This window comes from Salinarimonas rosea DSM 21201, assembly GCF_000429045.1.
Classification (GTDB): Bacteria; Pseudomonadota; Alphaproteobacteria; order Rhizobiales; family Beijerinckiaceae; genus Salinarimonas; species Salinarimonas rosea.
Map to the genome: position 1 here is coordinate 113,530 of NZ_AUBC01000013.1, position 56,563 is coordinate 170,092.

Annotated in this window: 54 protein-coding genes and 1 other RNA gene (2 of these 55 running past the window's edge); 33 read left to right on the plus strand and 22 right to left on the minus strand. The window is 71.2% G+C overall.

Translation table 11 applies throughout. The features are described 5' to 3' along the window. The 3 genes from G407_RS0111525 to G407_RS0111535 all read left to right on the plus strand — a co-directional run. Positions 1–198 carry the final stretch of a sialic acid TRAP transporter substrate-binding protein SiaP gene (locus G407_RS0111525; protein ID WP_029030919.1) on the plus strand. Its footprint begins 789 nt before the window's first position, so only the last 198 of its 987 coding nucleotides appear in the window; its start codon lies beyond the left edge, outside the window; it ends in the stop codon at positions 196–198. Between the two features lie 114 nt (positions 199–312). After that, positions 313–885 carry a TRAP transporter small permease gene (locus G407_RS27230; protein WP_052341260.1) on the plus strand — a complete coding sequence of 191 codons (573 nt, stop codon included), beginning with the start codon at positions 313–315 and terminating at the stop codon, positions 883–885. A gap of 34 nt (positions 886–919) precedes the next feature. Further along, positions 920–2,260 (plus strand): TRAP transporter large permease, encoded by a 1,341-nt coding sequence (locus tag G407_RS0111535; protein ID WP_029030920.1) that lies wholly within the window; start codon positions 920–922, stop codon positions 2,258–2,260. A gap of 106 nt (positions 2,261–2,366) precedes the next feature. Here the strand turns inward: G407_RS0111535 and G407_RS0111540 are convergent, their stop codons facing one another. The 4 genes from G407_RS0111540 to G407_RS0111555 all read right to left on the minus strand — a co-directional run bounded on the left by G407_RS0111540 (position 2,367) and on the right by G407_RS0111555 (position 7,895). Continuing rightward, positions 2,367–3,470, minus strand: a complete 1,104-nt coding sequence (locus G407_RS0111540) for a glycosyltransferase (RefSeq protein WP_156917562.1) — start codon at positions 3,468–3,470, stop codon at positions 2,367–2,369. After that, positions 3,467–5,215: a glycosyltransferase family 4 protein gene (locus G407_RS0111545; RefSeq protein WP_052341261.1), complete on the minus strand. Its 1,749-nt coding sequence runs from the start codon at positions 5,213–5,215 to the stop codon at positions 3,467–3,469. The genes G407_RS0111540 and G407_RS0111545 overlap by 4 nt, the downstream gene beginning before the upstream one ends. A gap of 7 nt (positions 5,216–5,222) precedes the next feature. After that, complete coding sequence (locus G407_RS0111550) at positions 5,223–7,211, minus strand: flavin monoamine oxidase family protein (protein WP_029030923.1); 1,989 nt, start codon at positions 7,209–7,211, stop codon at positions 5,223–5,225. 240 nt (positions 7,212–7,451) lie between these two features. Next, positions 7,452–7,895, minus strand: a complete 444-nt coding sequence (locus G407_RS0111555; protein ID WP_029030924.1) for a MarR family winged helix-turn-helix transcriptional regulator — start codon at positions 7,893–7,895, stop codon at positions 7,452–7,454. Positions 7,896–8,017: 122 nt separating this feature from the next. On the opposite strand from G407_RS0111555, the gene G407_RS0111560 reads away from it, so the two are divergent. The 20 genes from G407_RS0111560 (at position 8,018) to hisN (ending at position 32,734) form a co-directional block, all read left to right on the plus strand. Then, the gene (locus G407_RS0111560) at positions 8,018–9,136 is read left to right on the plus strand and encodes a substrate-binding domain-containing protein (protein ID WP_052341262.1); all 1,119 of its coding nucleotides are present in this window, start codon (positions 8,018–8,020) and stop codon (positions 9,134–9,136) included. A 292-nt stretch (positions 9,137–9,428) separates the two neighbouring features. Beyond that, a complete protein-coding gene (locus G407_RS27235) occupies positions 9,429–11,030 on the plus strand; it encodes a flotillin family protein (RefSeq protein ID WP_052341263.1) in 1,602 nt (533 codons plus the stop codon). Between the two features lie 45 nt (positions 11,031–11,075). Beyond that, positions 11,076–12,308 (plus strand): urea ABC transporter substrate-binding protein, encoded by a 1,233-nt coding sequence (locus G407_RS0111570; RefSeq protein ID WP_043539587.1) that lies wholly within the window; start codon positions 11,076–11,078, stop codon positions 12,306–12,308. A gap of 41 nt (positions 12,309–12,349) precedes the next feature. Beyond that, on the plus strand, positions 12,350–13,216 hold the full coding sequence (locus tag G407_RS0111575) for an ABC transporter permease subunit (RefSeq protein WP_029030927.1): 867 nt from the start codon (positions 12,350–12,352) through the stop codon (positions 13,214–13,216). Beyond that, complete coding sequence (locus G407_RS0111580; protein WP_210163108.1) at positions 13,213–14,253, plus strand: branched-chain amino acid ABC transporter permease; 1,041 nt, start codon at positions 13,213–13,215, stop codon at positions 14,251–14,253. Before G407_RS0111575 ends, G407_RS0111580 begins: the two co-directional genes overlap by 4 nt. Before the next feature lie 25 nt (positions 14,254–14,278). Then, positions 14,279–14,959, plus strand: a complete 681-nt coding sequence (locus G407_RS0111585) for an ABC transporter ATP-binding protein (protein ID WP_052341279.1) — start codon at positions 14,279–14,281, stop codon at positions 14,957–14,959. Between the two features lie 2 nt (positions 14,960–14,961). Further along, positions 14,962–17,361 (plus strand): amidase, encoded by a 2,400-nt coding sequence (locus G407_RS32545; protein ID WP_084327474.1) that lies wholly within the window; start codon positions 14,962–14,964, stop codon positions 17,359–17,361. 10 nt (positions 17,362–17,371) lie between these two features. Further along, entirely contained in the window at positions 17,372–19,150 is a 1,779-nt protein-coding gene (locus G407_RS0111595) for an AMP-binding protein (RefSeq protein ID WP_084327475.1), read from the plus strand. 240 nt (positions 19,151–19,390) lie between these two features. After that, positions 19,391–20,503 carry a transporter substrate-binding protein gene (locus G407_RS0111600; RefSeq protein WP_029030932.1) on the plus strand — a complete coding sequence of 371 codons (1,113 nt, stop codon included), beginning with the start codon at positions 19,391–19,393 and terminating at the stop codon, positions 20,501–20,503. Next, positions 20,500–21,090: an ANTAR domain-containing response regulator gene (locus G407_RS0111605; protein ID WP_029030933.1), complete on the plus strand. Its 591-nt coding sequence runs from the start codon at positions 20,500–20,502 to the stop codon at positions 21,088–21,090. Before G407_RS0111600 ends, G407_RS0111605 begins: the two co-directional genes overlap by 4 nt. 125 nt (positions 21,091–21,215) lie before the next feature. After that, complete coding sequence (locus G407_RS0111610; RefSeq protein WP_425337495.1) at positions 21,216–21,998, plus strand: ABC transporter permease; 783 nt, start codon at positions 21,216–21,218, stop codon at positions 21,996–21,998. Continuing rightward, positions 21,998–22,918, plus strand: a complete 921-nt coding sequence (locus G407_RS0111615) for an ABC transporter permease (RefSeq protein ID WP_029030935.1) — start codon at positions 21,998–22,000, stop codon at positions 22,916–22,918. The genes G407_RS0111610 and G407_RS0111615 overlap by 1 nt, the downstream gene beginning before the upstream one ends. Before the next feature lie 19 nt (positions 22,919–22,937). After that, positions 22,938–24,557, plus strand: coding sequence for an ABC transporter substrate-binding protein (locus G407_RS0111620; protein WP_029030936.1), 1,620 nt, complete (start codon positions 22,938–22,940; stop codon positions 24,555–24,557). A gap of 6 nt (positions 24,558–24,563) precedes the next feature. Further along, positions 24,564–25,505: an acetamidase/formamidase family protein gene (locus G407_RS0111625; RefSeq protein WP_029030937.1), complete on the plus strand. Its 942-nt coding sequence runs from the start codon at positions 24,564–24,566 to the stop codon at positions 25,503–25,505. Next, positions 25,502–27,286 (plus strand): ABC transporter ATP-binding protein, encoded by a 1,785-nt coding sequence (locus tag G407_RS0111630; RefSeq protein WP_052341265.1) that lies wholly within the window; start codon positions 25,502–25,504, stop codon positions 27,284–27,286. Before G407_RS0111625 ends, G407_RS0111630 begins: the two co-directional genes overlap by 4 nt. Before the next feature lie 172 nt (positions 27,287–27,458). After that, the gene (locus G407_RS27240) at positions 27,459–29,153 is read left to right on the plus strand and encodes an alpha-amylase family glycosyl hydrolase (protein WP_052341266.1); all 1,695 of its coding nucleotides are present in this window, start codon (positions 27,459–27,461) and stop codon (positions 29,151–29,153) included. Positions 29,154–29,461: 308 nt separating this feature from the next. Next, a complete protein-coding gene (gene minC / locus G407_RS0111640) occupies positions 29,462–30,373 on the plus strand; it encodes a septum site-determining protein MinC (protein ID WP_084327476.1) in 912 nt (303 codons plus the stop codon). A gap of 44 nt (positions 30,374–30,417) precedes the next feature. Further along, positions 30,418–31,233: a septum site-determining protein MinD gene (gene minD, locus G407_RS0111645; protein ID WP_029030940.1), complete on the plus strand. Its 816-nt coding sequence runs from the start codon at positions 30,418–30,420 to the stop codon at positions 31,231–31,233. Beyond that, positions 31,230–31,505 carry a cell division topological specificity factor MinE gene (gene minE, locus G407_RS0111650; protein ID WP_029030941.1) on the plus strand — a complete coding sequence of 92 codons (276 nt, stop codon included), beginning with the start codon at positions 31,230–31,232 and terminating at the stop codon, positions 31,503–31,505. Before minD ends, minE begins: the two co-directional genes overlap by 4 nt. A gap of 401 nt (positions 31,506–31,906) precedes the next feature. Beyond that, the gene (gene hisN, locus G407_RS0111655; RefSeq protein ID WP_029030942.1) at positions 31,907–32,734 is read left to right on the plus strand and encodes a histidinol-phosphatase; all 828 of its coding nucleotides are present in this window, start codon (positions 31,907–31,909) and stop codon (positions 32,732–32,734) included. A 25-nt stretch (positions 32,735–32,759) separates the two neighbouring features. Here the strand turns inward: hisN and nudC are convergent, their stop codons facing one another. The 10 genes from nudC to G407_RS0111700 all read right to left on the minus strand — a co-directional run bounded on the left by nudC (position 32,760) and on the right by G407_RS0111700 (position 40,821). Continuing rightward, entirely contained in the window at positions 32,760–33,671 is a 912-nt protein-coding gene (gene nudC, locus G407_RS0111660; RefSeq protein ID WP_029030943.1) for an NAD(+) diphosphatase, read from the minus strand. A gap of 27 nt (positions 33,672–33,698) precedes the next feature. Next, on the minus strand, positions 33,699–34,133 hold the full coding sequence (locus G407_RS0111665; RefSeq protein WP_029030944.1) for an HIT domain-containing protein: 435 nt from the start codon (positions 34,131–34,133) through the stop codon (positions 33,699–33,701). Between the two features lie 61 nt (positions 34,134–34,194). Beyond that, complete coding sequence (locus tag G407_RS0111670; protein ID WP_029030945.1) at positions 34,195–36,180, minus strand: DNA polymerase III subunit gamma/tau; 1,986 nt, start codon at positions 36,178–36,180, stop codon at positions 34,195–34,197. 53 nt (positions 36,181–36,233) lie between these two features. After that, positions 36,234–36,330: signal recognition particle sRNA small type (gene ffs / locus G407_RS31070), an RNA gene on the minus strand. Positions 36,331–36,507: 177 nt separating this feature from the next. Further along, positions 36,508–36,741 carry a type II toxin-antitoxin system ParD family antitoxin gene (locus G407_RS0111675; protein ID WP_029030946.1) on the minus strand — a complete coding sequence of 78 codons (234 nt, stop codon included), beginning with the start codon at positions 36,739–36,741 and terminating at the stop codon, positions 36,508–36,510. A gap of 72 nt (positions 36,742–36,813) precedes the next feature. Next, positions 36,814–36,984 carry a DNA gyrase inhibitor YacG gene (locus G407_RS0111680; RefSeq protein WP_029030947.1) on the minus strand — a complete coding sequence of 57 codons (171 nt, stop codon included), beginning with the start codon at positions 36,982–36,984 and terminating at the stop codon, positions 36,814–36,816. 55 nt (positions 36,985–37,039) lie between these two features. Further along, positions 37,040–37,687, minus strand: coding sequence for a Maf-like protein (locus tag G407_RS0111685; RefSeq protein ID WP_245259078.1), 648 nt, complete (start codon positions 37,685–37,687; stop codon positions 37,040–37,042). Positions 37,688–37,856: 169 nt separating this feature from the next. Continuing rightward, a complete protein-coding gene (locus G407_RS0111690; protein ID WP_029030949.1) occupies positions 37,857–38,738 on the minus strand; it encodes a CDP-alcohol phosphatidyltransferase family protein in 882 nt (293 codons plus the stop codon). A 32-nt stretch (positions 38,739–38,770) separates the two neighbouring features. Beyond that, a complete protein-coding gene (locus tag G407_RS0111695) occupies positions 38,771–39,502 on the minus strand; it encodes a phosphatidylserine decarboxylase (RefSeq protein WP_280742261.1) in 732 nt (243 codons plus the stop codon). Between the two features lie 80 nt (positions 39,503–39,582). Beyond that, positions 39,583–40,821, minus strand: coding sequence for a pyridoxal phosphate-dependent aminotransferase (locus tag G407_RS0111700; RefSeq protein ID WP_084327477.1), 1,239 nt, complete (start codon positions 40,819–40,821; stop codon positions 39,583–39,585). Between the two features lie 231 nt (positions 40,822–41,052). Between G407_RS0111700 and G407_RS0111705 the strand changes: the two genes are divergently transcribed. From G407_RS0111705 to aat, 6 genes are all read left to right on the plus strand, one after another. Next, positions 41,053–42,480, plus strand: a complete 1,428-nt coding sequence (locus G407_RS0111705) for a M48 family metalloprotease (RefSeq protein WP_052341267.1) — start codon at positions 41,053–41,055, stop codon at positions 42,478–42,480. Positions 42,481–42,512: 32 nt separating this feature from the next. Further along, positions 42,513–43,328: a DsbA family protein gene (locus G407_RS0111710; RefSeq protein WP_052341268.1), complete on the plus strand. Its 816-nt coding sequence runs from the start codon at positions 42,513–42,515 to the stop codon at positions 43,326–43,328. 129 nt (positions 43,329–43,457) lie between these two features. Next, positions 43,458–43,919: a type II 3-dehydroquinate dehydratase gene (gene aroQ, locus G407_RS27245; protein WP_043539588.1), complete on the plus strand. Its 462-nt coding sequence runs from the start codon at positions 43,458–43,460 to the stop codon at positions 43,917–43,919. Between the two features lie 18 nt (positions 43,920–43,937). Then, positions 43,938–44,420, plus strand: coding sequence for an acetyl-CoA carboxylase biotin carboxyl carrier protein (gene accB / locus G407_RS0111720; RefSeq protein ID WP_029030954.1), 483 nt, complete (start codon positions 43,938–43,940; stop codon positions 44,418–44,420). Positions 44,421–44,431: 11 nt separating this feature from the next. Next, a complete protein-coding gene (gene accC, locus G407_RS0111725; RefSeq protein ID WP_029030955.1) occupies positions 44,432–45,790 on the plus strand; it encodes an acetyl-CoA carboxylase biotin carboxylase subunit in 1,359 nt (452 codons plus the stop codon). 25 nt (positions 45,791–45,815) lie between these two features. Then, positions 45,816–46,493, plus strand: a complete 678-nt coding sequence (gene aat / locus G407_RS0111730; protein ID WP_029030956.1) for a leucyl/phenylalanyl-tRNA--protein transferase — start codon at positions 45,816–45,818, stop codon at positions 46,491–46,493. A 31-nt stretch (positions 46,494–46,524) separates the two neighbouring features. Here aat and G407_RS27250 read toward each other — a convergent pair whose 3' ends face one another. The 4 genes from G407_RS27250 to G407_RS0111750 form a co-directional block, all read right to left on the minus strand. Beyond that, entirely contained in the window at positions 46,525–47,028 is a 504-nt protein-coding gene (locus G407_RS27250) for a DUF533 domain-containing protein (protein WP_052341269.1), read from the minus strand. A gap of 89 nt (positions 47,029–47,117) precedes the next feature. Further along, the gene (eda, locus tag G407_RS0111740) at positions 47,118–47,759 is read right to left on the minus strand and encodes a bifunctional 4-hydroxy-2-oxoglutarate aldolase/2-dehydro-3-deoxy-phosphogluconate aldolase (RefSeq protein WP_029030957.1); all 642 of its coding nucleotides are present in this window, start codon (positions 47,757–47,759) and stop codon (positions 47,118–47,120) included. Positions 47,760–47,866: 107 nt separating this feature from the next. Beyond that, complete coding sequence (locus G407_RS0111745) at positions 47,867–48,190, minus strand: ArsR/SmtB family transcription factor (RefSeq protein ID WP_052341270.1); 324 nt, start codon at positions 48,188–48,190, stop codon at positions 47,867–47,869. A gap of 106 nt (positions 48,191–48,296) precedes the next feature. Beyond that, on the minus strand, positions 48,297–48,719 hold the full coding sequence (locus tag G407_RS0111750) for a protein tyrosine phosphatase family protein (RefSeq protein ID WP_029030959.1): 423 nt from the start codon (positions 48,717–48,719) through the stop codon (positions 48,297–48,299). Positions 48,720–48,953: 234 nt separating this feature from the next. Here G407_RS0111750 and G407_RS27255 point away from each other — a divergent pair, with 234 nt between their 5' ends. Next, positions 48,954–49,835: an MBL fold metallo-hydrolase gene (locus G407_RS27255; protein ID WP_043539589.1), complete on the plus strand. Its 882-nt coding sequence runs from the start codon at positions 48,954–48,956 to the stop codon at positions 49,833–49,835. A 121-nt stretch (positions 49,836–49,956) separates the two neighbouring features. Next, positions 49,957–50,730, plus strand: coding sequence for a tetratricopeptide repeat protein (locus tag G407_RS27260; RefSeq protein ID WP_169728778.1), 774 nt, complete (start codon positions 49,957–49,959; stop codon positions 50,728–50,730). Positions 50,731–50,791: 61 nt separating this feature from the next. Here G407_RS27260 and G407_RS0111765 read toward each other — a convergent pair whose 3' ends face one another. Both G407_RS0111765 and G407_RS27265 read right to left on the minus strand, forming a co-directional pair. Beyond that, positions 50,792–51,424 carry a VOC family protein gene (locus G407_RS0111765; RefSeq protein ID WP_029030960.1) on the minus strand — a complete coding sequence of 211 codons (633 nt, stop codon included), beginning with the start codon at positions 51,422–51,424 and terminating at the stop codon, positions 50,792–50,794. 117 nt (positions 51,425–51,541) lie between these two features. Continuing rightward, the gene (locus G407_RS27265) at positions 51,542–52,960 is read right to left on the minus strand and encodes an MATE family efflux transporter (RefSeq protein ID WP_052341272.1); all 1,419 of its coding nucleotides are present in this window, start codon (positions 52,958–52,960) and stop codon (positions 51,542–51,544) included. Positions 52,961–53,227: 267 nt separating this feature from the next. Between G407_RS27265 and G407_RS0111775 the strand changes: the two genes are divergently transcribed. Next, positions 53,228–54,601: an aminotransferase gene (locus tag G407_RS0111775; RefSeq protein ID WP_029030961.1), complete on the plus strand. Its 1,374-nt coding sequence runs from the start codon at positions 53,228–53,230 to the stop codon at positions 54,599–54,601. A gap of 15 nt (positions 54,602–54,616) precedes the next feature. Here G407_RS0111775 and G407_RS0111780 read toward each other — a convergent pair whose 3' ends face one another. Next, positions 54,617–55,474, minus strand: coding sequence for a prephenate dehydratase (locus G407_RS0111780; RefSeq protein ID WP_029030962.1), 858 nt, complete (start codon positions 55,472–55,474; stop codon positions 54,617–54,619). A 24-nt stretch (positions 55,475–55,498) separates the two neighbouring features. After that, entirely contained in the window at positions 55,499–56,230 is a 732-nt protein-coding gene (locus tag G407_RS0111785; protein ID WP_029030963.1) for a 3-deoxy-manno-octulosonate cytidylyltransferase, read from the minus strand. A gap of 261 nt (positions 56,231–56,491) precedes the next feature. Here G407_RS0111785 and G407_RS27270 point away from each other — a divergent pair, with 261 nt between their 5' ends. Then, positions 56,492–56,563 carry the start of a c-type cytochrome gene (locus G407_RS27270; protein WP_043539590.1) on the plus strand. It continues 522 nt past the right edge of the window, so the window shows 72 of its 594 coding nt (coding positions 1–72); it begins with the start codon at positions 56,492–56,494; its stop codon lies off the right edge, out of view.

Genomic DNA, 56,563 nt, shown 5'->3' on the forward strand with positions numbered 1-56,563 from the left:
GCGGCGGCGGACCGCTGCACCGACGAGATCACGACCATGGAGGCCGAGCTCGCCTCCTGGTTCGAGGAGCAGGGCGTCAACGTCAACGAGGTCGATCGCGGTCCCTTCCGCGAGGCCACCGTGGCGCTCCACAACGGCCCGGACGCCACCTGGGACCAGGCGACCTACGATCGCCTGCAGGCGGTCGGCGCGGAGTGATCCGCGCGACGTGATCCGCGGACGGGGAGGGCGCATGCCCTCCCCGCATGGCCGTCGTCCCCGACCGGAGGGGCCGTCGACGCCTCCCGTCACCCCCGGCCCCGGCGGCTTCCCATGCCCGACCCGCACCGCGACGCCGATCCCGACCCCGCCGCCTCCGTCGACCAGCTCTTCGAGGAGTGGCGCGAGGAGGAGGGTCATGTCGACCTCTCGGATCTGCGCTGGTCGGACGGGATCGTGTTCGCGATCTTCTGGGCGCTGTTCGCGATCGTCTTCCTGCAGTTCTACACCCGCTACGTCCTCAACGATTCGCTCGGCTGGACCGAGGAGATCGCGCGCTACCTGCTCATCGGCGTCACCTTCGTCGGCGCGGTCACCGCCATGCGCAAGGGCTCGCACATCGCTGTGGAGGCGCTGCTCGTCTTCCTGCCGAAGGGGCCGCGGCACTGGCTGCTCGTCGTCATCGACGGCGTGGTCGCCGCCTTCTGCGGCTTTCTCGCCTGGTACGCGTACCAGCTGGGGCGGCGGGCGCCGGGCATGATCATGTCGATCGACGTGCCCAAGAAGTACATCTACTGGGCCGTCGCCGCGGCCCTGCTGGCGATGACGGTCCACGCCGCGATCCGCTTCTGGCGGCGGCTGCGGCGGCGCGAGCCGGACGCGCCGCACGGCGCGGCGGTCGACTGATGCGCTCCCCGAACCTCGTGTAGAGGCCGCCCGCATGCTGATCGGCATCATGATCGCCGCCCTCGTCGCCATGATCCTGCTCGGCGTGCCGATCGCGGTCGCGCTCGCGGGCTCCTCGCTGCTCTACATCGTCATGTCCGGCACGATCCCCGAGATCACGGTGATCCACCGCATGGTCAACGGGGTGGACAGCTTTCCGCTGCTCGCCGTGCCCTTCTTCATCATGGCCGGCAACCTGATGAACTCCGCGGGCATCACCAAGCAGATCTTCGCCTTCGCCGTCGCCGCGGTCGGCTGGCTGAAGGGTGGGCTCGGGCACGTCAACATCGCCGCCTCGGTGATCTTCGCAGGCATGTCCGGAACGGCGGTGGCGGACGCGGGCGGGCTCGGCACGATCGAGATCAAGGCCATGCGCGACAACGGCTACGACGCCAAGCTCGCCGTGGGCATCACGGCGGCGTCCTCGACGATCGGCCCGATCGTTCCGCCCTCGCTGCCGCTCGTGATCTACGGCGTCGTCTCGGGCGCCTCGATCAACGCGCTCTTCGTCGCGGGCATCGTGCCCGGGCTCCTGATGGCGCTCTTCCTGTCCGGCGCTGTGACGATCATCGCCCACCGCCGCGGCATCGGGGCCGATGCGCGCTTCGACCTCTCGAGGCTCGGCTGGACCTTCCTCGACGCGATCCTGCCGCTGATGACGCCCGCCATCATCATCGGCGGCATGTCGCTCGGCCTGTTCACGCCCACCGAGGCCGCGATCTTCGCCTGCGCCTATGCGCTGCTGCTCTCCGTCGTCGTCCACCGGATCATGAACGCGGTACTGGTGAATGCCGGCAGGAAGCCGCGCTACTCGACCCTGTCGCTGCGCCAATTCGTGCGCGTGTCGATGGACACGATCGAGACGACGTCCGTGGTCCTGTTCATCGTCGCCGGCGCCTCGATCTTCGGCTGGATCCTGACGACGACCCGCACCACCGAGGCGCTCGGGGCGTTCATCCTGGAGGTGGCGACGAACCCGCTCGTCTTCCTCTTGATGGTCAACGGCTTCCTGTTGATCATCGGCTGCTTCATGGAGACGATCGCGGCGATCACGATCCTCACGCCGGTGCTCCTGCCCGTCGCCGTCGAACTCGGCATCGACCCGGTGCATTTCGGGATCGTCATGGTGCTCAACCTGATGATCGGGCTGCTCACGCCGCCGGTCGGCATGGTGCTCTACGTGCTCTCCCGCGTGGCGGCGATCTCGTTCGAGGACTGCGTGCGCGCCGTCGCGCCGTTCCTGATCCCGCTGCTCGCGACGCTGGCGCTGATCACCTTCGTGCCCGCGACGACGCTGTGGCTGCCCCGATTGTTGCGCACGATGGGCTATCTTTAGCCGACGTTCGGTCGCGCGACCCGCGATGTCGAGACGCTCCTGGGCTTCGCTGAGCCGACCATCGCCATCGTGGCGCAGACAACGACGGCGGCGAACCTCGCCCGATCTATGGCCGAGAACGCGGCCCGGCCGCCGGCGTGACACCGCCGTCGGCGCCCCGGTGGCGAGCGAGCGCGTCCTCCAGGCACGCGTGCATGGCCGCACCGATCGCGCCCGCCGTGAAGCGGGCGACACTCTCGCGCCCCCGCGCGCGCAGGACCGCGAGCGTCGGCCAGTCGTCGTGGGCACGGCGCAGGGCGGCGGCGAGGGCGCGCGCATCGATCTCGGCCCAGGCCGCCTCCGGCTCGTGCGGCGCGAAGCCGAAGCGCTCGCGGGTGTGCGCGTCCGCGATCGGGACGCACGCGAAGGGCACGGGCAGCGCGCAGCTGTCGTCCATGTAGTCCATGTTGCCGCCGTAGCCGGTGGCGACGACGAGGTTTCCGGCGGCCATCGCGTCGCTCAGGCACAGGCCCCAGCCCTCGGCGCGGTGGGCGCTGACGCAGCAATCGCCGAGCCGGTGCAGCGCCGCGATCTCGGCGTCGCGCGCCGGCCCGTGCCAGGACACCACCCCGCGCACCGCGGCGAGGGCGGGCGGCAGCGGCGTCGGCGTCTTGACGACCAAGGCGGGGTCGCCGTCGGGGAACGCGTCCGCGAACGCGGCGATGGCGGCCTCGACGTTCTTGCGGGGCTCGAGCCGGGCGACGAGGTAGAACACGAAGCGCCCCGGCGCGAGGCCGAGACGCTGCGCCAGCGCCGCCGCGTCCTTCGCGTCGGCCTCCGGCGGCGCGACCACGTGCGGCACGATCCGCACCGGCCGCCCGGCCGGCGCGAGGATATCGCGGCAGAAGCGCGAGGCCGTCCAGATCTCGTCCACCATCCCGAGCCAGCGCAGCATCTGCGCGGGCACGCGGTCCGGCTCCCAGACTGCGTAGCCGACGACGGGCCGGCCGGCGATGCCGGGCAACGCCCGCAGCCAGGTGGGATAGGACCACGGCTCGTCGTGCAGCACGACGACGTCGGCCTCCTCGGGCTGCGCGACGAGGCGCACACCGGCCGCGGCGAGCGCGGCACGCGCCTCCGCACCGGCGCGGCGATGGCTGCGGTAGCGGCCGACCCGGTAGCAGACCGAGATCGGTCCCGCGCCAGCCCGCGCCGCGCCCTCTCCGCTCACCACCCGAGGCCTTGGTCCGGCGACGGCTCGCGCACGGCGACAACGCCGTACTTGGCGAGCCACGCCAGGCTGCGCAGCCCCGCCGCGCGGCTCCCCTGCGGCAGTGTCTCGAGCAGCGTGTCGACCGTCGCCGCGCCACTCTCCAGGCGCGCCACGAGGCGGTCGACCTGGAAGTCGTCGAGCAGGATCGGGCGGGCGAGCACCGCGATCGGCAGGCGGCGCAGCTGGGCGAGGGCGAAGCGCGGGTCGGGATCGGCGAGGCTCACCCGCGATTCCGGCGTCAGCGCGCGGGTCGGGTGGCCCGCGAACATCGCGAACAGGTCCGGGAAGTCCGGGTGCACCGTGGTGCGCTCGGGCTCGCGCCCGCCGAGGACGGGCGCCTCGGCGCGCAGCGCGGCGAGCTCGGCCCAGAGCGCCTCGTAGAGCCGCACCACGCGGCGCCAGTCGTAGACGTCCTCGGCCCGCCGCCGCCCGGCCGCGCCCATCGCGCGACGCAGCTGCGCATCCCCCGCGAGCCGCGCGATCGCATCGGCGGCGGCGTCGACGTCGACGGCGATGCACTGCGCCGCGAAGGCGATGTGGGCGAAGTGGTCGAAGCTCGCGCGCGCGTGCTCGTCGGCCATGTCGATCCCCGCCCCGGGGGGCGCCATCAGGGTCGGCACGCGAAAGCCGGTCTCGCCGTCGACGACGGTCTCGCGATAGCCGTTCCAGTCCGCGACGACGCAGGGGAGCCCGGCCGCCATCGCCTCCACGGGCGTGAGGCCGAACGTCTCCTGGACGTTGTCGGGGAGCGACACGAACAGGTCGGCGGCGGCCCAGCTCGCGTCGGCCCGCGCCGTCTCGCGCCCGTCGAGCCAGTGCACGGCAACGGAGGGGCAGAACAGCCGGCTCGCGGAGCGGAAGTTCTCCTCGGCCTCCTGGTCGGCGAACTGCCCGACGAGGACGAGATGCAGCTCGACCTCCTCGCCGGCCCGGCGCGCCGCGAGTTCGATCGCGCGAAACAGCGGCACGGGGTGCGCCTTCGAGCGGTGGTCGAGCCGCCCGAAGCCGAGCGCGACGACGGCGTCCTCGGCGATCCCGAGCTCGGCGCGAAGCCCCCGCCCCGCCGCCTCGCGCTCGGCCGTGCGGGCGAAGCGGTCGAGATGCACGCCGAGCGGGATCACCGGGAAGCGCACCGGCGTGTCCGGCACGCGAAAGCCGCGGGCGCCGAGGTAGTCGCGCCAGCCGTCGAGGACGTGGCGGATCGCCTGCTGCGCGCAGGCGGAGGTGCAGATCAGGGCGTCCCAGGGCTGGGTCGGCGCGACGACGAGGTCGCGGATCGAGCGGATCACCCGCTCGGTCGCGACCGAGTGCGTGATCCCGCACAGGCTGTAGCGCCGCTCGCCGACGAAGCGGCGCATCCAGGCGCCCTCCGAGATGATCGGCCCCGGCAGGAAGACGCTGCCCGCCGCCTCCAGCGCGGCGGCGTCGAAGGGCCGGACCCAGCGCACCTGCGCGGCGTCGGCATGACCGGAGACGCGCCGCCGGAAGGCCTCGAACACCTGCGGGTCCTCGGCGAGGCAGGACAGGTGCGCGGCGCGGCCGTAGCGGGCGAGGGCGTCGAGGAAGCCGGCGCCGGCGGACTGGCGCCCGACGACGTTCGCCTTGTCGCCCTCGTAGGCCTCCGGCACGTAGAGGATGGCGCAACCGGGCGCGGGATCGCTCCCGACGCCGGAGGCGGGCGGGGCGGGCGAGGCGAGCGCCACGGCCGCCTCACTCCGCCGCGGGCGGCGCGGCGGCGCCGGAGGTCTGCGGATAGGTCTGGCTCGGCTGGAACGTGGTGTCGTAGCCCGGGTAGTCGTTGAAGGTGAAGCCGTTGTTGAACACGCCGCCCGAGTTGTTGACGAGGTGGATCACCGCATCGAGCGCCGTGCGCAGCGCCGGCTCCGTCCAGCCGCCCTCGACGCCATAGGATTCGCCGGCGAAGTACAGGTTGGAGGCGTAGGAGTAGGTCTGGTTGTAGGTCAGGAGATCGTAGCACTGCTCCCAGCCGCGCTGGCGGTAGAGCTTGGCGCAGCCGCGATAGGTCGGCTGCAGCAGCCAGTGGATCACCGTCGGCGTCTGCCTCGTGTCGACCCACTTGAGGATGCTCTCGCCCAGCGTCGATTGCGTGATCCGATCGAGCTCGGCCAGGACCTTCCCACCGAGGATCGTGTCGTTCGTGTCGGCGAGGACCTTGAGCGCGTCGTCCTCCCAGGTGTAGCTCGCGAGAATCGCCGCATCGTTGTTGTCGGTGCTCCACTGCACCGAGTACGCATCCTGCACGAAGGTGTCGGTGACGATCAGCTGCGGGATCTTCGAGCCCTCGTTCCAGTAGGCCTTGTAGAGGGGATAGAAGACCTTCGCGCTGGCGATGAGGTGCTGCTGGTGGAGCGCCTCGGGCACCTGCCAGGGCAGCATCGTCGTGGTGTCGAAGCCCTCGAAGTCGATGGAGAGCTGCGTCGCCCAGATCGGGGAGGTGATCACGACGTAGTCGGCGACGAGCGCGGGCGCCGTGCGCGCGTTGACGTGCACCGAGATCGTCCCGTCCGTGTTGCGCTTGAGCGCCGACACGGGCGTGTTGACGAAGAACGCCGCCGACGTGTCGTTCCCGTTCCGCGCCGCCGCGTAGAGCGAGCGGCTGGTGCCCGGTGCCCGCAGGTAGAACAGCATCTCCACGAGCGACTGGATGCCGCGATAGAACGGGGCCTCGAGCGGGGCGCCGTTCGTGTCGAACGGGGTCGCGTTGTACATCGGCAGGGCGAAGGCGTTGTTCAGCCCGCTCACCGTCTGCAGGTCGGAGCTGTAGCCGAACATCACGCAGCGGATGAACCACATGGCGCTGATCGAATAGAACGCGCCCCAGGACCCGTCGCCGGAGCCGATCGTGTAGAACAGGTCCGATTCGTAGGGCGTCATGCCGAAGCCGCCGAACCAGCCGTCGCCCGCGTATTGCGCGGGCGTGATCGCCTCGGTGAAGACGAGGTCCGAGAAGGACATCTTGTCGTAGTTGTTCGCGATCTGCTGCCAGAGCGTGTCCCACTCCGGCCCGTCCTGCGCGTAGACCGGCGCGACGATCGCGGTGAACAGGTCGATGAGCGCGTCGACCTTGCGCGCCACCTCCTGCAGGTCGGGGTTCTCCGGCTGGCCGCCGTCCGGCCAGGGGATCATCGTCGGCTGGTCGTAGACGTCGTTGGGCCCGAGCCCGTTGTTCATGTAGATGCCGGTGCCGCCCTTCGTCTGCCCCGGGTTGGGGAAGTCCGACAGGTTGGCGAAGGTCGGGTTCGGGTTGCCGGACCAGCGCTGGTCCTGGTTGAGGAAGTAGGCGAGCAGGCAGTTCGTCGAGTTGCCCGGCGCCTCGCCGCCCTTCACGTCGTTGAAGAACGGCATGCGCATGGCGCCGAGCTCGTAGGCGGTGGTGCCGAAGCTCTTGCGCTCCGTGTAGAGGCGCCCGCCGAGCCGGCTGGTCGCCTCGAAGATGCGCACCTGGTAGCCCGAGCGCCACAGCTCCCGCGCGACCGTCATGCCGGCGGCGCCGGCGCCGACCACCGCCACCGTCTTGGCCGTCGGCGCGCGGCCGATCGGCTGGCCCGTGGCCCACGAGTCGTTGAGCAGCTTGAAGTAGTTGAAGCGCAGGTCCGGCGGGTTGGGGAAGTCCGGCAGCCAGGGATTGGCGGATACGTTCCGCACGTAGGGGACCGACTTCTCGAAGCCCTGTCGCATGGCGAAGCCTCCTCGTTCACGCCGCGCGCCCGGCCCCTCGCCGGGTCGATTTGCTTGATTTGGAAAATAAACGCGAGAACGGCCGAGCTGTCAAACGGAGAGTTGCGTTTCGTCCGGATTGTGAGCGCGATTTTTCGCGCGAGGGTCGTTACCCGCGCGTCGTCACGCGCGGCGGCGGGGCCGGCGCGCGGGGTCGATGCGGGGAGACGCAGGGAGAACCGGCGCGATCGGCCGCAGCCGTCACGGCTCCTGGAGGACCCGCGGGCCTTCGGCGAGGTCTTCCAGCAGCGCCTTGAGCGCGGCGGTCTTGGAGCCGCCGAACAGGCGCTCGACGTGCCGGTCGTGCTCGGCGACGAGCCGGCGCAGCCGCGCCTGCATCGCCGCGCCACGCGCGGTGGCGTGGAGCAGCACCCGGCGCTGGTCCTGCGGATCGGCGACGCGATGGACGAGACCGCTCGCCACCATGCGATCCGCGAGCTTGGTCAGCGCGGGGTGGTTCATCAGAACCTCCTCGGCGAGCTCGCCCATGGCGCGGCCCTGCCGGTCCGCCAGAACCTCGAGCACGCGCCACTGCTCGACGCTCGCGCCTTCCTTCTGCAGGCGCGCCTCGAGGTCCGCGTGCAGCTGCCGGTGCGCACGCGCCAGGTGGTAGCTCAGGTGGCTGCGGATCGAGGTGCTGCTCAACGGGACGCGTCTCTTCGGTGGCGTGCGGCCGCGCGCGGGCGGCCAATCGCGATTTGATTCCGCGCTCGTCTTATTCTATTTTACGCGGAAAATGAAGTGCCCATCGCGATGGGGGGGGCGGCTTGCGGCCAGGCATCCTTCTGAGGGGCTCGCGTTCGCACGGGCTCGCCCGACCGACGATCGACCACGAGGCGCTCCGCCTCGGCGGGGAGCGGACCTGTCGCGTCGCCGTCCTCGTGCCGATGAACGGCTCCGCCGGCATCTGGGGACCCTCCTGCATCTCCTGCACGCAGCTCGCGGCCGCCGAGATCAACCGGCGCGGCGGCATCCGCGGCCTGCCGGTCGAGACGATCTTCCTCGATTCCGACGTCGCCGCCGCGGACGCGCTCGAGGCAGAGCTCGACGAGCTGATCGGCGCCGATGCGATCGCGGGCATCGTCGGCATGAGCGTCAGCTCGGTGCGCCGGCGCCTCAACGGCCTCGTGGCCGGGCGCGTGCCGCACGTCTACACCCCGCTTTTCGAGGGCAGCGAGCGCACGCCGAACGTCTTCACGATCGGCGAGACGCCGCGCGACCAGCTCGTCCCCGCGATCCGCCACCTGACGGAGCGGCTGCGCGTGCGCCGCTGGGCGCTCGTGGGCAACGACTACGTCTGGCCCCGCGCCTCGAACGCGCTCGCCAAGCGCTGCATCGCCCAGGCCGGCGGCACCGTGACGTTCGAGGGCTACGTGCCCTTCGGGCTGGAGGAGCCCGGCTGGCTCGTGGAGCGGATCGTCGCGACGAAGCCCGACATCGTGCTCATGTCCCTCGTCGGCCAGGATTCGGTCGAGTTCAACCGCGCCTTCGGCGCCTGGGACCTGCACCGACGCATCTTCCGCTTCTCCACCGCGATCGAGGAGAACGTGCTCATGGCGACGGGGGCCGAGCACACCGAGCGCCTCTTCGTCTCCGCCGCCTACTTCGCCGGGCTCGAGACCGAGCGCAACCAGTCCTTCCGCGAGCGCTACCACTCGCTCCACCACGACGTCGCCCCGGCGCTGAACTCGCTCGGCCAGTCGATGTACGAAGGCCTGAGCTTCTTCGCCGCGCTCGCGAACATGCGCCATCGCGGCCCGCGCACCCCGGTGCGCTACGAGAGCGCCCGAGGCGGCGTGTTCCACTCCAACGAGCGCAAGGAAAACCCCACCTACCTCGCCCGGGCGGACGGCCTGCGCTTCGCGGTCGTCGCCCGCCTCGCGTGAACGTCGCTCCTCCCCCGTCGGGGGAGTGGATCGGCGCCGAATGCGACGAGACGGAGGGGGCGCCGCAGGCGCTTCGCCGACAGCCGAAATCCCACGCATCGAGTGGCGGGCCCCCGCCCCTGGCTCGCTCCGCTCGCCGTTCCCGCCCCGAGGGGGGCGGATCGTGCGCCGATTATTGAAATGGAAAATTATTGCTTGAAACGGAAAATAGCCTGGGCTACGGATTCGGGACGCTTTCCGCCTGGGAGGGACCCGTTCGACACGGGCCGTCCCGAACGTCCGGGAGATCCGCGTGGGGTGGTTTCTCGCTCTCGTCGTCGCCCTCGTCGTCGCGTCGCTCGCCGTGCTCGTCCTGGGCCGCTGGTACGTCAAGTCCTCGCGGGACGTCGCCCTGGTGCGCACCGGCGCCGGCGGGCGGCGGGTCGTGATCGACGGCGGCGCGCTCGCGCTGCCGATCCTCCACCGGGTCGACCGCGTCAGCATGCGCTCGACCCGCCTCACGGTGGAGCGGGCCGGCGCCAAGGCGATGATCTCGGGGGATCGCCTGCGCGTCGACCTCGCCATGGAGTTCCACGTGCGCGTCGACCCGACGCCGGACGGCATCGCCACCGCGGCGCAGTCGCTCGGCGCCAAGGCCTTCCGGGACGAGGAACTGCAGCTTCTCGTCGAGGGCAAGCTGATCGACGCCGTGCAGGCGGAGGTCGCGCGGCGCACCCTCGACTCGCTGCACGAGGACCGCGCCGGGCTCTCCGCCGCCGTGGCCGAGCGCCTCGGGACGGTGCTCGGCCGCTCGGGCCTCCTCGTCGAGTCCGTCTCGCTGGTGCGCCTGGACCAGACGCCGTTCTCGGCGCTCGACGACGGCAATGCCTTCGACGCGGTGGGCATGCGCCGCCTGGCGGAGGTCGTCGCCGAGAACCGCAGGGCCCGCATCGAGGTCGAGGCGCAGACCGACATCGCCATCCGCCGGCGCCAGCTCGAGCAGGCCAAGGAGCGTCTCGCCATCGAGCGCGAGCAGGAGGAGGCCGAGATCGCCAAGCGGCTCGAGCTCGAGCGCCAGCGCATGCGCGCCGAGACGGACATCACCGCCGGGCGCCTGCAGGCGGGCCGCATCGAGGAGGAGGCGAAGATCGAGGCCGACCGCGAGGTCAAGCAGGCCGAGATCGAGCGCGACCTGCATCTGCGCAAGCGCGAGTCGGAGGCGCTCGCCGAGCTCGAGATCCACAAGCTCGACAACGCCATCGCGGTGGCGGGCAAGAAGGGCGTCGAGACCGCCGAGCAGGCCAAGGCGGAGGCCGCGCGCGCCGCCGTCGTCGAGGCGCAGGAATCGGTCCAGACCACGCGCGAGCTCGCCGCCGCCGAGCGCACCCGCCGCCTCGCCGCGCTCCAGGCGCTGCGCGAGGCCGAGATCGACGACACCCGGGTCAAGGCCCAGGTCGCCTCGATGCTCTCGCTCGCGAAGGCGGACGCGGAGGCGACCGCGGTCAAGGGTGCCGCCGAGCGCGACCGGCTCGTCGCCGAGGCCGCGGGGCGCAAGGCGCAGATCGAGGCGGAGAACCTGCAGAGCGAGCCGCTCCTGCGCGCGCGGCTCGACACCCACAAGCTCGACCGTCTGCCGGAGATCATGGCGCAGATGATGAAGCCGGTGGAGAAGATCGAGTCGATCCGCATCAACCAGATCGCGGGCCTGGGCCAGGGCGGCGGCCACGGGGACGGCGGCGGGGGCTCGCCGTTCAGCCAGGCGCTCGACTCGATCCTCGGCATGTCGGTGCAGCTGCCGCTGATGAAGAAGATCGGCGACGAGATCGGGCTCGATTTCGACGCCCAGCTCGCCGGCCGCACGGCCGATGCGGCCGGGCGTGCCGCCGCCGCCTCGCGGACGGGCAAGAGCGGCTGAGAACGAAGAGCGGATGAACCTGGCTCGAAGGGACGGGAGGACGTGATGGCGGCCCTGAACAAGCGCGACTTTCTCAAGGGGGGATCGGCCCTGGCGCTCGGCGCGCTCGCGAGCCCGGCGCTCGTCGGCCGCGCCGCCGCGGCCGAGCCGATCAAGCTCGGCTCGGTGCTCGACGTCTCGGGCATCTTCGACGGCTACGGCAAGCCCATGGACATGGCGCTGCGGCTCGCCGTCGAGGAGATCAACGCCGGCGGCGGCCTGCTCGACCGCCCCGTGGAGGTGACGGCCTACGACACGCAGTCCGACATCGCGCTCTACACGCAGTACGCCCAGCAGCTCGCCCGGCGCGACCGCGTCGACGTGGTGCACGGCGGCATCCTGTCGGCCTCGCGCGAGGCGATCCGGCCGATCCTGCGGCGCGCGGAGATCCCCTACTTCTACAACGTGCTCTACGAGGGCGGCGTCTGCGACCGCAACGTCGTCGTCACCGGCGTCACGCCGGCGCAGCAGGTCGCCGTGCTCGTACCGGCTGCCATCGAGCGCTGGGGCAAGCGGATCTACATCCTCGCGGCCGACTACAATTACGGCCAGATCACCGCGCGCTGGATGCGCAAGTTCGCCGAGGAGGCGGGCGGCGAGGTCGTCGAGACGGACTTCTTCCCGCTCGACGTCTCCGACTTCGGCTCGACCATCGCCAAGATCCAGACGGCGACGCCCGACATCGTGCTCTCGGCGCTGGTCGGCGGGGCGCACCTGTCCTTCTACCGCCAATGGGCGGCTTCGGGAATGAAGGACCGCATCCCGATGGCCTCGACGACGCTCGGCGTCGGCAACGAGCACCGGATCCTCGGGCCGGAGGCAGACGGCATCCTCGTCGCCTACAACTACGCGCCCGAGATCGACTCGCCCGCCAACCGGGCCTTCCTGGAGGCCTGGGGCGCGGCCTACGGCGATACCGGGCTCGTCAACGAGCTCGCCGTCTCGAACTACCAGGGCGTGACGCTCTGGGCCGAGGCGGTCCGCCGCGCCGGCACCGTCGAGCGCATGCCGCTGATCGAGGCGATCGAGAGCGGCATGGCGATCGAGGGCCCGGGCGGCACCGTCGTGATCGACCCGAAGACGCACCACGCCATCCTCGACGTCCACCTGATGGAGTTCCGCGACGGCGGCGCCGTGATCCTCGAGACCTTCGAGCAGCGCCCGCCCATCGACACGCAGGCCGTGTGCGATCTCGAGGCGAACCCCGACGACGACACGCAGTACGAGATCGAGATCTAGCACGCGTCCGCTGTCGCGCGGCGTCGCAGGGAGAGGTGAGCGTGGATCTGGCGGGCGTCATCGCGATCGAGGTGGTGTACTCGGTGGCCTCGCTGATCCTGATCAGCGCCGGGCTCGCCGTGATCTTCGGCATGATGCGGGTGATCAACCTCGCCCACGGCGAGTTCATGATGATCGGCGGCTACGCCACCATCGTCTCCGCGAACGCGGGCGTGAACGTCTGGGTCGCGATGCTCGTCGTCGCGCCCCTGACGGTCGGGCTCGTCGGGCTCGTCGTCGAGCGTCTCGTGATCCGCGTTCTCTACGGGCGGCTCGTGGACACGATGCTGGCGACCTGGGGTCTGAGCCTCGTCCTCGTCGGGCTCGCGACGATGATCTTCGGCAACACGACCGCGGGCATCTCGCCGCCGATCTCGGGCTTCGCGCTGGGCGGCTACCAGGTCAACGGCTACAACCTCTTCGTCGTCGTCGTCACCGTGGTGCTGCTCGCGTCGATGTGGGCGGTGCTGCGGCTCACGCGCCTCGGCCTCCTCGCGCGCGGCACGATGCAGCGCGCCGACATGGCCGCGGCGCTCGGCTACGATCCCGACCGCGTCTACATGGCGACCTTCTTCGCAGGCTCGGCGCTCACGGGGCTGGCGGGCGGCGTGCTCGCCCCGCTCGTCGGCCTCGTGCCGACGACGGGGGCGGGCTACGTCGCCGAGGCCTTCATCACCGTGATCACCGGCGGCGCCTCGCTCATCGTCGGCATCGTCTCGAGCGCCACGATCCTCGGCGTCGTCTCGCAGGCCTTCACCTTCGCGACGCGTCCCGTCGTCGGCGAGGTCGCGCTCCTCGTCACGGCGCTCGTCCTGCTGCGGCTCCTGCCGCAGGGCATCACCGGGCGCTTCTTCCGGAGGGCGACGTGAGCGCCCGCCCGCAGCTGCGCGGCACGTTCGTCGCGCTGGCGGCCGGCGCCGCAATCCTCGCGCTCGCGCCCCTCGTCGCCGAGACCTACACGCTCTCGGTGCTGGTCATCTACGCGATCCTGGCGCTGAGCCTCGGGCTGATCTGGGGCTTCGGCGGCATCCTGTGCTTCGGCCAGGCGGCCTTCTACGGGCTCGGCGCGTACACCTACGCCATCGCCGCCATCAACATCGGCGAGAGCACGCTGCCGGTCCTGCTCGGCATCGCGGTGCCGTTCGCCTTCGCCTTCGTCCTCGGCGCGGTGATGTTCTACGGCCGGCTGTCGGACGTCTATCTCGGGGTCGTCACCCTCGTCGTGACCCTGATCTTCTTCCGCTTCATGAACGCGACGGCGGGGCCGGCCTTCGCCATCGGCGAGGCGCGGCTCGGCGGCTTCAACGGCATTCCCGGCTTCCCGATCCTCAACGTGCCCGGCCAGCCCCGCTGGGAGATCTACGACGGCGCCTTCTATGCCGTCTGCGCGGTCGCGCTGCTCCTCGTCTACGGCCTCGTGCGCTGGCTGCTCGCCAGCCCCTTCGGCCGCGTCGCCGTGGCGATCCGCGAGAACGAGGGGCGGGCCGAGCTGATGGGCTACGACGCACGCCTACGCAAGACGGTGCTCTTCGCCGTCGGCGGCGGGATCGCCGGGCTCGCCGGCGTCCTCTACGCCTCCTGGGCGGAGATCGTCACGCCCGGCCTGTTCTCGCTGGCCCAATCGGCCGAGATCATCGTCTGGTGCATCGTGGGCGGGCTCGGCACGCTGGCGGGGCCGATCATCGGCGCGGTCGTGCTGGGCTACGCCAAGTTCCTGCTCGGCCAGCAATCCGTCATCGACAACACGCTGATCCTCGGCGCGATCCTGGTCCTGTCCGTCCTCCTGATGCCCCGCGGCATCGCCGGCGTGCTCGGCGCCGCCTGGGGGCGCGCGCCGCGACGCGCCCGGAGGCCGCGGCGCCGTGCGGGCGCGCCGCGCCGGCTGCGGAGCCTCGATCGTGCCTAGCGTTCTCGAGACCCGCGGCCTGACGATGACGTTCGGAGGCGTCGCCGCCGTCGACGGCGTCGACTTCACGCTCGGCCGGCGCGAGCTGCGCTGCCTGATCGGCCCGAACGGCGCGGGCAAGAGCACCTTCTTCAAGTGCCTCACCGGACAGCTCAAGCCGACCGCCGGCGAGATCCGCATCGGCGAGGAGGAGACCACGGGCTGGGACCCGCACGCCGTGGCGCGGCTCGGCGTGGGCGTCAAGACCCAGGTGCCGAGCGTCATGGACGGGCTCAGCGTGCGCGAGAACGTCTGGCTCTCCGCCTACCGCGGCCGCGGCAGGGCGGCGGCGCGCTCGGCGACCGACGCGGCGATCGAGCGCCTTGCGCTGGGAGAGATCGCGCGCGCCCTCGTGGGCCGGCTCTCTCACGGCGAGCGCCAGCGCGTCGAGCTCGCCATCGTCGTCGCCGCCGCACCGACCCTGATCCTGCTCGACGAGCCGGCGGCGGGCCTCACCTCCGAGGAGGTCGGGCGGCTCGCCGAGATCATCGTCGCGCTAAACCGCGAGGCGGCGATCGTCATCGTCGAGCACGACATGCAGTTCATCCGCACCATCGCGAGCGTCATCACCGTCTTCTCGCAGGGGCGCATCCTGGTGGAGGGGCCGGTGGAGGACGTCATGCGCGACCCGCGCGTGCGCGACGTCTACCTCGGACGCAAGGGCTGACGATGGACGATCCGGACGCGCTGACCATCACCGCGCTCGCCGCCGGCTACGGCCGGATCCCGGTGCTGCACGGGATCGACCTCACCGTCGGCCACGGCGAGATCGTCGGCATCCTCGGCCACAACGGCATGGGCAAGTCGACGCTCCTCAAGACGATCATGGGCTACCTGCCGGCGCGGGCGGGGACGATCCTTCTCGACGGCGAGCCGATTACGCGGCTGCGCCCGCACGACCGCGCGCAGCGGGGGCTCGGCTACATCCCGCAGGGACGCGGGATCTTCCCGCAGCTCACCGTACGCGACAACCTGCGGCTCGCCTTCCACGCCGACGGCCGGCGAACGGAGGAGGAGGCGCTCGAGGACGCGCTCGCGCTGTTCCCGCGCCTCGAGCGGCTCCTCGATCGCATGGGCGGCGCGCTCTCGGGCGGCGAGCAGCAACTCCTGGCCCTCGCGCGCGGGCTCGTCGCCGAGCCGTGGCTCCTGCTCCTCGACGAGCCGACGGAGGGCATCCAGCCGAGCATCATCGAGGAGATCGAGGAGACGCTCGGCCGGCTGCGGACGGAGCGCGGGCTCACCATCCTGCTGATCGAGCAGAACTTCGAGTTCATCACCACGCTCTCGGACCGGGTGCTGGTCCTGGAGCGTGGCCGCATCACCGCCGAGCTCGACGCCGCCGCCCTCGCCGATCCCGCCCGGATCGAGGCCTTCCTCGGCTTCGGCGGCCCGCGGCGCACCCGCGGCGGCGAGACCACGGGCGGGCATCGAGAGATCGCCCACGGCGTCCCCGCCGCCGCGCCCGGCGCCGTCGCCGCCGCGGATCTCGCCCGTGCGCGCGGCGACCACTCCCACCAGGCACGGCCGGCACCTGCGCCGGCCTCGGAGGCCTTCATGACCGTCAGACGCCCGACCCTGGAGCAGATGCGCGACCTCGTCGCCGGCCTGCACATGTCCATGAGCGACCGCGAGCTCATGGACTACCTCTCGATCATGGAGGGCACGTTCAAGGCCTACGACGAGATCGACCGGCTCCCCGACTACCTGCCCAAGGTCAAGTACCCGCGCACCCCGGGCTACCGCCCCACCGGGGCCGAGAATCCGCTGAACGCCTGGTACTACAAGAGCGAGGTGCGCGGCGCGGCGACCGGGCCGCTCGAGGGGCGCCGCGTCGTCCTCAAGGACAATGTCTGCCTCGCCGGCGTGCCGATGATGAACGGCGCCTCGACGCTCGAGGGCTACACGCCCGACATCGACGCGACCGTCGTGACCCGCATCCTCGACGCAGGCGGCACCATCGTCGGCAAGGCGCATTGCGAGTATTTCTGCCTCTCGGCGGGAAGCCACACCAACGCGACGGGTCCGGTGCACAACCCCTACCGCATCGGCCACATGGCCGGCGGCTCCTCCTCGGGATCGGGCGCGCTCGTCGGGGCGGGCGAGGTCGAGATGGCGATCGGCGGCGACCAGGGCGGCTCGATCCGCATCCCCGCCTCCTTCTGCGGCTGCTACGGCATGAAGCCGACCCACGGGCTCGTGCCCTATACGGGCATCATGCCGATCGAGCCGACGATCGACCACGCCGGGCCGATCACGGCGACCGTGCGCGACAACGCGCTGCTGCTCGAGGTGATCGCCGGCGCCGACGGGCTCGACCCGCGCCAATACGCCCCGCGAGTCGACCGCTACACACAGGCCGTGCGCCAGGGCGTCTCGGGCCTGCGCATCGGCGTGGTCGAGGAGGGATTCGGCCACGCCAATTCCGACCCCGAGGTGGACGCGATGGTGCGCCGCGCCGCCGAGCGGTTCCGCGCGCTCGGCGCCGCGGTGGAGGACGTGCGCGTGCCCGCGCATCGCCTCGGCCCGGCGATCTGGACGCCGATCGCGCTCGAGGGGCTCGTCGACATCATGATGCACGGCAACGGCTTCGCCACCGGCTGGAAGGGGCTCTACACGACGAGCCTGCTCGACTACCATGCGAACTGGCGCAGCCGCGCCGACGAGCTCTCCAAGACACTCAAGATCTCGATGTTCGTGGGGCAGTGGATGCTCGAGCGCTATCGCGGGCATTTCTACGCCAAGGCGCAGAACCTCAGCCGCAAGCTGCGGGCCGACTACGACGAGGCGCTCTCCCGCTACGACCTTCTCGTGATGCCGACCCTGCCGATCACCGCCCAGCCGATCCCGGCGCCGGACGATCCGCTCTCGACCTACATCCAGCGCGCCTTCGAGGCGATCGCCAACACCGCCCCTTTCGACGCCAGCGGGCATCCGGCGATGAGCGTGCCCTGCGGGCTCAGCCAGGGGCTGCCGGTGGGCATGATGATCGTCGGGCGCCACTTCGAGGAGAGCACGATCTACCGCGCGGCCGGCGCCTTCGAGGCGCTCGGCGACTGGCGGAGCATGTGAGGAGGCGCCCATGACGTCCTTGACCCAATCGCTGGCGGACTCGCTGCGCACGTCCCTGCGCGATGCGCCGCACGAGACGGCGGGTGCCGTGATCGCGCCGGTCGACGGCCGCGCCTACGTCTCGGGAGACCGCTCGGTGCCGCTGCGCCGCGCGACGATCCCGCAGGTCCTGGCCGAAACGATCGCCCGCCACGGATCGCGCGAGGCCGCGGTGTTTCGCGAGCCGGGGACACGCTGGACCTGGTCGGCCTTCGGCGAGGCCGTGGACCGGCTGGCGAGCGGGCTCCTCGCGCTCGGCCTCGCGCGCGGCGACCGCCTGGCGATCTGGTCGCCGAACCGCCCGGAATGGCTGATCACCCAGTTCGCGACGGCGCGGATCGGCGTCGTGCTCGTGACGATCAACCCGGCCTATCGCGTCGCCGAGCTGGAATACGCGCTGGAGACGGCGGGCTGCAAGGCGCTGATCACGGCCGCGCGCTTCAAGTCGTCGGACTACCTGGCGATGATCCGCTCGCTCGTCCCGGAGCTCGAGACCTGCCGGCCGGGCGCGCTGCGCTCGGGACGCCTGCCGCAGCTGCGCGTCGTCATCCGGATGGGCGGGTCGGAACCGGGAGAGGCGCGCACGCCGGGCATGCTCGGCTTCGAGGAGGCCTGCGCGCTGGGCGGGCCCGGCCACCGCCTGCGTCTCGACGCGCTCAGCCGCGACCTCGACCCCGACGAGCCGATCAACATCCAGTTCACGAGCGGCACCACCGGGTCGCCGAAGGGCGCGACGCTCACCCACTACAACATCGTCAACAACGCGGGCTTCACCGCCCGGACCATGCGGCTCGACGAGACCGACCGGCTGTGCATCCCGGTGCCGCTCTACCATTGCTTCGGCATGGTGCTCGGCACGCTGGCCTGCGCGAGCGTCGGCGCGTCGATGGTCTTCCCCTCCGAGGCGTTCGAGCCGCTCGCCACCCTGCGCGCGCTCTCGGAGGAGCGCTGCACGGCCTGCTACGGCGTGCCGACCATGTTCGTCGCCATGCTCGACCACCCGGAGTTCGCGCGCTTCGACTATCGCAGCCTGCGTACCGGCATGATGGCGGGTGCGCCCTGTCCCATCGAGGTCATGCGCCGCGTCGTGCGCGACCTCAACATGCCGCAGGTGACGATCGGCTACGGCATGACCGAGACGAGCCCGATCTCCTTCCAGTCGAGCGTCGACGACGGGCTCGAGGAGCGCGTCTCGACGGTGGGGCGCATCCACCCCCACGTCGAGGTCAAGATCGTCGACGCCGAGGGCCGCACGGTGGGCGTCGGCGAGCGCGGCGAGCTGTGCACGCGCGGCTACTCGGTGATGCGCGGCTACTGGAACGACGAGGCGCGCACGCGCGAGGCGATCGACCCGGGCGGCTGGATGCACACCGGCGACCTCGCCACGATCGACCCGCGCGGCTATTGCGAGATCGTCGGGCGAGTGAAGGACATGGTCATCCGCGGGGGCGAGAACATCTATCCGCGCGAGGTCGAGGAGTTCCTCTATCGCCATCCGAAGGTGGCGCAGGTGCAGGTCTTCGGCGTGCCGGACGCGCGCTACGGCGAGGAGCTCGCCGCCTGGATCGTGCTCCAGCCGGGCGAGCCCGCGACCGAGGAGGAGATCCGCGCCTTCTGTGCGGGGCAGATCGCCCACTACAAGATCCCCCGCCACATCCGCTTCAAGGACGCCCTGCCGATGACGGTTACCGGCAAGCCGCAGAAGTTCGTGATGCGCGAGGCGATGGAAGCGGAGCTCGGCCGGGCCTGAGCCTATCCCCTCGCGCTCCCGGCCGGCGGACCGGTGAGCCGGCTGTCCTACCGTGCCGAAAATCCCGGGGCGGCCGATGTGGGTGGGCGCGGGAGGTGAAGGGGCCCCCGCCGCCGCTGGACTTGGCGGTCCGGCTCGTGCAGACTGTTCCAAACGGTCGGACAGCCGACCAAGGGCAATCGAGCCTCGCACGTCCCCGGCTTCGCCGGGGCTGCGAGGCTTTTGCTTTTAGGGGACCTCATGGCGCTCAGGCTCGGTCTCATCTTCTCTACGAGCGGCAGCTATGCTGCGCTTGGGCAGAGCGCGCTGGCCGGGGCGCTCGGCGCCATCTCCGCCCTGCATCGCGCTGGAACGATCGAGATCGAGCCCGTGATCCGCGATCCCGGCGGCGATATCGCCGGATACGAGAGCGCCGCCTCGGATCTTCTCGACATGGGCGTGCGCCATATCCTCGGCGCGATCACCTCGTGGAGCCGCAAGGAGATCATCCCCGTTCTCGAGCGCAAGGACGGGCTGTTGTGGTATCCGTGCCCCTACGAAGGGTTCGAGTGCAACGACCACGTCGTTTACTTGGGCGCTGCGCCGAACCACCATGTTGTGCCGGCAACCGACTGGATCGCGACGCAGGGAATGCGGCGGGCGTATCTGGTGGGCTCGAACTACGTCTGGGGCTGGGAGACGCTGCGCCTCGCGCGCGAGCGACTCCAGGCGGCGGGGATCGAGGTGATGGGCGAGCGCTATGTGCCGCTGGGATCGACCGACCACGCGCATGTCGTCGACGAGATCCGCGCGTCCGGTGCGGAGTGCGTCTGCAACAGCCTGATCGGCCCGTCGAACGTGAGCTTCCTGCACGATCTCTCGACCCGCGATCTCGCGCGGCGGAACTGGCCGGGGCATATGGTCAGCTTCAACCAGACGGAGGCCGACCTGGACGCGCTCGGCCCCGCGGCCGACGGGCTTCTGTCGGCCGGCAGCTTCTTCGAGGAGGACGCAGGCCCCGCCCTCGTGCAGGCGGCTGCGGCCCACGCGCCGAACGGGCGCGCCTCGGCGTTCCTGGCCAACGCCTATGCCGCCGTCGAGATCTTGGCGGCCGCGGCATTGCGCGCCGGAACGGACGCGCCGCGCGCGGTTTTCGCCGCCGCCTCCCGGGCACCGTCGACCACGGCCGTGGGGGAGATCCGCATCGATCCCGTCATGCGCCACGCGGCGCTCGCCCCCCGGCTCGCGCTGGCCGAGGGCGGCCGCTTTCGGGTGATCGAACGCGCGCCGGCCGCCATTCCCGCGGATCCGTATCTCGCACGCCAGACAGGCTGCGCCACGCGCCGGAAGCCCGATCTGAGGATCGTCAGATGACGCGATTTCCGCTTCACAATTTCGCCGGGCGCACAGCCATCGTCCTGCATCCGTCCGAGGAGCCGATGCGTCGCGTGGTCGAGCGGTGCGATCGGCTCGGCATCCGAGCGCTGCCGCACAGCGGCGAGCTCGACCGCGACACCGCAGCGGCGGCGGACATGATCGTTCTCGACATCGACACCGGCCATGACGGCCTGTTTCCCTGGCCGGCCGGGCAGGCTCCGATGCCGCTGATCGGTCTCGTGGGATCGGAAAGTCCCGGCCGTCTCGCCTGGGCGCTGGGGCAGGCGGTCGACGCGTATCTGCCTCTCTCGGCACTGGGGAACCTGTTCTCGGCGCTGGTGGTCGCGCACGAGACATTCGCCCGCAAGCCGGAACGCTCGCGCCAGGAGCGGGAAATCGCGCGTCAGCGCGCGGGGCGCCTCGACGTGATCCGGGCGGTCCTGCTTCTCGTGCCGGAGTGCGGCGACGAGGCATCGGCGCTCAAGCAGCTGCGCACCATGGCGATGGTCGAGCAGGTTTCGATCGAGGAGGCGGCCACCCTCCTCCTGGCCAAGGGGCGGACGTCTCGGGCAGGCGGTCGATGAGCATGGCGACACATACGAGGCGGGTGGCGGGCGCAGGCCCGCGCCGCGGGGGCCGCGCCCGGGCGGTGCTGACGGAGCTGCTGCGCCGGCCGCGCGGGGTCTTCGGGCTCGGTGTCATCGCGGTGATGGTCTTCGCCGCTGTCTTCGCGCCCTGGATTATGCCGCACGACCCGTTCGAGCAGAGCTTCGACGGATTGAGCGTGATGGGGGGCCCGCTGCCGCCCGGTGGGGACTACCTGCTGGGCAGCGACCTCTTGGGGCGGGATCTGGCCTCACGCCTCATCCTGGGGACGCGGACTTCCCTCATCATCGGGGTGGCGGCAAACGGGATCGCGGTCTTGCTGGGCGCCGCGGTCGGGATCACGGCAGGCTATTTCGGCGGCTGGACGGCGGCGATCCTGATGCGGTTCACGGATCTCATGATGGCCTTTCCGGCCCTGCTCCTGGCCATCGTCCTGGCGGCGATCTTCCAGCCTTCGCTCATGATCGTGGCGCTCGTCATCGCCATGGTGAACTGGGTGCAGATGTCGCGGGTCATCTACACGGAGACACGCAGCCTGGCCGAGCGCGAGTTCATCCAGGTCCAGCGCGCCATCGGCTCGGGGCCGCTGCGCATCGTGGGCCGGCACCTTCTGCCTCATCTGCTGTCCTCGATCATCGTCTTCGGCACGCTCGGCATTTCCACGACCGTGCTTCTCGAGGCGACGCTCAGCTACCTGGGCGTCGGGGTGCAGCCGCCCATGCCGTCCTGGGGCAACATCATCTTCGAGAACCAGACCTATTTCTCGTCCGCTCCCTGGCTGGTGTTCTTTCCGGGCGTCTTGATCGTGCTGCTGGCGCTGGCGTTCAACCTGGTCGGCGACACCTTGCGCGACATCCTCGACCCGACGTTGAAGGGGCGGCACTGATGACGAGCTACATTCTCCGCCGCCTCCTGGAAAGCGCGCTGATCCTTCTCGGCATCACCTTCATCACGTTCGTGCTGCTCTACCTCGTGCCCGCCGATCCGGCCCGTCAGATCGCGGGACGCTCCGCCACGGCCGAGACCGTGGCGAACATCCGCGAGCAGCTCGGCCTGAACGACCCGATCTTCGTGCAGTACTGGCGCTATCTGTCGGGCCTGTTCCAGGGCGACATGGGCCGCTCCTACCTCCAGAGGGCCGAGGTGGCCACGCTGATCGCGGCCCGGTTGCCGGCGAGCCTGCTGCTGATGGTCTCGGCCATCGTGACCGAGCTCGTCATCGGGCTCACCATCGGCGTCGTCGCCGCCCTGCGCCGCAACCGGCCGGCCGACCATTCGCTGATGATCTTCTCCTTCGTGGCGATCTCGGCCCCGCAATTCGTGATCGGCATCCTGCTGCTCTACGTTTTCGCGGTGCAGCTGGGCTGGTTCCCCATCGGCGGCTACGGCACCTTCGCCCATCTGGTCCTGCCCTCGATCACGCTCGGGCTGCTGGGCGCGGGTTGGTATTCGCGCATGATGCGCTCCTCGATGATCGACGTCCTGAACCAGGACCTCGTCAGGACGGCCCGGGCCAAGGGCCTGTCGAAACTGCGCATCATCACCCGGCACGTCATGCCGAACGCGATCCTGCCGATCATCGCCATGATCGGGATCGATATCGGCCTGTTCATGTCCGGCATCGTCGTCGTCGAAAGCGTCTTCGGATGGCCGGGGATCGGCCAGCTCGCCTGGCAGGCCATCCAGCGCATCGACATCCCCGTGATCATGGGCGTCACCATGGTCTCGGCCACTGCCATCGTGATGGGCAACCTTCTCGCCGACCTGGTGGTGCCCCTCATCGATCCCAGAATTAAGACCAAATGATCAACCGGGAGAGAAACAGATGAAGACGCTCATGCTTTCCGGAGTCGCCGGACTGGCCTTCGTCGCGACGGGCGCGCTCGCCCAGGTCGACCAGGACGCCCCCCAGGGCGGCGAGATGGTGGTCACCTACCAGGACGACGTCGCCACGCTCGACCCCGCGATCGGGTACGACTGGCAGAACTGGTCGATGATCAAGTCGCTCTTCGACGGGCTGATGGGCTACGAGCCCGGCACCACCACGCTGCGCAACGAGCTGGCCGAGAGCCGCGAGGTCAGCGCGGACGGCATGGTCCACACCTTCACCCTGAAGGACGGGATCATGTTCCACAACGGCCGCGAGATCGTGGCCGAGGACGTGAAATACTCTCTCGAGCGGGTCACCAATCCGGCGACGCGCAGCCCCGGCGCGGGCTTCTTCTCGATGATCGAGGGCTTCGAGACATGGAGCGCGGGTGAGGGCGAGGGCCTGTCGGGCGTCGAGGTGATCGACGACAAGACGGTCCAGATCACGCTGTCGCGTCCCGACGCGACCTTCGATCACGTCCTGGCTCTGAACTTCGCCTCGATCGTGCCGCGGGAAGCCGTCGAAGCATCGGGCGAGGATTTCGGCCGCGAGCCCGTCGGCTCGGGCGCGTTCCGTCTGGCCGAGTGGACGCCCGGCCAGCGCGTGGTGTTCGAGCGGTTCGAGGACTACCACCGCGCCGGTGTGCCGAAGCTCGATCAGGTGACGTTCAACATCGGCCTCGACCCGACCGTGGCGCTGCTGCAGCTTCGAAGCGGCTCCGCCGATGTGCCGGGTGACGGCATCCCGCCTGCGCAGTTCCTGCAGGTGGTCGAAGACCCCGACTACGAGGACCAGATCGTCGAGGGCGGCCAGCTCCAGACCGGCTACATCACCATGAACACGCAGATGGAGCCGTTCGACGACGTGAACGTCCGCAGGGCGATCAACATGGCGATCAACAAGGACCGTATCGTCCAGATGATCAACAACCGCGCCGTTCCGGCCAACCAACCGCTGCCGCCGACGATGCCGGGCTATGCCGATGGCTACGAGGGCTACCCCTACGATCCCGAGGCGGCGCGGCAGATGCTGGCCGATGCGGGCTTCGCCGACGGCTTCGAGACCGAGCTCTACGTGATGAACGTGGACCCGAATCCGCGCATCGCGCAGGCGATCCAGCAGGATCTGCGCCAGATCGGCGTGAACGCCGAGATCCGCAGCCTCGCCCAGTCCAACGTCATCGCGGCGGGCGGCGAGCCGGACCAGGCCCCGATGATCTGGTCGGGCGGCATGGCCTGGATCGCGGACTTCCCCGATCCGTCGAACTTCTACGGCCCGATCCTGGGCTGCGCGGGAGCGACGCAGGGGGGCTGGAACTGGGCGTGGTACTGCAACGAGGAGATCGATCGGCGCGCGGCCGAGGCCGATGCCATGGTCGGCCAGCCCGAGGCGCGCGAGGAAGCGTGGCGCCAGATCTATCTCGACATCATGGAAGACGCGCCCTGGGTGCCGGTCTTCAACGAGCAGCGCTTCACGCTGCACTCGGACCGGGTGGCGGGCGACGACAGCCTGTTCGTCGATCCCGTGCATATCCCGGTGAACTACGACTACATCTACTCGACCGCGGCGCAGTAATCGGCCATGTGCAAATCCTGCGACTACACGATCCACGGCCGGCACCATTACGGGTGGGACAACACGATCCCACCCGCCGAGACGGTGGCCCCCGGCAGCCGCCTGCACCTCCGGTGCCTCGACAGCTCGGGCGGACAGTTCACCGAGGACAGCACCTCGGCGAACGTGCCCGATCTGGACTTCGGCAAGATCAATCCGGTCACCGGTCCCGTCTATGTCGACGGGGCCGAGCCGGGGGACATCCTGAAGGTGCGGATCGAGGCGTTCCATCCGTCCGGCTTCGGCTGGACGGCGAACATCCCGGGCTTCGGGCTGCTCGCCGACGACTTCAAGGACCCGCACCTGAAGGTCTGGAGCTACAATCCCGATACGCTCGCCCCGGCGCTGTTCTCGGACATCGCGAAGGTGCCGCTGAAACCCTTTGCCGGCACCATCGGCCTCGCCCCTGCCGAGCCGGGGCACCATTCGGTCGTGCCGCCGCGGCGGATGGGCGGCAACCTCGATATCCGGGACCTCGCCGCAGGAACGACGCTCTACCTGCCGGTCGAGGTCGCGGGCGCGCTGTTCTCCATCGGCGATACCCATGCGGCGCAGGGCGACGGCGAGGTCTGCGGGACGGCGATCGAAAGCCCGATGGACGTCGAGGTAACGCTCGACCTCATCAAGCAGGAGAAGCTGGCGTTCCCCCGCTTCTCGACGCCGGGACCCGTCACACGCCATCTCGACGCCAAGGGCTACGAGGTGACCACGGGCATCGGGCCGGACATGATGAGCGGTGCGAAGAACGCCGTCTCGGGCATGATCGATCTGCTCTGCAAGCAGTACGGTTTCACGGCCGAGGACGCCTATCTGCTGTGTTCCGTGGCCGGCGATCTGAGGATCTCCGAGATCGTGGACATGCCGAACTGGGTCGTTTCCTTCTACTTCCCGCGGATCGTGCTGGAATGACCGACGGCAACGAGATCGGAGGGGGCGCTCCGCGGCCCCTCCTCTGCGTGCGCGACCTTCGTGTTCAGGTCGCGACTGCGGATGGCGCGAAGACGGTGCTCGACGGCTTGTCCTTCGACCTGTCGCCCGGCGAGACGGTCGCCCTGGCAGGCGAAAGCGGCTCCGGCAAGTCGATGACCGCGCTGGCGATCATGGGGCTTCTACCGAAGCCCATGGCGCGGATCGTGGGCGGGTCGATCCGGCTGGGAGAGATCGAGCTGACCGAGCTGAGCGAGACCGGATACCGCAAGATCCGGTCCGCTCGGATCGCCATGGTTTTCCAGGAGCCGATGACCTCGCTCAACCCCTTGATGACGGTCGAGCGCCAGCTCTGCGAAGTGCTTCTCGAGCACGGGGTCTGCCGACGCTCGGAGGCCCCGAAGCGCGCGCTCGGGCTGTTGAAGGACGTACGCCTGACCGAACCCGAGCGGCGCCTCGGGCAATATCCCCACGAGCTGTCCGGCGGAATGCGCCAGAGGGTGATGATCGCCATCGCGCTGGCGTGCGACGCAGAGGTCCTGATTGCCGACGAGCCTACGACGGCCCTCGACGTGACCGTCCAGGCCGAGATCCTCGACCTGATCCGCACGCTTCAGGACGAGCACGGGACCGCCGTCCTCATGATCACGCACGACATGGGCGTGGTGGCGGAGATGGCCGACCGCGTCATCGTCCTTCGGAACGGCAGGCAGGAAGAGGCGGCGCCGGTGCGCGAGCTCTTCGCCGCTCCCCGGACGGATTATGCCAAGAGCCTCCTGGCGGCGGTGCCGCGCCTCGGCACCGCGCCCGCACGCCCCCCGGTCGAGGGACACAGCAAGATCGTCGATGTGGAGGATCTGAGCGTCCGATTCGACCTGAAGGGGGGCATCCTCGGCCGGACGGTCGCCCGCGTCTACGCGGTCGAGGGCGTTTCCTTCGCCATACGCGAAGGCGAGACTCTGGCGCTCGTCGGAGAGTCCGGCTGCGGCAAGTCCACCATCGGAAAGGCGCTCTTGGGCCTCGTGCCGTGGGAGGGCTCGATCCGCGTCGACGGCGTTCAGACGCGAGGACGCTCCCGTGCCGCCATGCGCCCCGTCCTGCGCAATATCCAGATGGTGTTCCAGGATCCCGGGGCCTCGCTGGACAGCCGCATGACCGTGGGCGAGCAGGTGATCGAGCCGATGCGCGTCCACGGGCTCGCCGAGGGGTCCGAGCTCGAGGACCGCGCAGAGTGGCTCTTCCGCCGCGTCGGCCTCTCGGCCGATATGCTGGCGCGTTATCCACACGAGTTCTCGGGCGGGCAACGGCAGAGGGTGTGCATCGCCCGGGCCCTGAGCCTGTCGCCGAAGGTGATCGTCGCCGACGAAAGCGTCTCCGCGCTCGACGTGAGCGTCCAGGCACAGGTCCTCGAGCTGCTGCAGGAACTGCAGCAGGAAGACGGCCTATCCTACCTTTTCATCAGTCACGACATGGCCGTTGTCGAGCAGATGGCGGACCGGGTGATGGTGATGCGGCTGGGCCAGGTCGTGGAGGAGGGCGCACGCGACGCGGTCCTGCGCAACCCGCGGCATCCGTATACGCAGCGCCTCCTCGCCGCCGTGCCCGTCCCCGATCCCACCCGGCCGCGCCCCCCGATGCCGGATATTGCCGGTGTCGAGGAAGCAAGCCCGATCTTCCCCGTCGGACGTGGTCCCGAGCGCATCGCGCTCCACGAACTCTCGCAAGGGCATCGCGTCGCCCTGGTCGCGGCGGTCACGCCGTAGGGTCGGGCACGGGCTCCCGGTCGCGATCCCGCTCGCCCACGTCGCCGCCGCCGGTCGTGCGCCGACGCGGCTCGCCCGGGCGCAGGGGCGTGCGCTGCCGTATCCCGCGCGAAACCGGAGCGCTTCTCGCGTCGTTTGCCTGCCGCACCCCGCGGCCGGACGAAAGAGAACGATGAGCGAGACCAGGACGAAGACGAGATCCCGCGGACACGACGCCGTCGCCTCGCCCCCCTGGTGGGCGAGCGCCGTCGTCTACCAGCTCTACCTGCGCAGCTTCCGCGACACGAACGGCGACGGGATCGGCGACCTGAACGGGGTGACCGAGAAGCTCGACTACATCGCGGCGCTCGGGGTCGACGCCGTGTGGCTGTCGCCGTTCTACAAGTCGCCGATGAAGGATTTCGGCTACGACATCAGCGACTTCCGCTCCGTCGACCCGACCTTCGGCGAGATCGCCGATCTCGACCGGCTCGTGCTCGCCGCCCGCGAGAGGGGCCTGCGCACGATCGTCGACTTCACGCCCTGCCACACCTCCGAGGAGCATCCCTGGTTCCGCGAGAGCCGATCCTCGCGCGACAACCCCAAGGCGGACTGGTACGTCTGGGCGGACGCGCGGCGGGACGGGGCGCCGCCGACGAACTGGCTCTCCTCCTTCGGCGGCAGCGCCTGGGACTGGGAGCCGCGGCGCAGCCAGTACCGCTACCACGCCTTCCTCGACTGCCAGCCGAACCTCGACCTGCACAATCCCGAGGTCGTCGAGGCGATCCTCGGGGAGATGGCGTTCTGGCTCGACCGGGGGATCGACGGCATCCGCCTCGACGCCGTGCAGTGCCTGCTCAGCGACCCGGATTTGCGCGACAACCCGCCGATCGCCTCCACCGGCCCCTCGATCCTCGTCGGCGGCGGGCCCAACAACCCCTTTCGCCAGCAGGAGCACCTGTTCGACCGCGGGCTTCCGGCCTCGATGCGGCTGTTCGAGCGCATGCGGGAGCTCGCCGACCGCTACGGCGAGGACCGCTTCCTGCTCGGCGAGGCGTCCGACGTCGATTCGATCCCCTTCTGCGCGGATGCGACGGCGCCCGGGCGCCTGCACGCCGCCTATCATTTCGACCTGATCAACTCCGACCTCGACGTCGGCGTCCTGCGCCGGCAGATCCGCGAGACCGCCACGCGGCCCGACGCGACCATCATGACGGTCGCCGGCAACCAGGATTCCACGCGGCTGATGAGCAACTGGGGCCTGCGTCCCGCCAGGCAGGGCTTCGGGCGCGCCTTCGCCGCGGCGATGTGCGCGATCATGGCGACCCAGAAGGGCGGCGCGCTGGTCTTCCAGGGCGAGGAGCTCGGCCTCACCGAGGCCGAGATCGGCTACGACGACCTGCGCGACCCCTGGGGCCTGCACCTCTACCCCGACTTCAAGGGCCGCGACGGCTGCCGCACGCCGATGCCCTGGGAGGCGGACGCGCGCTACGGCGGCTTCAGCGAGGAGAAGCCCTGGCTGCCGCTCTGCGAGGACCACCGCGCCCTCGCGGTCGACCGGCAGGAGGCGGACCCCGGCAGCGTGCTGAACGCCTACCGCCGCATCCTCGCCTGGCGCCGCGGCCAGCCCGCCCTGCGCGGCGGCACCCAGCGCCTGCTCGAGGAGGCGCCGGAACCCCTCGTCGTCTACGAGCGCGCGGCGAACGGCGCGCGCCTGCTGTGCGCCTTCAACCTCTCCGACCGCCCCTTCACCTGGCGCCTGCCGGAGGACGAGCGGGACGCCTGGGAGGTCGTCGACGGGCCGGGCTTCGGGGGAGAGATCCGCGAGGGCGGGGTGCTGGCGCTGGGGGCGTACGACGGGATGTTCGCGACGCTGCGGGGCCGATAAGGTCGGCCGCCCTCGCGCCCCGCCGCCCCGCCGGCGTGGCGCCGTGCGATCGCGCGCGTCCTCCGCGCGTGCGATCCGGTCGTCACGTGGCCGCATCCGGAACGCGCAGGCGATGCGTGCGGCGGCCTCTGCGGGCTACCCGACCGGGAAGCAACCCTGCGTGACATCGGGCTCCGCGCGCCCGACGAGGGTCGCATGTCGCGACGCTCCCCCGGCAAAACTTGCCCGCTCCGCCGCGGGATTAACCCACCGTTAACCCTATCCCGCCCAAATCGAGCGCGTCAGGATTCCTCCAGCCCGCCCGAGCCATGAACGCACTCTCAGCCAAGCGCGCCCCCGAGCCCGAGACCGGCGAGCCCGAGACCGCCGGGCCCGCAACCGCTCCCTCGTCGGCCCCGGCCCCCATCCGCTTCCGCGGCCGATCCTTCGTCGCGCTGGTGCTCGCGCCCGAGCTGCCGTTCGACGACTGGCTGGCGCGGCTCGATGCGCTGGCGGAGAAGTCGGCGGGCTTCTTCCTCGGGCGACCGATCGTGCTCGACCTGAAGGATCTCGCGGTGAACCGCGACGGGCTCGCGGAGCTCGTCGAGAAGCTCGGCGAGCGAGGCGTGCGCATCATGGGCGTGGAGAACGCCAAGCCCTCGCAGCTCGGCCCCGGCCTGCCGCCGGAGATGCGGGGCGGCCGCCCGGCGAACGACATCGATCCCGCGGCCGAGGCGGAGCGCGCCGCCACGGCGCGGGCCGCCGCGCAGGCGGCCGCCGAGAGCGCGACGTCCGCCGCCAGCGGCGCGGCGCCCGCCGTCGCCGCCGCCGAGGCCGCGGCGAAGGCCGCCGCCGACGCGGTCGCGGCGGTCTCGGGCGCCACCGTCCCCGACGCGCAGGCGCCGCAGGCCGTGCCCTCCCTGATCATCGACCAGCCGGTCCGCTCGGGCCAGTCGATCGTCTTCACCGAAGGCGACGTCACCGTGCTCGGCTCCGTCGCCTCCGGGGCGGAGGTGGTCGCCGGCGGGTCGATCCACATCTACGGCGCGCTGCGCGGCCGGGCGCTCGCGGGCGCGACCGGCGACCCGCGCGCGCGCATCTTCTGCCGCAGGCTCGAAGCCGAGCTCGTGGCGATCGACGGCCTCTACAAGACGGCCGAGGACATCGGGGCATCGCAGCGCGGCCAGCCGGCACAGGTCTGGCTCGAGGGCGACGCCATGAAGATTGCGGCGATCGGCTGACGAAAGACGCCGACGACGCGGGGGTGACAACGGAGGTGGTGGCGATGGCCAAGGTTCTCGTCGTGACATCGGGTAAGGGAGGCGTCGGCAAGACGACCTCGACCGCAGCGCTCGGGGCCGCTCTGGCTTCGCAGGGCAAGAGCGTCGTCGTCGTCGACTTCGACGTCGGCTTGCGCAATCTCGACCTAGTGATGGGCGCCGAACGGCGCGTGGTCTACGATCTGATCAACGTGGTGCAGGGCGACGCGAAGCTCGCCCAGGCGCTGATACGGGACAAGCGGTGCGACACGCTCCACCTGCTCCCGGCCTCGCAGACGCGCGACAAGGACAACCTCACCGCCGAGGGGGTCGCGCGCGTGATGGACGAGCTGCGCGAGAAGTTCGACTGGGTGATCTGCGACAGCCCCGCCGGCATCGAGCGCGGGGCGACGCTCGCCATGCGCCACGCCGATGCGGCGATCGTGGTGACGAATCCGGAAGTGTCCTCGGTGCGCGATTCGGACCGCATCATCGGGCTCCTCGACTCGAAGACGCTGAAGGCCGAGGCCGGCGAGCGGATGGAGAAGCACCTGCTGCTCACGCGCTACGACCCGATCCGGGCGGAGCGCGGCGACATGCTCAAGGTCGACGACGTCCTCGAGATCCTCTCGATCCCCTTGCTTGGCATCATCCCCGAGAGCCAGGACGTCCTGCGCGCGTCGAACCTCGGCAGCCCCGTGACTCTCTGCGAGCCGGGCTCGACGCCCGCCCGCGCCTATTTCGACGCGGCGCGGCGGCTCGAGGGGGCGATCCTGCCGGTGGTGGTACCCAGCGAGAAGAAGGGCTTTCTCGGCAAGCTCTTCGGAAGGAGGGCCGCATGAACCTGCTCAACCTGTTCACGCGTCGCTCGTCCGCGCCGGTGGCGCGCGAGCGGCTCCAGGTCCTGCTCGCCCACGAGCGGTCCGTGATCGGCAATTCCGATCTCGTCGCCGTGCTGCGCGAGGAAATCCTGGCCGTGATCGCCAAGCACGTGCCGGTCGAGCGCGACAAGGTGCGGGTCAAGATGGACCGCGGCGAGTCGATGTCCCTGCTCGAGGTGGACATCGAGCTGCCCGAGATCCCGGCGGGCACGAAGGCGGCCAAGGTGGCCTGACCGGTCGCCTCCCGCCTCCGACCAATGGCGGTCTTCCCACGGCCCGCGGCGCGCGCGACCATTCAGGACGAGGCGCCCGGGCCGGGACAAAAAAAGGGGCCGCTCCGGAGAGCGGCCCTAAGTCTAGGGAGGAAACGCCCAAGGAGGGCATGCGGGAGGGCAACGCCATGCCCTACCGCACTGCAAAAGATACATTGCGCCGCACAAAACGCAAGCCCCGGAATCGGCGGACGGCCCCGTCACGGACACGTGCTGCCATGCACTGAATGCATGGCGCGGCAACAACCGCTCGCCCGTGTTGCGTGGTGCGCCGGGGTGCGACCCGAGCGGCACCTCCGGCTTGTCCCGGCGGGCCCGTCGTGAGATTGAGGGCGCGGTTTCCTCACGCAAGGTGCGGCGGCATGGCCCTGTTCGATTTCGCAAGCTTCGTCGACGATCTCGCCACGGCCTCGGGCAAGGCGATCCTGCCCTTCTTCCGCACGGCGATGGCCGCCTCCGACAAGGGCGGGCGCGACGGCCGCTTCGATCCGGTGACGGAGGCGGACAAGGCGGGCGAATCGGCCATGCGCCACCTGATCAAGCGCGCCTTTCCCGGCCACGGCATCGTCGGCGAGGAATACGGGGCGGAAGGGGAGGACGCCGAGTACGTCTGGGTGCTCGACCCGATCGACGGCACCCGCGCCTTCATTTCCGGCCTGCCGACCTGGGGGACGCTGATCGGGCTGACCCGCAACGGCCGGCCCTGCTACGGCCTGATGCACCAGCCCTTCACCGGCGAGCGCTTCTTCGGCGACGGCGGCAAGGCGACCTATCGCGGCCCGATCCCGGGTTCGGGCAGTGGCTCGGGGAGAGGTCTGGAGACGGGCGAGCGACGGCTGCGCACGCGCCGCTGCGCCAGCCTCGCGGAGGCGACGCTGTCCTCGACGAGCCCTCGGCTGTTCGCGCCCGGCGCCGAGCGCGAGGCGTTCGAGCGGGTCGAGGCGGCGGCGCGCAACGTGCGCTTCGGCTTCGACTGCTACGCCTATTGCATGCTCGCCGCCGGCCATGTCGATCTCGTGATCGAGGCCGGGCTCCAGGTCTACGACATCGTGGCGCTGATCCCGATCGTCGAGGGCGCCGGCGGCGTCGTCACGCGCTGGGACGGGGGAGACCCGGCCGGTGGCGGCGCGATCGTGGCGTCCGGCGACAAGCGGGTCCACGAGGAGGTGCTGCGGCTGCTCGCGGGGTGAGCCCGCGACGGCGCCGCGACGTGCGTCAGGCGACGAACAGCCGCACGAGGTGGTGCGCGATCGCGACCGGTGGCGGCACGCGCAGGCCGTCGGGATGCGTGTTCGCGAGCATCAGCCGCACCTCGTCGCGGGTGAACCAGCGCGCGTCCTCGAGCTCGTCGCGGTCGATCGCCAGCGCATCGCCGAGCGCCTCGCCGACGCAGCCGAGCATCAGCGAGGAGGGGAAGGGCCAAGGCTGGGAGAGCGCGTAGGACACGGCGCCCACCCGCACGCCCGCCTCCTCGAAGGTCTCGCGGCGCACCGCGTCCTCCACCGTCTCGCCCGGCTCGAGAAAGCCGGCGAGGCAGGAGTAATTGCCGGCGGGAAAGCGTGCCTGGCGGCCGAGCAGGCAGCGGTCGCCCCGGGTGATCAGCATGATCACGACGGGGTCCGTGCGCGGGAAGTGCTGGGCGCCGCAGGCGTCGCAGTCGCGGCGGTAGCCGGAGGCGGACAGCCGCGTCGGCGCGCCGCAATTGGCACAGAAGCCGTGTCGCAGATGCCACGAAACGAGCGAGCGCGACTGCGCGAGGAGGCCGATCTCGCGCTCGGGCACCAGGCCCCGCGTCGCCAGCCCGCGCAGGTCGTGCGGCTCGACGCCGGGGCGCGCGGCGAGCGGGTCCAGCGCGTCCGCCGGCACGGCGGTCGCGAGGACGGGGCGTCCGTCGAGGGTGCCGAGATAGACCCGAACGGTGGTCTCGATCCCGTCGAGCGTCGCCTGCGGATGCAGCGCGCCGAGCGCATCGCCCTCCCGCCGCAGCAGCGGCGTGTCCCCGGCGAACAGCACGGTCAGCGCCTGCGGGTCGCCGGCGTGCCGCGCGAGCGCCGCGTCGCCGTGCTCGCTCGTGTGGCGCACGAGGCCGTTCGTCGCGAAGCCGAGCGCCGGGTTGGTATCGGACATGGGGGATCTCTCCGGTGCGGCGGCGGGTCAGGCGGCTGCGAAAGCCGCGCGCAGGCGCTCGAGCAGCGCCGGGGCCGCATGCGGCGGGTAGGGGATGCGCGCCCCGTGGCCCCAGGCGGGGCCGGGCCAGGCGGGATCGGACGCGAACCGCGCGAGCACGTGGACGTGCAGCTGGGAAACGATGTTGCCGAGCGCCCCGACGTTGACCTTGTCGGGGCGGGCGACCTCGAGCAGCACCCGCGAGGCGACGCGGATCTCCGCCATCAGCGCCTGCGCGTCGGCCTCGTCGAGGTCGGTGATCTCGACGAGCCCCGGCCTACGCGGCACCAGGATCAGCCAGGGGAAGCGTGCGTCGTCCATCAGGTGGACGCTGGAGAGGGCGAGATCGCCGACGGGGAGCGTGTCGGCGTCGAGGCGCCGGTCCAGGGCGAAGGCGGTCGGGGGCGGGGCGGGGGTGCTCATGACGGGCGAGGATAGAGCGCGGCGGGGCCGTCGGCTACGGGGCGCGCAGCTCGGACCATCCTCAGAGCTCCTCGTCCTCCGCCGGCGGCTCCATCGGTTCCGCCGCCTCCGAGATGCCGCCGCCGCCCGCCGCGACCGCCTCGTCCTCCGCGAGCACGCGCTCGCGCACGTCGACGATCTGCGCGCCGGGGAAGCGGGCCAGCACGCTCTGGACGAGCGGATGGTTCTGCGCGTCGCGCCGGCGCTCGCGGGCGGCCTGCGCCGCCACCTCGGCGAGCGGCGGCGCGCCCTCCTCTCGGGAGAGCGCCACCATCCAGCGCCGGCCGGTGAGCTCGGCGAGCTTGCGCGAGATCTCGTTGGGGAGGTCGCGCCGCCCCGAATCGGCGAGCGCGAACTCGAGCCGCCCGTCCTCGTAATGGACGAGGCGCACGTCGCATTCGAGCGCGCGCTTGAGCCCGATGTCGCGGCGCTCGCCCACGAAGGCGACGAGGTCCTCGAAGCGGGCGAGCTTCACCGACGGTGCCGTCTGCGCCGGCGCGGCGGATGCGGCCGGCGCGGCCTCGGGGCGCGGCGTCGACGGCACGGCGGCGAGCAGCGCCTTGGCCGGCGGCAGCGCGGCGCGCCCGCCTCCCGACGCGGCGGCGGCGGGCACGTCCACGGGCACGTCCACGGGCACGTCCACGGGCAGGTCCACGGGCACGCCCGGCGGCGTCTCGGCGTAGGCGCGCGCATCCGGGCCGGAACCGTCCCCGCGGCTCTCGGCGGGCCGCGACCGGGCGGGCGCGCCGCCGCCGGCGGTGATCGCGCCCGCGCCGTCCTTGAGCATCCGCAGCGCCTCGTCGGGCGTCGGCAGGTCGGCGGCGTAGGCGAGGCGCACCAGCGCCATCTCGGCCGCCGGCATCGGCCGCGGCGCCTGCGCGACCTCGGGAATCGCCTTGAGCAGGATCTGCCAGGCCCGCGACAGCACCCGCACCGAGAGCGTGCGCGCGTAGTCCGCCGCACGGGTCCGCTCCTCCTGCGAGAGCGTCGGGTCCTGGTCCGCCTGCGGCACGAGCTTCATGCGCGTCGTCAGGTGGGTGAAGCCGGCGAGCTCCTGGAGCACCATCGCGGGGTCGGCACCGCTGTCGTACTGCTCCTTCAGGGCGGCGAAGGCGCTCGCGACGTCGCCCTTCATCACCGCCTCGAACAGGTCGATGATGCGCGCGCGGTCGGCGAGGCCGAGCATGTCGCGAACGGTCTCCGCCGAGACCATCCCCGCCCCGTGGGCGATCGCCTGGTCGAGCAGCGAGAGCGAATCGCGCACCGAGCCCTCGGCGGCGCGGGCGATGGCGGTGAGCGCCTCGGGCGCCGCCTCGACGCCCTCCTTGCCGCAGATCTTCGCCAGATGCGCGACCAGCAGGTCGCCCGGCACGCGCTTCAAATCGAAGCGCTGGCAGCGCGAGAGGATGGTGACGGGGACCTTGTGGATCTCGGTCGTCGCGAAGACGAACTTCGCGTGCGGCGGCGGCTCCTCCAGCGTCTTCAGGAACGCGTTGAAGGCCGCGTTCGAGAGCATGTGCACCTCGTCGACGATGTAGACCTTGTAGCGGGCCGACACCGGCGCGTAGCGCACCGCGTCCGAGATCTGGCGGATGTTCTCGACGCCGTTGTTGGAGGCCGCGTCGATCTCCAGCACGTCGATGTGGCGGCCCTCGACGATCGCCTCGCAATGGCGCCCGGGCGCGGCGAGGTCGATGGTCGGGCCGCCCGTGCCGTCCTCGCGCTCGTAGTTGAGGCCGCGCGCGAGGATGCGCGCCGTCGTGGTCTTGCCCACCCCGCGCACGCCGGTGAGCATCCAGGCCTGCGGGATGCGCCCGGTGGCGAAGGCGTTGGAGAGCGTGCGCACCATCGCGTCCTGGCCGATCAGGTCGTCGAAGGAGCGCGGGCGGTACTTGCGGGCCAGCACGCGATAGGGCGCGAGCGCGGCGGAGGCGGTCGCCACCGGCGCCAGCCCGGGGAAGGCGGGCTCGTCGGCGGAGGGCGGAAGCGTCTGCGTCTCGTCGGTCATCGCGGCGCTGGCGGGGACTGGCGCGAGACGATGGGGCCGCGCGAGGAGAAAAGGGTGGGAGGCTGGACGAGAACCCGTTCGGTCTCGTTAGGGCTGCTTCCTTCCGGACCTGACCCAGTTGGCGAGTGAGACGTCCCTCGCCAACCTCCCGGAGCCACATATGGACCGGGCGGCGGGGGGATGCAAGCGCGATGGCAGCGGGCTGACGATGGGTGTGGACGAGCCCAGCGACAGCTGCGACGCGCCGCTCTCTCGCGCTAAGCGTCAGGCCGGATCGGCGGCCCAGTCCTCTTCGTGAGACGCCAGGCCACGGCTCGGCGTCACGACTCAGGGCGACTTCAAGGCTTCAGCGATCATGTCGTCGATCGATCGATCGCTGAACCCGCTCTCCAGCCCTTCCGTCACGAGCGCCTGGAATGCGGCGAGCTTCTCGCGTCGCTCCTGATCGCGGCGAATGAGGTCGCGCACATAGTCGCTGGAATTGGCGTAGCGGCCGGTCTCGGCCTGCGCCTCGACCCACTCCTTCATCGCCTCGGGAAGAGACACGTTCATCGTCGCCATGGCACACCTCCACCGGCCGATCATCGGTGTAATTGGCAAGGATTGTCAACGACGCCGAGGAGTGGGAGTTCCTCACCCCTCCTCGTCCTCCCCGTCCGCCGACTTGTCCTCCTCCACCACCGGCACGGCGTAGGCGCCGGTGAACCAGCGCTGGAGGTCGATGTCGGCGCAGCGCTTGGAGCAGAACGGGCGGTAGCGCACGATCGTGGTGTTGCCGCAGATCGGGCAGATGCTGCCCTCCATCGGGACGAGGTCGTCGGTCTTCTTCTTCGCGGGCAAGGCCGCCTCCTTCGCGGTCTCAGGCCGCGTTCAGCCACGACAGCCGCACGGGGTAGCCCTCGCCCTCGAGCAGCGCCGCGGTCTCGTGGACGGGGAGCCCCACCACGGCGGGATAGGACCCCACGAGGTTCGTGACGAAGGCGCCGGCCAAGCCCTGGATGGCGTAGCCGCCGGCCTTGCCGCGCCATTCGCCCGAGGCGAGGTAGGACTCGATCTCGTCCTGCGACAGGCGCTTGAAGCGCACCCGCGTCTCGACCACGCGCTCGCGGAAGCCGTCCTTGGGGGTCACCACGCACACGCCGGTATAGACCCGGTGCTGCCGCCCCGAGAGCAGGCGCAGGCAGCCGGCGGCCTCGTCGACGATCTCGGCCTTGGGCAGGATGCGCCGGCCCACCGCCACCACCGTGTCCGCCGAGACGAGGTAGGCGCCCTTCAGCGCCTCGTCCGCGCGGGCGACGCGCAGCGCGCCGCGCGCCTTCTCGGCGGCCAGCCGCCTGGCGAGGTCGCGGGGCTTCTCGAGCTTGAGCGGCGTCTCGTCGACGTCGGCCGGGAGCAGCGCGTCGGGATCGAGGCCGATCTGCTGGAGCAGCTGGAGACGCCGCGGCGAGGCGGAGGCGAGCACGAGCTTGGGGCGCCATTCGCTCTCGCGCGATCCGAACAGGGACACGGGGCTTCATCCTCCTCAGGCCGGGCGGGCGGGCTCTGGAGCGTAACCCGACCCGATGGGGTCAGGTCGGGTTACGCTCCAAGCTTCTTTGTGGAGCATCATCTGATCCAGCCGGTTTCCACTCGGTGGGATGATGCTCTAGCCGGCCTGGGCACGCTTGTGAACGGGCTCAGGGCCCCGCCGGCCGATCGTCGGGCTCGTCGCTGGCCTCCGGCAGCGGCGCCGGCGCCGCGGCCTGGCTCGCCGCGTGCGCCTCCGCGTGCGCCTTGGCGAGCTTGCGATAGCGCTGGATGCCAACGGGGATGGTCGCGAGATAGACGAGCACGGCGATCGCCAGCATGGCGAACGGGAAGGAGACGACGAGCGCCACCAGAGCCACGGCGCCGACGAACAGCGGCAGCACCCGCTCGCGCGGGACCTGCTTGCCCAGCGTCTTGCCGGAATAGGTCGGCACCGTCGAGACCATCATGAAGCCGATGGCGACGACGTAGGCCAGGTTGAACGGCGCCAGGACCTCGCTGTTCGTGGGGATGCCCAGGAAATACAGGTAGATCGGCAGGAGCGCCGCCAGCGCTCCGGCCGGCGCGGGCATGCCGACGAAGTAGTTCTTCTGCCACTCGGGCTTGTGCGGGTTGTCCAGCGCCGCATTGAAGCGCGCGAGCCGCAGGCACGAGGCGATGGCGAAGACGAGCGCCGCCGCCCAGCCGACGCCGCCCACGTCGTCGAGGGTGAAGGCGAACAGGATCAGCGCCGGCGCGACGCCGAAGTTGACGAAATCCGAGAGCGAATCGAGCTCCGCCCCGAAGCGCGAGGTGCCCTTCAGCAGCCGCGCCACCCGCCCGTCGATCGCGTCGAGCACGGCGGCGACCAGGATCGCGTAGACCGCGAGCTCGAGCCGGCCCTCGTAGCCGAGCCGGATCGCCGTCAGGCCCAGGCACAGGGCGAGCAGCGTGATCAGGTTGGGCGCGATGACGCGGAACGGCACCGGCTTGAAGCGGCGGCGGCGCGGCTCGTTCGGGTCGGGGGCGAAGGGGGCGAAGAAATCACTCATGGGTCGGTCAACGGCTGCGGCGCGGCCGCGGTTCAGCCGGCGCGGAAGCGCCGCGGCGGCTCCTGCGAGCGCAGGTCCGCGAGCACGGTCTCGCCGGCGATGGCGTTCTGCCCGAACCCGACGAGCGGCCGGGCGGAGAGGGGCAGGTAGACGTCCAGCCGGGAGCCGAAGCGGATCAGCCCGAAGCGGTCCCCCGCCTCGATCTCCTCGCCCTCGCGCACGAAGGAGACGATGCGCCGCGCCACCAGGCCCGCGATCTGCACCACCGCGATCTCGGTGCCGTTCGCGTCGATGACGAGGGAGTTGCGCTCGTTGTCCTCGCTCGCCTTGTCGAGCTCGGCGTTGAGGAACAGGCCCTTGGAATAGACCTGCTGCACGATCCGGCCCGAGACCGGAGCCCGGTTCACGTGGCAGTTGAACACGTTCATGAAGATGGAGATGCGCGTCATCGGCTCGCGCGGCAGGTCGAGATCGTGCGGGGGGATCGCCGTCGTGATCAGGCTGACGCGCCCGTCCGCGGGGGAGATCACCAGGCCCTCGCGCACCGGCGTCGTGCGCGGCGGGTCGCGGAAGAAGTAGCAGACCCAGGCCGTGATCAGGAGGCCGACCCAGAACAGCGGCTCCCACAGGAAGCCGAGCGCGATCGACGCGCCCGCCGCGATGGCGATGAACGGGTAGCCTTCCTTGTGGATCGGCACGAAGACCTTGCGGACGGATTCGGCGAGGGACATCGTTTTGGCTGACTCTGCGCGAGGGACGTCCAGAGCGCATGCGGGATCGCGCGCCCGGGGTCAACTCCCCGCGCGCGCGGAGGCTCCCGCGGCGAGCGGCCGACGGGACGTCCTCACCCCCGCGCGAGAAGCCCGCCCAGGCGTCGCACCCCCTCCCGGCACTCCTCGAACGAGCCCGCGAAGGACAGGCGCAGCCAGTGCGCGCCCTCGATCGGGTCGAAGTCGACGCCCGGCGTCGCCGCGACGCCGACCTCGTCGAGGAGGCGGCCGCAGAAGGCGAGCGAGTCGTCGGTGAAACGCGACACGTCGGCGTAGACGTAGAAGGCGCCGTCCGCCGGGTGGAGCGTGTCGAGGCCGATGCGGGGGAGCTCGTCGAGCAGCATGGCCCGGGTCCGGGCGTAGCCGGCCTTCACCGCCTCGAGCTCCTCGGTGGCATCGAAGGCGGCGAGCGCGGCGACCTGGGAGAGGTAGGGCGCGCAGATGTAGAGGCTCTGCGCCAGCCGCTCGACGGCCCGGGCGAGGCGCTCGGGCACGACGAGCCAGCCGACCCGCCAGCCGGTCATGCAATAGTACTTCGAGAAGGAGTTGACGATCACCGCGTCGGGATCGAAGCGCAGGGCGGTGGGCGCCGGCGCGCCGTAGGTGAGCCCATGGTAGATCTCGTCGGAGACGAGCCACATCCCCCGCGCGCGGCACACCCGCGCGACCTCGGCGAGGGTCGCCTCGTCCATCATCGTGCCCGACGGGTTCGCCGGGCTCATGGCGAGGGCGGCCGCGAGCGGGCGCTCGGCATGGGCGGCCTCGAGCGCGGCGCCGGTCATGACCCAGCCCGAGGCGCGCGCGAGCGGGATCGTCGCGGGCTCGGCGCCGAGCGCGACGAGGGTGTTGCGATAGGCAGGGTAGCCGGGCGCGGTGATGGCGACGCGGTCGCCGGGCTCCAGCATCGCCAGGAAGGCGAGCACGAAGCCCGCCGAGGAGCCCGTCGTCACCACGATTCGCTCCGCCGGGACGGCGACGCCGTAGGTCTCGCGGTAGTGCCGGGCGATGCGCTCGCGCAAGGGCGCGATGCCCAGCGCCTCGGTGTAGCCGACGCGGCCTGCGTCGATCGCCGCCTTCGCCGCCTCGCGCGCGGGCCGCGGCGCGGGGGCCGAGGGCTGGCCGACCTCCATGTGCACGATGTCCGCCCCCGCGCGCTCCTTCGCCGCGGCCCGGGCCAGCACGTCGAGTGCGAGGAAGGGGGCCACCGCCTCGGCGCGCGCGGCGATCGCGGGGGCGAGGGGGCGGCCGGGCTCGGAGGCGTGGGCGCGCTCGGAAGCACGGGCGCGTGCGAAAGCGAACGGTCCGTCCTGCATCGTGTCTCCCATCGTGGCCGGGCCCCGACGACGGGCGACCGAGACGATTTCGTCGCAGCGGCCGACGAAACCGTGATTTGACCATGTTCGGCGCTAGCCTGTACCCGTACGGTCCCCGAGGTCGCAAGCCGCGGCCGCGATCGGCGTTCGTGATCCCCGCGCGGTAATCGGCCGCAGTGCCCGCCGGGGGACACGGGCTTCGGTCGTCGGGGACGCCCACCGGGTACGACGATGACGATTCTGCCGCGCCTCTCCAACGCCTTCCCGTCCGCCCCGGGCCTCGTCCGTGGCGTTCGTGCAGCCCTCGCCGGCCTCCTCGCCGGCGTTCTCGCGCTCGGTCCGATGGCGCAGGCGCAGGCCCAGGGGCGCAGCCTCGCCATCGTGCGCGACGCGGAGATCGAGCGGCTCCTCACCGATTACGCCCGCCCGATCTTCCGCGCGGCCGGCATCAGCGCCGACGCGACGCGCATCGTGCTGATCAACGACACCAGCTTCAACGCCTTCGTCGCGGACGGGCGCCGGATCTTCATCAACATCGGCGCGCTGATGCAGGCGGAGACGCCCAACGAGATCATCGGCGTCATCGCCCACGAGACCGGCCATATCGCCGGCGGCCACCTGGCGCGGCTGCGCCAGGAGGTCGCCAGCGCGCAGATCCTCTCGATCGTCGGCATGATGCTCGGCGCCGGCGCCATGGCGGGCGCGGTCTCCGGCGGCTCCAACGTCGGCAATCCGGGGCTGGGCGCCGCGGGCATCTTCTCGGGCTCGCAGGAGATGGTTCGGCGCAACCTCCTCTCCTACCAGCGTTCGGAGGAGCAGGCGGCGGACGTCGCCGCCGTGCGCTACCTCGAGGCGACGGGCCAGTCGCCCGTGGGGATGATCACCACCTTCCGCCGCTTCGCCGATTCGGGCCTGTTCCGGTCGAGCGCGCTCGACCCCTACCTGATGAGCCATCCGCTCCCGGCCGAGCGCATCTCGCAGCTCGAGCGGCTCGCGGCGGACAGCCCCCATCGCGACAGGCGCGACCCGCCGGCGCTGCAGCGGCGCCACGACCTCGCCCGCGCCAAGCTGTTCGGCTTCGTCGACAGCCCCGAGAGCGTGCTGCGCCGCTACCCGCCCCACGACACGTCCGCCCCCTCGCGCTACGCCCGCGCCGTCGTCATGCATCGCACCGGCCGCTCCCGGGAGGCGATCGAGCTCGTCGACAGCCTCATCCGCGAGGAGCCGGGCAACGCCTATTTCCAGGAGCTGCGTGGCCAGCTGCTGCTCGAGAGCGCGCGCCCGCAGGAGGCGGCGGAGTCGCTGCGCCGGGCGGTCCAGCAATCCGACGGTGCGCCGACGATCCGCGTCCTCTACGGCCAGGCGCTGATCGCGCGCGGCGACGGCGCGAGCCTGGAGGAGGCCGTGCGCCAGCTCGAGCGCGCCACCCGCGCCGAGCCGGAGGCGCCCGAGCCCTACCGGCACCTCGCCATGGCCTATGGCCGCACCGGCCAGATCGGCCTCGCGGAGCTCGCCACCGCGGAGTACTACATGGCCGCGGGCGACGTCGTGAACGGCCAGACGCAGGCCTTCCGCGCCATGCGCAGCCTGGTGGAGGGCTCGCCCGCCTGGCGCCGTGCCAAGGACATCTACGAGTTCGTTCCCGAGAACCGCCGCTGATCCGCCTTCCAGACACACAGGACGCCCACCGCATGACCTCCTTCCTCGCCTCGCCGCTGCGCCGCGTCGCGCTCGCCGGCCTCGTCGCGGTCGCGCTCGTCGCCGCTTCCGTGCTCGCCCTCGCACCCGCCTCGGCGCCCGCCACGGCGCAGGACGCGACCTTCTCGGAGGGCGAGCGCGAGGCCATCGGCACGATCGTGCGCGAGTACCTGCTCGAGAACCCGGAGGTCATGCTCGACGTCTTCGCCGAGCTCGAGCGTCGCCAAGCCGCCGAGCAGGAGGCCCGCCAGCGCTCCGCCGTGGCCGAGCGCGGCGACGACATCTTCCGCGCGCCGCACGACGTCGTCATCGGCAACCCGGAGGGCGACGTCACGCTCGTCGAGTTCTTCGACTACAATTGCGGCCCCTGCCGGCGCGCGATGTCCGACGTGATGGCGATGATCGAGAAGGACCCGAACCTGCGTGTGGTCCTCAAGGACTTCCCCATCCTCGGCGCGCCCTCGCTCGAGGCGGCCCAGATCGGCGTCGCCGCCGCCGCGCAGATGACGCCCGAGCAGGCGCTGCGCTTCCACATGGATCTGCTCTCGACCCGCGGCCAGGTGGACGGTGCGCGTGCCCGGCAGGTGGCCGAGGAGCTCGGCCTCGACCTCGCTCGCATCCAGCAGGAGCTGAACGGCCCGCGCGTCGCCGACGTGATCACCACGAACCTCGATCTCGCCAATGCGGTCGGCATCACCGGCACGCCGGGGTGGGTCGTCGGCGACGGCGTCCTCGTCGGCGCGATCGGCGAGGCGCGGCTGACGGAAGCCGTGGCGAACGCGCGGGACTGCGGGGCGGTGAGCTGCTGAGGCGGCGGGACGGCGGCCGGCTGCGACGCGAGACCGCGCTTCCCCCTTTCGTCGCACGCGCCTTCCCGCTATGAGGGCGCGTCGGGTGCGCGCCCTCGCGCGTGCCCGCCGTCCCGTTCGGCGCCAGGCATGATCGCGATCCACGTCCTCAACGGCCCCAACCTGAACCTGCTCGGCCGGCGCGAGCCGGACGTGTACGGCCGCGCGACGCTCGCCGACATCGAGGCCGACCTGCGCGCGCGAGCCGAGGCGGAGGGGGTGGCGCTCGTCTTCCTCCAGTCGAACGAGGAAGGCGCCCTCGTCACGGCGGTGCAGGAGGCGGGGCTCGCGGGTGCGGGCGTCGTCCTCAACGCCGGCGCCTACACGCACACCTCCATCGCGCTGCGCGACGCCATCGCCGGATCGGGCGCGCGCGTGGTCGAGGTGCATCTCTCGAACGTGCACGCCCGCGAGAGCTTCCGCCATCGCTCGCTGATCGCGCCGGTCTGTCTCGGCGTGATCGCCGGCTTCGGGGCCGAGAGCTATCTCCTCGGCTTCGACGCCTGCCTCTCCGCGATGCGCCGGGTCGCAGGCGCGCCCGCCAGACAGTAGCAGGAGCATACGACACCCATGGCCAGGAACAGCCCCTTCGATCCCGAGCTCGTGCGCGAGCTCGCCGGGCTCATCTCCGAGACGGACCTGACCGAGATCGAGGTCGAGAAGGGCGACCTGCGCATCCGCGTCGCGCGCCAGCCCGCGCAGGTGGTGAGCGTCGCCGCGCCCCATCACTCGCCCGCGCCGGTGCCCGCGGCCGCCGCGGCGCCCGCACCCGCCGCCGCCATGGTCGCCCCGCCCGCCAAGCCGTCGGCGCGCGAGCATCCGGGTGCCGTCACCTCGCCGATGGTCGGCACCGCCTACCGCCGCCCCTCGCCCGAGGCGAAGCCCTTCGTCGAGGTCGGCACGCGGGTCGAGGCGGGCCAGCGGGTCCTGCTGATCGAGGCGATGAAGACCTTCAACGACATCGTCGCCCCGCGCTCCGGCACCGTTACCGAGGTCCTCTTCGAGGACGGGCAGCCGGTCGAGTTCGGCGAGCCGCTGATGATCATCGAGTGACGGCGGAGCGCATGTTCGACAAGATCCTCATCGCGAACCGGGGCGAGATCGCGCTGCGCATCCTGCGCGCCGCGAAGGAGCTCGGCATCGCGACCGTCGCGGTCCATTCCACCGCCGACACCGACGCCATGCACGTGCGCCTCGCCGACGAGAGCGTCTGCATCGGCCCGCCCCCCGCCCGCGACAGCTACCTCAACATCCCCGCGCTGATCTCGGCCTGCGAGATCACCGGCGCCGACGCGATCCACCCGGGCTACGGCTTCCTGTCGGAGAACGCCCGCTTCGCCGAGGTGCTGGCGGACCACAAGATCGCCTTCATCGGCCCCAAGGCCGAGCACATCCGCATCATGGGTGACAAGATCGAGGCCAAGCGCACCGCCAAGCGCCTCGGCATCCCCTGCGTGCCGGGCTCCGAGGGCGGCGTCGACGACGAGGACACGGCGCGGCGCGTCGCCGGCGAGATCGGCTATCCGGTCCTGATCAAGGCCGCCGCCGGCGGCGGCGGGCGCGGCATGAAGGTGGCGCGCGACGAGGGCGAGCTCGTCCACGCCTTCGTCACCGCCCGCACCGAGGCCAAGGCCGCCTTCGGCGACGACGCGGTCTACATCGAGAAGTACCTCGAGAAGCCGCGGCACATCGAGATCCAGGTGCTCGGCGACGGGCGCGGCAACGCCATTCATCTGGGCGAGCGCGACTGCTCGCTGCAGCGGCGCCACCAGAAGGTCTGGGAGGAGGGGCCCTCGCCGGCGCTCGACGCGTCCGAGCGCGCACGCATCGGCGGCATCGTCGCCAAGGCGATGCAGGACCTCCAGTACGAGGGTGCCGGGACGGTGGAGTTCCTGTACGAGAACGGGGAATTCTACTTCATCGAGATGAACACCCGCATCCAGGTGGAGCATCCCGTCACGGAGATGATCACCGGGATCGACCTCGTGAACGAGCAGATCCGCATCGCGGCCGGCGCGTCGCTGTCGCTGCGCCAGGAGGACGTGCGCTTCGAGGGACATGCGGTGGAATGCCGCATCAACGCCGAGCACCCGGCCACCTTCCGGCCCTCGCCGGGGACGATCACCTATTTCCACCCTCCCGGCGGGCTCGGCGTGCGGGTCGACTCGGCGGCCTACCAGGGCTACCGCATTCCGCCGCACTACGATTCCCTCGTCGGCAAGCTGATCGTGCACGGCCGGACGCGCAACGAGTGCCTGATGCGGCTTCGTCGCGCGCTCGACGAGTTCGTCGTGGACGGCGTCGATACCACGCTGCCTCTTTTCAGGACGCTGGTTCGCAACCAAGATATCCAGAACGGGCTCTACGATATCCACTGGCTCGAGCACTTCCTGAAGACCGGGGGCCTGGACGAGGGCCGGTGACCTGGGGGCACGCGCGGACAACCGGATGCACAGCGGCATCGTCCAGATCACGCCGGAGATCGTCCTGCGCGCCTACGCCGCGGGCATCTTCCCCATGGCGGAGAGCGCCGAGGATCCGGGGATCTATTGGGTGGAGCCGCGCGAGCGCGGGATCATCCCGCTCGACGGCTTCCACGTCGGCAAGCGGCTCGCCCGAACGGTGCGCGCCGACACGTTCGAGGTGCGCATCGACACCGATTTCGAGGGCGTGATCGACGGCTGCGCCGCGCCGGGACCGGACCGCGAGAAGACCTGGATCAACACGCGCATCCGCCGCATCTACGGCGACCTGTTCGATCTCGGCTACTGCCACACGGTCGAGGTCTGGGACGGGAACACGCTGGTGGGCGGGCTCTACGGCGTCAGCCTGGGAGCCGCCTTCTTCGGCGAGAGCATGTTCCACGTCGAGCGCGACGCCTCGAAAGTGGCGCTCGTCCACCTCGTGGCGCGCCTGAAGCGCGGCGGCTACATGCTGCTGGACACGCAGTTCGTGACGGATCACCTCGCCCAGTTCGGCGCGAGCGAGGTCTCCCGGCGCGAGTACAAGCGCCTGCTCGGGGAGGCGCTCGCCTACGAGGCGCGGTGGGACGCATGGCCGCCGGCCGAGCCGATCTCCGGCGCGCAGGCCCTGGAGACGATCGCGACGCCGCGCGCGGTGCCCTGAGCGGGCGGGCGTGGCTGCGGCTCTGGTCCGGTCACCGGCCGCCGGCGCGGGCCTCGATCGCGGCGACCTCGTCCGGCGTGAGGTCCATGCGCTCGGCCAGGAGCCGCAGGAACTCGCGCTCCTGCATCGTGTCGGGCTCGATCACGAGCCGTGCGGCGGCATAGGTGCGCGCGGCCCGCTCGGGCGTCTGGACCGCGTCCGCGATCTCCTCGATGTCGCGCGGCCAGGCGATCTCGTCGTCGAGGAAGGAGCGATCGTCCGGGTCGAGGCCCGCCTCGCGCATCGCCCCGTGGAGGCGGTCGCGCTCGGAGGCGTCGACGACGCCGTCGGCGGCGGCGGCCGCGATCATCGTGCGGACGAGGAAGAGCGCCTCGTCGGCGTCCACCCGCGAAACGTCGAGCAGCGGGCCGGCCACCGTCTCCTCGTCGCGCCGCCCCGCCACGGCCGCCGCGCCGTGCCGGGCGCCGTCGAGCGCGCGCCTCGAGCCGCGGCCGAGCGCATCCGTGAGCGTCGAGAGCATGCGGCGGGCGTCCATGGCGCGTCCTTTCGGCTGTGGGTCGTCCTGCGGTCAGCGAGACGAACGCCGGCCCCGGCACCGCCGTTCCGGATGCGCGAACGGCGATCTCAGCCGCGCGCCAGCGCCGCCGCCGCGCGCGCGAGCCGGCCGATGGCGGCGAGGTCGCCCGCCTCCACGAGCTTCGCGGGCGTCACCCACGTCCCGCCCACGCAGGCGACGTTCGGGCAGGCGAGGTAGGCCGGCGCGCTCTGCGCGTCGATGCCGCCCGTGGGGCAGAAGCGCAGCGCCGGCAACGGCCCCGCGATGCCCTTGAGCCACGCCGTCCCGCCGGAGGCCGCCGCGGGGAAGAGCTTGAGCAGCTCGAACCCGCGCTCGTGCAGCGCCATCGCTTCCGACACGGTGGCGCAGCCGGGCATCGCGGGGATCGGCGCCGCGGCGAGGGCGTCGGCGAGCCGTGCGGACGTGCCGGGGGTGACGAGCGCCGCCGCGCCGGCGTCCTTCGCCTCCCCGATCTGGCTCGGCGTCACGATCGTGCCGGCGAGCACGATCGCCTCGGGTGCGTGGCGCGCGATGGCGCGGATGGCGTCGAGGGCGCGGGGCGTGCGCAGCGTCACCTCGACGACCGGCAGTCCCGCCTCCACGAGGGTCGCCGCCAGCTCGGGCGCGATGCTCGGGTCGTCGATCGTCACGACGGGGATGACGGGCGCCCTCGCGGCGATGGCGAGGAGGGTGTGCGTGCGGTCGCGCATGATCTCGATCACTCCGGCGAGCGGCCCCCTGCGGCGGGCGGGCCCGGCTTTCGGGCGCGCACGATCCACGCCCGCGGCCGCGCCGTCAACGCGAAAGCCCACGCCGTTCAGGTGCAGTAGAGCCGGTACAGCGTGCCGATCAGCTCGCGTGCCTCGGGCGAGGCGAGGCGGTAGTAGATCGTCTGGCCGTCGCGGCGCGTGGTGACGAGGCCGAGCGCCCGCAGCTTCGAGAGGTGCTGCGAGAGCGCCGACTGGCCGAGCCCCACGGATTCGGCGAGCACGCCGACCGAGACCTCCTCGTCCATCATGCGGCACATGGCCATGAGCCGCTTCGAATGCGCCAGCGCCGAGAGCAGCTCGGCCACCTTGTCCGCCTTCGGCGCGAGCGCGCTGAGATCGTCCGTCGTCGCCACCCCGGTGACACCCTCCATGAGACGTCCGCAACATGGCGGCGTCGCGGGGTTCGGGCAAGAGCCGGGGAAGGAGCCCGCGCCCGGGGCGGGCGCCTCGGCGGAAGGCGTGGCGGCGTCCATCGGGTCAGCCTCGGTCGAGATAGGGCCGCAGGCCCGAGAGGTCGTAGCCCGCGCCCTGCGCGATCGACAGGATCTCGTCGGGTGCGCGCACGCCGGCCTGGGTGAAGGCCCACAGCGTCGCGGAGCGCGTGCCGGACCGGCAATAGGCGAGGGCCGGCGCCTCCGCCTCGGACAGGGCGGCGTCGAAGGCGGCGACATCGTCCATCGTCATCGCGCCGGAAACGACCGGAACGTGGCGATAGCCGAGACCGAGCCGGCGGGCCTCCGCCTCCATCTGCGCGCTGGAGGGCTGGTCCGGGCTTTCGCCGTCGGGCCGGTTGTTGACGACCGTCCTGAAGCCGGCCTTCTCGAGCGCGGCGAGGTCCTCGATCGCGATCTGAGGAGCGACGGAGATCTCGGGCGTCAGGCGGCGGATGTCTGCGGTCATGGTGCTTCGTCTCCCGTGTGGTCTCGTGCGCCGCGCGCCCTGCGCGCCGCATCCCGGAAGGATGGCGACGCGTGCGCCCGGGATCAACGGTGGCCCCAGACGGAGATAAGGCATCGGCGTCCGAAGTTCAAGGCATTGCTAATTTAGGGATATCTGATATGCAGGGCGTCGAAGCGAGGCGCGTCTCCCCCGGCGACCTCGCCCTCGTCCGCGAGCCCACAAGGGAGAGCCGCCATGCCCGAGCCCGTCATCCGCGCCTTCTTCGACGAGCCCACCAACACGGTGAGCTATCTCGTCTCCGACCCGGCCACGAAGAAGGCCGCCGTCATCGACCCCGTGCTCGACTACGATCACAAGGCCGGTACGGTCACGACCGATTCGGTCGAGGCGATCCTCGCCGCCGCAGACGAGGCGGGGCTCGAGATCGTCTGGGCGCTCGAGACCCACGCCCACGCCGACCACCTCTCGGGCGCGCCGTACATCAAGGCCAAGACCGGCGCGCGGATCGGCATCGGAGAGCACATCAAGGAGGTGCAGCGCATCTTCCGGCCGGTGTTCAACGCCACCGACCTGAGGACCGACGGCTCGGATTTCGACCACCTCTTCACCGACGGCGAGAGGTTCCGCATCGGCGACCGCGAGGCCGAGGTGCTCTACGTGCCGGGCCACACGCCCGCCGACATCGCGATCCGCATCGGCGACGCCGTCTTCGTCGGCGACACGCTGTTCATGCCGGACTTCGGCACCGCCCGCGCCGACTTCCCCGGCGGCGACGCGAAGAAGCTCTACGCCTCGATCCAGCGCCTGCTGGCGCTGCCGCCGCAGACGCGGCTGTTCATGTGCCACGACTACAAGGCACCGGGCCGCGACGACTACGCCTGGGAGACGACCGTCGCCGAGCAGCGGCGCGCCAACAAGCACGTCCGGGAGGGCGTGACCGAGGAGGAGTTCGTCGCCATGCGCACCGCCCGCGACGCCACGCTCGCGGCGCCGACGCTGCTCCTGCCGTCGATCCAGGTGAACATCCGCGCCGGCCGCTTTCCGGCCAAGGAGGCGAACGGCGTGCACTACCTGACGATCCCGGTGACGTTCAAGAAGGACGCGCACGCGTCGTGAGGTCACAGCCCAGCGCCAAGGTTGGGCGTGCGCTCAGAGGTCGTATGCGCGACATATTGCTTTCAACTTCGAGCGCTGCTACGCGAGTCGCACTAAAGTCACGTATCGGGCGGGGGCACGATTGAAGTGGGATCGTCGACGGCGGATCGCCGCAGGCCTGGTTGTGTTCGTGATGGTGCTCGCCGCCGTGCTCGTCCTGCAGCGCGGCGAGGAGCGACGCGCGGCGGAGCGGGCCGACGTCCGGCTCCTGGCGTTCGCAGCCTACGACGAGGGGCGCCACGACCAGGCGGTGGCGGGGCTCGCGACGTTCGCGGACGCGGGTGACGCTGCGGCTTCGCTGCGGCTCGCGCGCCTCTACGCCGAGGGGCTCGGTGTGTCGCGCGACCCTGCGCGCGCCCGCACGCTCTACGAGCGGGCTGCCGAGGCGGGCCTCGTGGAAGCGTTCCTGCCGCTGGCGCGCATGCTCGAGGCTGCGGCGCGCCGAAGCGGCGAGGCGCGGGACTGGGAGGCGGCGCGCGGCGCCTACCAGCAGGCCTTTGCGGCGGGCGCGGTGGCCGGCGCGGGAGAGGCCGCGACCCGGCTCGCCGACCTCCATGCCGCCGGTGACGGCACTCCCGCGAGCGATCTCGACGCGGCCGCGTGGTACCGCCGCGGCGCCGAGGCACGTGACCCGATGGCGCAGTTGCGCCTCGGCCTGCTGTATGTGGAAGGACGCGGCGTGCCGCAGGACCTCGTGCGCGCCCACGCTTGGCTGAACGTCGCCGCCGCGACGCTGCCCGCGTCGCAGGCGCAGCTGCGCGAGACTGCCATCGTCTCCCGCGACGCCGTGGAGCGGCGTCTCTCCCGCGCCGAACGGGCGGAGGCGCGGCGGTTGGCGCACGAGCTGTTCGGGTGACCACAGGCACACCGACCGCGTGGGAGTACGGCTCTCACCTAGCGTACCGGAGTCCCGTCTCTCAGCGCAGCAGCACCGTGCGTCCGTCGGGTGTCTCGATCTCGGCGGAGAACCGGATCGCGGGGCCGGCGACCACCGTCGGCGTTTGGTCGACGCCGAGCGCATCGTAGAGCGCGACGACCGCCTCGGGGTTCGGATGCTCGAGGACGAAGGCCTCCAGCCGAACGCCCTGGTCCTCGAGCCGCGCCGCCGTCGGTGGCTCGCCTGCGAGATCGATGGCGTACGGCAGGACGCCGCCGAGCGGGAGCGAACCGTCGGCCGGCACGGCGAAATGGAAGCTGCCCTCGAGCCATCGCTTCGATCCGAGCAGATGCCCGTGGCGCGCGAGGACGGCGTCGATGTCGTCGGTCCGGGCGACCCAGCCTCCGATGCGATGGCCCCGTGACCACGCTGTGCGGACCGCCTCAGCCCGATCGAGGCCGAACCACCGCGGGCTCGCGGGCGGCTCGGCGTCGGGGTCGACGGCGATGACCTCGAGATAGGTGTCGGCACCGAGCCGGACCCGCCTGTTGTGCGTGCCCATGTCGACGTGGGTCCGGGCGTTCGCCGGCGTGATGCCCAGGCTCTCGCCGATATAGGCGATCCCCTCGTCCAAGTCGGGCGCGACGACGGCGATGTGGTCGAACCGCAGCATGGGCGTGCCTTCACGGGTGGGGCGCAGCCCGCGTATCGTCGCGGACGTGCAGTCTCGGCCGAGCGTAGCAGGTCGGGGTTGCGGGCGCGAGCGTCGACCGCGCGGCTCTTCCGCGCGCTAGCCGCCGATGCCGTCCGCCTCCTCGCGCAGGAGCGGCGGAACGCTCGTCTTCGCCTCCGACGCGGCCGTCGCTCCGTCCCGCCGCTCCAGCGTCCGCACCGTCCAGAACGCTGTCGCCAGCGCCGCGATGCCGAAGCCGACGGCGCCGATGCCGACGCCCGCGAGCACGCCCTCGGGGCCGGCGAGCGCCGCGCCGGCGAGCGCGAAGGGCAGCGTGCCGAGCGTGGCGCGGCCCCAGTTGAAGGCGGTGGAGAACAGCGGATAGCCGAGGTTGTTGAACGAGGCGTTGGCCACGAACAGGAGCCCGTTGAAGAACCAGACCGGGCCGGAGATCAGGCAGAAGAACACGACCAGCTCGGCCGCCGCGCCGCCGATGCCGAACAGGGCCACGATCTCGTGGCGCAGCAATACGAGCAGCGCCCAGGTGACGAGCACGTAGACGCCCGCCACCAGCATCGAGTCGCGCAGGATCGCGCGCATGCGGTCGTAGCGCAGCGCCCCCCAGTTCTGCCCGAGGATCGGGCCGATGGCGCCCGAGAGCGCGAACAGCCCGCCGAAGGCGAACGGCACGAGCCGCTCCACGATGGCGTTGCCGGCGATGGCCTCGTCGCCGAAGCGGGCGATGACGGAGGCGGCGAAGCCGGCGGCCACGGGGCTCGCGATCGCAGTGAGCACGGCGGGACCCGCGATGTGCGCCATCGGCCCGGCGTGACGCCGCAGGTCCGGCCGGGTCGGCCGCGCGAGGAGCCCGTGCACGCGCAGGACGCCGTGGAGCCCGACGAGCGCGAAGACGAAGCGCGAGACGATCATGCCGATCGCCGCCCCCTGCCAGCCGAGCCCGAGCCCGAAGATCAGCACAGGATCGAGCAGCGCCGTGACGAGCGCTCCCGACAGCGTGACGTACATGGCCCGGCGCGCGTCGCCGACCGCCCGCAGCACGCCGGATGCGCCCATGCCGAAGGCCATCACGATGTTCGCCGGCAGCACCATCTGGACGAAGCGCGTCGCGACCGCGTGCGCCTCGCCGGTGGCTCCGAGCCAGGTCATGATCACCGGCGCGAGCGGCCAGATCGCGGCGGTGGCGAGCGTGGCCCCGAGGACCGACCAGGTCAGCGTCGAGGTCGCGAGCCGGCGCGCCCCCTCCCGGTCGCGGGCGCCGAGCGCGCGCGAGACCAGCGCTGCAGTGGCGATCATCAGCCCGACATTGATCGAGGTGACGAAGAACAGGAGGATCGTCGCGAGCCCGACGCCCGCGGTGACCGCCTTCACGCCCAGCCAGGAGATGTAGAGGAGGGAGACGAGGTCCACGAGGAAGATCGCGACGAGCCCGATCGCTCCCGTCACGGTCATCACGACCACGTGGCGCAGGGTCGATCCCCCGACGAAGCGGCCGTCCTGCGCTCCCGATGCGTCCAATGCGCCCCTCCTCGCCGCTCTCCCGGGCGGGTGCACCGTAGCGCGTCCCACAGCGGGGGAACATCCGGTGCCCTCCGCGGGATGCGGCGCGGCCTGCAAGCGCATCCTTGCAGACCCGTCTCGCGGGCGGGACCGCGGCGGCGCGAGTCGCGCAGCGCCCGTCCGCGCCGCCGGCCGGTTGCCCATGCGTCCTGCGGATTCCTGGGGGCTTTCCCCCGGCGCCGCGGGCGCCTAGGCTCGGCTTCTGCATTCGGACGGAGTCATCCCGTGCTCACCAATCTCGCCGCCCGCGACGTCGAAACCCTGATCCACCCTTACACCCATCTCGACAAGTTCCGCGAGACGGGCCCGCTCGTGATCGAGCGCGGCGAGGGCGTCCACGTCTTCGACGGGGCGGGCAAGCCCTATCTCGAGGGCATGGCCGGGCTGTGGTGCACCTCGCTCGGCTATTCCAACCGCGAGCTCGTCGAGGCCGCCCGCGAGCAGATGGAGAGGCTGCCCTTCCAGCACATCTTCTCGGGGCGCAGCCACGACCCTGCGATCGCGCTCGCCGAGGCGCTCAAGGAGATCGCGCCCGTGCCGATCTCCAAGGTGATGTTCTGCTCCTCGGGATCGGAGGCGAACGACACGCAGGTGAAGCTCGCCTGGTACATGAACAACGCGCTCGGCCGGCCGCGGAAGAAGAAGATCATCGCCCGGGTGAAGGGCTATCACGGTGTCACCGTCGCCTCCGCCTCGCTCACCGGCCTGCCGGCGAACCACGCGCTGTTCGACCTGCCGATCCAGAACATCCTCCACACCTCCTGCCCGCACCACTACCGCTTCGCGGAGGAGGGCGAGACCGAGGAGGCGTTCTCGGCGCGGCTCGCCGCCGAGCTCGAGGAGACGATCCTGCGCGAGGACCCGGACACGGTCGCCGCCTTCATCGCCGAGCCGGTGATGGGCGCCGGCGGGGCGCTGGTGCCGCCGAAGGGCTATTTCGAGGCGATCGGGGCGGTGCTCGCGAAGTACGACGTGCGGCTCATCGCCGACGAGGTGATCTGCGGCTTCGGGCGGCTCGGGACGATGTTCGGGAGCGAGCGCCTCGGCATGAGCCCGCACACGATCTCGGTCGCCAAGGCCATCACCTCGGCCTACATGCCGCTCGGCGCGGTGATGATCGACGAGCCGATGTACCAGGCGATGCTCGCGGGCTCCCGCGAGGTCGGCACCTTCGGCCACGGCTTCACCTATTCCGGCCACCCCACCACCTGCGCCGTCGCCTTGAAGACGCTCGAGATCTACGCGCGCGACCGGATCGTCGAGGGCGTCGCGGCCAAGGAGCCGCACTTCCTGCGCCGGCTGGCGCAGCTCGAGGCGCATCCCCTGGTGGGCGAGGCGCGCGGCATCGGGCTCATCGCCGGCATCGAGCTCGTCGCAGACAAGGCGACGAAGCGGCAGTACGACCCCAAGCTCATGGTCGCGGCGAAGGCGGTCGGCTTCTGCCAGGAGGAGGGGCTGATCCTGCGCAACCTGATGGGCGACCGGCTCGCGATCTGCCCGCCGCTGATCATCACCGAGGCGGAGATCGACGAGCTGTTCGACAAGCTCGGCCGGGCGCTCGACCGGACGCTCGACTGGGTGCGGACGCAGGCGGGCTGAGGGGCCCGCCGCCCGTCACTCGGCGGGCTCGCGATCCCGCAGGTTCGCCCGGAACGGGTGAGCCGGATAGGTGCCGAGCACCGAGAGCTGGCGCGAGAAGAAGGCCAGCTCCTCGAGCGCGCGCTTCAGGCCCGGCTCCTCGGGGTGGCCGTCGACCTCGGCGTAGAACTGCGTCGCGGTGAACTGGCCCTCGATCATGTAGCTCTCGAGCTTCGTCATGTTGATGCCGTTCGTGGCGAAGCCGCCCAGCGCCTTGTAGAGGGCGGAGGGGATGTTGCGCACGCGGAAGACGAAGCTCGTGACGCAGTCGCCGCCCGGCCCGATGCGCGCGGGCTCGGGCGAGAGGATGATGAAGCGCGTCGTGTTGTGCGCCTCGTCCTCGACGTCCTCCGCCAGCACCTCGAGCCCGTAGACCTCGGCGGCGAGCCGCGAGGCGATCGCCGCGCGGGTCGGATCGTTCGCCTCCGCGATCTGGCGGGCGGAGCCCGCGGTGTCCGCGCCGACGATGGCGTGGAGCCCGAGCTTGCGCAGCGTCCGCCGGCACTGGCCCAGCGCCTGGATATGGCTCTGCACCGACTTGATCGTGGCCAGCGTCGCGCCCTTGGGCGCCATCAGCTGGTGATGGATTGGCAGGAAGAACTCGCCGACGATGTGCAGCCCCGATTCGGGGAGGAGGTGGTGGATGTCCGCCACGCGTCCGGCGACCGAGTTCTCGATCGGGATCATGCCGAGCTGCGCCTCGCCCTCCGTCACCGCCGCGAAGGCGTCCTCGAAGGTGGGGCAGGGCTTCGCCGTCCAGCCGGGATAGACCTCGCGGCAGGCGATGTGGGAGTTGGCGCCGGGCTCGCCCTGGTAGGAGATGGTCTTGCTCATGGACTGCTCGTCTCTCGCTTTGGCTCAGCCGCCCAGCGCGGCGCGCGCGCGCGCCAGGGTCTCCGGCGTGTCCACGCCGAAGGGCACGTCGTCGATGATGGTCACGTCGATGCGCATGCCGTCCTCGAGCGCACGCATCTGCTCGAGCCGCTCGCGCAGCTCCAGCGGCGAAGGCGGCAGCGCCACGAAGCGCTCCAGCGCGCGGCGGCGATAGGCGTAAAGCCCGACATGATGATAGAGCGGCCCCTCGCCCCAGGGCGCGGTGGCCCGGGTGAAGGCCAGCGCACGCATGCGCCCGGGCGCGATCGTGCTGCCGATGATCTTCACCACGTTGGGGTCGTCGCGCTCGTCCTCCCGCGTGATGACGCCCGCGAGCGTGCCGATGGCGACCGCCGGATCGGCGAGCGGCAGGATCGAGGCGGCGATGGCGCGCGGGTCGATCGTCGGGAAATCGCCCTGCACGTTCACGACGACGTCGTGGCGACCCTGCGGGTCGAGCGTCTGCGCGGCCTCGCGGATGCGGTCGGAGCCGGACTGGTGGTCCGCGCGGGTCATCACGGCGACGCCGCCGGCGGCCTCGACGGCGGCGGCGATCTCGGGCGAATCGGTCGCGACCGCGACCGGTCCGATGCCGGCCTCGCACGCCCGGCGCCAGACGTGCACGATCATCGGCGCGCCGGCGATCGGCGCGAGCGGCTTGCCCGGGAGGCGCGTGGCGGCCATGCGGGCGGGGATCAGGACGAGGGGGTCCGACATGGGATGTTCGGCTGGGATCTTCGGCTGGGATCTGCGGCGCAGCCTGTCTGCGGGCGCAGAGGCTTTAGCAACCCGCACGCGGCTTGTCACCGCAGGCCGGCCCCGATGCGAACGCCCATGCGACGACGCGACCCGCCGTTTTTCGTTGTCGTCGCCTTGGAATGAGGCTAAGCAACCGCCGCCGTGAGCGCGCTGGCCGCTGCGCTCTCCGCGTCCGTGACACCGTACAGCGTCCGCCGGCCCGGCGGCTTGGAGTTTCGCATGAACTCGTTCGAGCTCAACAAGATCTTCGGCGCCGTGCTGGGCGTGCTCTTGTTCGTGGTCGGGATGAGC

What these genes read in the sequence shown, in the direction of transcription:
- G407_RS0111700 (WP_084327477.1), bottom strand. Translation starts at nt 40,821, where the DNA reads ATGCAGGACGGACCGTTCGCTTTCGCACGCGCCCGTGCTTCCGAGCGC.
- G407_RS0111535 (WP_029030920.1), top strand. Translation starts at nt 920, where the DNA reads ATGCTGATCGGCATCATGATCGCCGCCCTCGTCGCCATGATCCTGCTC.
- eda (WP_029030957.1), bottom strand. Translation starts at nt 47,759, where the DNA reads ATGCGCGACCGCACGCACACCCTCCTCGCCATCGCCGCGAGGGCGCCC.
- G407_RS0111705 (WP_052341267.1), top strand. Translation starts at nt 41,053, where the DNA reads ATGACGATTCTGCCGCGCCTCTCCAACGCCTTCCCGTCCGCCCCGGGC.
- G407_RS27250 (WP_052341269.1), bottom strand. Translation starts at nt 47,028, where the DNA reads ATGGACGCCCGCCGCATGCTCTCGACGCTCACGGATGCGCTCGGCCGC.
- G407_RS0111665 (WP_029030944.1), bottom strand. Translation starts at nt 34,133, where the DNA reads ATGAGCACCCCCGCCCCGCCCCCGACCGCCTTCGCCCTGGACCGGCGC.
- G407_RS0111615 (WP_029030935.1), top strand. Translation starts at nt 21,998, where the DNA reads ATGACGAGCTACATTCTCCGCCGCCTCCTGGAAAGCGCGCTGATCCTT.
- G407_RS32545 (WP_084327474.1), top strand. Translation starts at nt 14,962, where the DNA reads ATGGACGATCCGGACGCGCTGACCATCACCGCGCTCGCCGCCGGCTAC.
- G407_RS27255 (WP_043539589.1), top strand. Translation starts at nt 48,954, where the DNA reads ATGCCCGAGCCCGTCATCCGCGCCTTCTTCGACGAGCCCACCAACACG.
- G407_RS0111605 (WP_029030933.1), top strand. Translation starts at nt 20,500, where the DNA reads ATGACGCGATTTCCGCTTCACAATTTCGCCGGGCGCACAGCCATCGTC.
- accC (WP_029030955.1), top strand. Translation starts at nt 44,432, where the DNA reads ATGTTCGACAAGATCCTCATCGCGAACCGGGGCGAGATCGCGCTGCGC.
- G407_RS0111690 (WP_029030949.1), bottom strand. Translation starts at nt 38,738, where the DNA reads ATGAGTGATTTCTTCGCCCCCTTCGCCCCCGACCCGAACGAGCCGCGC.
- G407_RS0111680 (WP_029030947.1), bottom strand. Translation starts at nt 36,984, where the DNA reads ATGGAGGGCAGCATCTGCCCGATCTGCGGCAACACCACGATCGTGCGC.
- G407_RS0111780 (WP_029030962.1), bottom strand. Translation starts at nt 55,474, where the DNA reads ATGAGCAAGACCATCTCCTACCAGGGCGAGCCCGGCGCCAACTCCCAC.
- hisN (WP_029030942.1), top strand. Translation starts at nt 31,907, where the DNA reads ATGGCCCTGTTCGATTTCGCAAGCTTCGTCGACGATCTCGCCACGGCC.
- G407_RS27230 (WP_052341260.1), top strand. Translation starts at nt 313, where the DNA reads ATGCCCGACCCGCACCGCGACGCCGATCCCGACCCCGCCGCCTCCGTC.
- G407_RS0111675 (WP_029030946.1), bottom strand. Translation starts at nt 36,741, where the DNA reads ATGGCGACGATGAACGTGTCTCTTCCCGAGGCGATGAAGGAGTGGGTC.
- aroQ (WP_043539588.1), top strand. Translation starts at nt 43,458, where the DNA reads ATGATCGCGATCCACGTCCTCAACGGCCCCAACCTGAACCTGCTCGGC.
- G407_RS0111550 (WP_029030923.1), bottom strand. Translation starts at nt 7,211, where the DNA reads ATGCGACAGGGCTTCGAGAAGTCGGTCCCCTACGTGCGGAACGTATCC.
- nudC (WP_029030943.1), bottom strand. Translation starts at nt 33,671, where the DNA reads ATGTCCGATACCAACCCGGCGCTCGGCTTCGCGACGAACGGCCTCGTG.
- G407_RS0111620 (WP_029030936.1), top strand. Translation starts at nt 22,938, where the DNA reads ATGAAGACGCTCATGCTTTCCGGAGTCGCCGGACTGGCCTTCGTCGCG.
- G407_RS0111710 (WP_052341268.1), top strand. Translation starts at nt 42,513, where the DNA reads ATGACCTCCTTCCTCGCCTCGCCGCTGCGCCGCGTCGCGCTCGCCGGC.
- G407_RS0111745 (WP_052341270.1), bottom strand. Translation starts at nt 48,190, where the DNA reads ATGGAGGGTGTCACCGGGGTGGCGACGACGGACGATCTCAGCGCGCTC.
- minC (WP_084327476.1), top strand. Translation starts at nt 29,462, where the DNA reads ATGAACGCACTCTCAGCCAAGCGCGCCCCCGAGCCCGAGACCGGCGAG.
- G407_RS0111610 (WP_425337495.1), top strand. Translation starts at nt 21,216, where the DNA reads ATGGTCTTCGCCGCTGTCTTCGCGCCCTGGATTATGCCGCACGACCCG.
- G407_RS0111785 (WP_029030963.1), bottom strand. Translation starts at nt 56,230, where the DNA reads ATGTCGGACCCCCTCGTCCTGATCCCCGCCCGCATGGCCGCCACGCGC.
- G407_RS0111600 (WP_029030932.1), top strand. Translation starts at nt 19,391, where the DNA reads ATGGCGCTCAGGCTCGGTCTCATCTTCTCTACGAGCGGCAGCTATGCT.
- G407_RS0111765 (WP_029030960.1), bottom strand. Translation starts at nt 51,424, where the DNA reads ATGCTGCGGTTCGACCACATCGCCGTCGTCGCGCCCGACTTGGACGAG.
- G407_RS27240 (WP_052341266.1), top strand. Translation starts at nt 27,459, where the DNA reads ATGAGCGAGACCAGGACGAAGACGAGATCCCGCGGACACGACGCCGTC.
- G407_RS0111585 (WP_052341279.1), top strand. Translation starts at nt 14,279, where the DNA reads ATGACGTTCGGAGGCGTCGCCGCCGTCGACGGCGTCGACTTCACGCTC.
- G407_RS0111630 (WP_052341265.1), top strand. Translation starts at nt 25,502, where the DNA reads ATGACCGACGGCAACGAGATCGGAGGGGGCGCTCCGCGGCCCCTCCTC.
- minE (WP_029030941.1), top strand. Translation starts at nt 31,230, where the DNA reads ATGAACCTGCTCAACCTGTTCACGCGTCGCTCGTCCGCGCCGGTGGCG.
- minD (WP_029030940.1), top strand. Translation starts at nt 30,418, where the DNA reads ATGGCCAAGGTTCTCGTCGTGACATCGGGTAAGGGAGGCGTCGGCAAG.
- G407_RS0111750 (WP_029030959.1), bottom strand. Translation starts at nt 48,719, where the DNA reads ATGACCGCAGACATCCGCCGCCTGACGCCCGAGATCTCCGTCGCTCCT.
- G407_RS0111670 (WP_029030945.1), bottom strand. Translation starts at nt 36,180, where the DNA reads ATGACCGACGAGACGCAGACGCTTCCGCCCTCCGCCGACGAGCCCGCC.
- G407_RS0111625 (WP_029030937.1), top strand. Translation starts at nt 24,564, where the DNA reads ATGTGCAAATCCTGCGACTACACGATCCACGGCCGGCACCATTACGGG.
- aat (WP_029030956.1), top strand. Translation starts at nt 45,816, where the DNA reads ATGCACAGCGGCATCGTCCAGATCACGCCGGAGATCGTCCTGCGCGCC.
- accB (WP_029030954.1), top strand. Translation starts at nt 43,938, where the DNA reads ATGGCCAGGAACAGCCCCTTCGATCCCGAGCTCGTGCGCGAGCTCGCC.
- G407_RS0111595 (WP_084327475.1), top strand. Translation starts at nt 17,372, where the DNA reads ATGACGTCCTTGACCCAATCGCTGGCGGACTCGCTGCGCACGTCCCTG.
- G407_RS0111570 (WP_043539587.1), top strand. Translation starts at nt 11,076, where the DNA reads ATGGCGGCCCTGAACAAGCGCGACTTTCTCAAGGGGGGATCGGCCCTG.